Source organism: Caballeronia sp. LZ032, assembly GCF_031451315.1.
Lineage (GTDB): Bacteria > Pseudomonadota > Gammaproteobacteria > Burkholderiales > Burkholderiaceae > Caballeronia.
The window spans coordinates 1722814-1780484 of sequence record NZ_JARUXP010000001.1 but is presented as its reverse complement, the minus strand read 5'-3'; the positions used below and the strand labels follow the sequence as shown (position 1 = coordinate 1780484).

The window sequence follows — 57671 nt, the reverse complement described above, 5'->3', positions numbered from 1 at the left end:
GAACACCTTCACGCGTTCGCCGGTCACCGGGTCCGGCACGCCGACCGCCGCCACCGCGCGCACCTTCGGATGCGCGGCGAGCACGTCCTCGATCTCGTTCGGATACACGTTGAAGCCCGACACGATCATCATGTCCTTCTTGCGGTCGATGAGACGGATGAAGCCGCGCGCATCCATCACGCCGATATCGCCGGTGGCGAGCCAGCCGTCGGCGTCGATGACTTTCGCGGTGTCTTCCGGCCGGTTCCAGTAGCCTTTCATCACCTGCGGGCCGTGCACGCAGAGTTCACCCGCTTCATCGACTGCCGCCCACATGCCGTCCTCGCGGCGCAGACGCACGAGCGTGGAGGCCACCGGCAGCCCGATGGTGCCGTCGAATGCATGACTGCCGTGCGCATCGAGCGGCGTGGCGCAGACGAGCGGCGCGCATTCGGTCAGGCCATAGCCTTCGATGAGCGTCTGTCCCGTCAGTTCCTTGAAGCGCGCGGCCACGGTGCGCTGCGTCGCCATGCCGCCGGCCATCGCGAGCTTGAGCGAGGAGAAGTCACGGCGGCGAAACTCGTCGTTGTCGAGCAGCGCGCTGTAGAGCGTATTGAGCGCGGTAATGGCCGTGAAGTCTTCGTGCCGCAGCGCGCGCATCAGCGCATGCAGGTCGCGCGGATTGACGATCAGCACGTTGCGCGCGCCGATTGCGAGGAAGGTCAGCGCGTTCACCGTCAGCGAATAGATGTGATAGAGCGGCAAGGGCGTGACGACGATCTCGCGCCCGTCGACGAGCCGGCTGCGCGCCCAGCCGAGTGCCTGCAGCAGGTTGGCGATCACGTTGCGATGCGTGAGCATCGCGCCCTTCGCGGTGCCGGTGGTGCCGCCCGTGTACTGGATGAACGCGATGTCGCCGAGACCCACGCGCACGGGTTCGAAGCGGCGCCGCGTGCCGCGCGCGAGCGCCTGCGGCAGGCGCACGGCATCGGGCAGGACGTAGGCGGGCACCTGTTTCCTGACATGCCGGAGGATGAGATCGAGCACGCGGCCCTTGAGATTGAGGCCGCCGCCGAGCAGATCGCCGATGCCGGTCACGACGACATTGCGCACGCGCATCCCCGGCTGCGCGTCCTGCACGGTCTTCGCGAAGTTCTCGAACACGACGACCGTTTGCGCGCCGCTGTCCTTCAGTTGATGACCGAGCTCGCGCACGGTATAGAGCGGATTGACGTTGACGACGATTGCGCCCGCGAGCAGCGTGCCGAAGAGCGTGACGGGATAGGCGAGGGTATTGGGCATCATCAGCGCGACGCGATCGCCGGGCTTCACGCCGATGCCTTGCAGATACGACGCGAACGCATGCGCGTGCGCGCCGAGGGTCGCGAAGCTCATCTCGGAGCCGAGGCTCACGAAGGCGATGTGATCGCGAAAGCGCGCGACGCAGTCGTCGAAGAAATGCGCGAGCGAGCGATAGCGTTCGGGATCGATCTCGCGCGCCACGTCCGGCGGATACGACGCGTACCAGATGCCGTCCGTCGCGTGCGGCTCGAACGCCGCGCGCGGCCCTGCGTGTCCCGGGCTCATGCGTGTCTCCGTTGGCGCGCCTGACCCGCCGCGCCTTTTATTTTTACTGCTGCTGGTGCTTCTGCTGCGTGCCGCTCAACGCTCCAGTATCGCCACGATGCCCTGGCCGCCCGCCGCGCAAATCGAGATCAGGCCGCGCAGCGGCTGGCCATCGGCACGCGGCGGCGCGTGGGCCAGCATCTTCGCGAGCGTGCCCACGATGCGTCCGCCCGTCGCCGCGAACGGATGGCCGGTCGCAAGCGAGCCGCCGTTTACGTTGAGACGCTCGCGCGGAAGCGCGCCCAGCGGGCCGTCCAGGCCCAGCGCGGTGCGGCAGTATTCGTCGTCTTCCCATGCGGCGAGCGTAGACAGCACTTGCGCGGCGAAGGCTTCGTGAATCTCGTAGAAGTCGAAGTCCTGCAGCGTGAGGCCGGCGCGCACCAGCATCGTCGGCACTGCGTAGGCGGGCGCCATCAGCAGGCCTTCGCGCTGGTCGAAGAAATCGACGGCCGCCGTCGCCGAAAAGCTCAGGAACGCCTGCACCGGCAGCCCGCGCTCCGCGGCCCATTGCTCGGACGCGAGCAGCACCGCCGAGGCGCCGTCGGTGAGCGGCGTCGAATTGCCCGCGGTGAGCGTGCCGGCGTCGCGGTCGAAGACAGGCTTCAGTTGCGCGAGCCGGTCGGACGACAGGTCGGGCCGCAGCGTGTTGTCCTGCGTGAGTCCCTTGTAGGGCGTCATCAGGTCGTTGAAGAATCCGCGCGCATAGGCAGCGGCCAGCTTCATGTGGCTTTCCAGTGCGAGCGCGTCCTGGGCCTCGCGCGAAATCTTCCAGCGCTTGGCCATCAGCTCGCAGTGCTCGCCCATCGAGAGTCCGGTGCGCGGCTCCGCGTTGCGCGGCAATTGCGGCTTGAAGAACATGCCGGGCCGAAGCTTCGCGAGTGCGCCGACGCGCTGTGCCGCCGAACGCCCGCGATGCGCTTCGAGCAGGATCCGCCGCATCCGTTCGTTCACGGCGATGGGCGCGTCGGAGGCCGTATCGACACCGCCCGCGATGCCCATCTCGATCTGCCCGAGGGCGATCTTGTTGGCGACCAGGATCGCCGTTTCGAGGCCGGTGCCGCAGGCCTGCTGCACGTCGTAGGCGGGCGTTTCCCGCGCGAGCGTGGTCGAGAGCGCTGCCTCGCGCGTCAGGTTGAAGTCGCGCGAATGCTTGACGACGGCACCCGCGGCTACTTCGCCTGCGCGCATGCCGTGCAGGTCGAAGCGATCGACGAGCCCTTGCAGCGCGAAGCTCAGCATGTCCTGATTCGACGCGTTCGCATATGCCGTGTTCGCGCGCGCAAACGGAATCCGGTTGCTGCCGATGATCGCGACACGGCGCACGGCATTCATGGCAGCTCCCATTCGAAGTGGCCGCGCAGGTGCGGAACGTCGCCTGCGATATCGCGCACTTCGAAATCGCGTGCGACGGACGAGGGCGCCGCGCTCCACAGCGTCGCTTCGCCGGGCAGGTACAGCGGCGTCTTGAAATCGCCGTGCGCGTGGCCGGCCGCCAGCGCCTTGACCGGATGCAACGCCGCGAGCGTGCGCGCCAGCGTCCACATGCCGTGCGCGATCGCGCGCGGAAAGCCGAACGCCTTCGCCGTCAGCATGTGCAGATGGATCGGATTGAAGTCGCCGGATGCTTTCGCGTAGTCGCGGCCCAGTTGCGGCGGCAGTTGCCAGCGCGCCTCGCGTGCAAGCAGCGGGCGGGCGACTGCCGCGACCGCATCCGGCGCATCAGGGGCGCTCGCGCTACGCGCGCCGCGCTTCAGGTAGACGCTGTCGCCATCCCAGACGGCTTCGCCGCGCCGAAAAATGCGTGTGTGCAGCGTGAAGGCCTGACCTTTCTGATGCGGCATCAGCGGCCCGCATTCGACTTCGATGCGCAGCGCCTGTCCCGCCATCAGCGGACGGCGCAGGTGCACGCGATTCGAGAGATGCACGACGCCGAGCGCGGACCACGGAAACGACGGATCGGTCAGCATCATCAGATGCAGCGGAAACGCCAGCACGTGCGGAAAGGTGAGCGGCACGCCCTGCTCGGGAATGAAGCCGCAGACGCGCGCATAACGGCCGATGGCCTCGGGGTCGAGTTTGACGTCGGGCCGCACCAGCCGGATGGCGGGCAGTTGCGGCGCGTGGCCGCGCCGGAACAACCCCGGCAGCGCGCGGCCGTAGAGCCGGGCGGGCGGCGGCAAGCTCTCGACGACGACGGTGCGGGCGCGCGGCAGGGTCGGTGCGTGCATGGCGGGCGGGCTCCTCACGCGCCGATCAGGCTCTGGCCGCACACGCGCACCACGTTGCCCGTGGTGCCCGCGCTGCCCGGGCTCGCGAGCCAGGCGACGGTCTCGGCGACATCGACGGGCAGGCCGCCTTGGCCCATCGAGTTGAGCCGCCGGCCCGCCTCGCGCACGCCGAACGGCATGCGCGCGGTCATGTGCGTTTCGATGAAGCCCGGCGCCACGGCGTTGATCGTGATGCCGCGCGCGCGAAGGTGCGGCGCCAGCGCATGCACGCGGCCGATCACGCCGGCTTTCGAGGTCGCGTAGTTGGTCTGGCCGCGATTGCCCGCGATGCCGCTGATCGACGACACCGCGACGATGCGTCCGCCGTGCTGCAGGACGTTCCCGGCGAGCAGCGCCTCGTCGATGCGCGCCTGCGCCAGCAGGTTGACGTCGATCACGCTGTCCCACAGTTCCGCGCTCATGCGCGCGATGGTCTTGTCGCGCGTGATGCCCGCGTTGTGCACGACGATATCGATGCCGCCCGCTGCCCGCAGCGCGGCGGCGATGGCCGCGGGCGCTTCGGGCGCGGCGATGTCCGCGATGAGCGCCGCATGGGCGCCGCCCGAGGGCGATGCGTCCTCGATCGACAGCATGGTCTGGTCGAGCGCGTCGCGGGCGGCTTCGACATCGAGCCCGGTGACGATCGCGCCATGTCCGGCCAGCACCGCCGCGATCGCCGCGCCGATGCCGCGCGCCGCGCCCGTCACCAGCGCGCGCCGGCCCGCAAGCGGTTGGCTCCAGTCGACAGGTGCGACGGAAGGGTTGGACGATGTCTCGAGCGTGACCACCTGTCCCGACACATAAGCAGAGCGCGGCGAGAGAAAGAAGCGCAGCGCGGCTTCGAGGTCCGCACCTTCGGCCACGCGCAGCAGGTTCGACGTGATGCCGTTGCGCGCCTCCTTGCCGAGCGAGCGCACCAGGCCTTCCAGCGCATGTTGCGCGGTGGCGGCGGCGACGCTCGCGCAGGTCCCGGGCGGCCGCCCCAGCACGACGATACGTCCGCTTCTCGCAAGCGAGCGCAGCGCGTCGTGGAAGAAGGCATACGGCGCGTGAAGCTGACCGCTGTCCTCGATGCCGGTCGCGTCGAAGATCAGAGCCTGCACGCGGTCATTGTCGTGCGCGCCGCTTGGGCGCGGCTCGAAGCGTCCGCTCATCGCGCCGTGGCGTGCGGCGACCGGCAGCCAGCCGGCCGCGCTAGCGTGCGCGACGCCCGTCATGCCGAGCGCGGCGAGCACGTTCATCAGGGCGTCGAAGAGAGCGGGCGACGGCCCCGCGCCAATTGCAGCGAGGCCGTGGAATTCGGGCTCACCGGGGCGGAGGCGGCGCAGCATGGAGGGACGCGGCAGCCCGAGCGAGCGGGCAATGCTCGTGCCGAAAGGCGAATTGACGAAGTCGAGGTAGCGGTCTTTCATCGATTGGCGTTCGGTCGTCGGGCGGCGCGGAGGAGGTCTCCAGGATCGACGGGCACGGGCCGCAGTTCAGGCGATCGTCTCGGGCGCCTGCTGTTCGAGCGCCTCGCGACGTTTCTGCAATGCTTCGAGGATACCGAAGTCTGCGGAAAAATCATCGACTTTCACGGCTTCGCGCGCATGGACGGCCCATTCGGCCAGCAGACGCCGCTCGCCCGCATCGATGAGGCCGCGCGCCTCGGTGTTCCGCGCCCACTCCTCGACGGCGTCCGGGCTCTGCGGCAGCGGGGCAATCTGGCCGGCTTTCACGGCATCTCGCAGACGGGTTTCGAGGGCGGCGACAGCGGGCGTCAGCGCCAGCAGTTTCTCGCCGCGCGCGATCGGATCGTGCTCGTTCGGCGAAACGTGCGCACCCGCGACCAGCCGCTCGCGCGCCTCGCCCGGCGTTTGCAGCAGGCGCGCGACTTCGTTGCCGAGGGCATCGGCGCAGGGTCCGTGCGGCAGGCCGAACGGGAACGCCAGCGTACGCAGCAACACGGCAGCGGGGCGGTTGGGCGTGTTGGCGAGCAGGCCGTCGAACGCCATGCACGCCTGATGCAGCGCGTCCTCGACGCCCCAGCGCACCAGCGGCAGGTCGCTTTCCTGACGGCCCTCGTCCTCGAAACGCTTGAGCGTCGCGGAGACGAGATAGAGTTGCGACAGGATGTCGCCCAGCCGCGCGGACAGACGCTCGCGCCGCTTCAGTTCGCCGCCCAGCACGAGCATGGAGACATCGGCGCACAACGCGAAGGCGGTCGACAGCCGGGTCGCCGCGCGATAGTACGGCGCGAGACGCGCATCGGCACGCGCCGGCCGGCGGATCAGCGCGCCGCCGCCGCACGCGTACACCAGACTGCGCAGCGCGTTGGACGCGAGGAAGCTCGCGTGGCCGAAGAAGGCGTCGTCGAACGCGTGCAGCGCACGTGCGTGATCGGCCTCGCGCGCCGCGGCCATTTCCTTGAGCACGTAGGGATGGCAGCGGATCGCCCCCTGGCCGAAGATGATCAGGCAGCGCGTCAGGATGTTCGCGCCTTCGACGGTGATCGAGATCGGCATCTGCTGGTAGGCGCGCGCCAGGAAGTTCGACGGCCCCATGCAGATGCCCTTGCCCGCGACGACGTCCATGCCGTCGTTGATGACCTTGCGGGCGCGCTCGGTGATGTGGAATTTCGCGATCGCGGAGATGACCGACGGTTTTTCGCCGAGATCCACCGCCTGCGCCGACAGGCGGCGCGCGGCGTCCATGACGTAGAGATTGCCGCCCATGCGGCCGAGCGCTTCCTGGATGCCCTCGAAGCGTCCAACCGGCGTGCGGAACTGGCGCCGCGCCGCTGCGTACGCGCCGGTGCCGCGCACCGCGAGCTTGGCCATGCCGACATTCGACGACGGCAGCGAGATCGCCCGGCCCGCGGCCAAGCATTCCATCAACATGCGCCAGCCGCGGCCCACTTGCGCGCGGCCGCCGATGACCCAGTCGAGGGGGATGAAGACGTCGGTGCCCCAGTTCGGGCCGTTCTGGAAGACCGCGTTCAACGGCCAGTGGCGCCGGCCGATATGCACGCCCGGATGACGCGTCGGGATCAGCGCGCAGGTGATGCCGGGCGCGTCGTCGGGGCCGAGCAGATGCTCCGGGTCGAGCGCGCGGAACGCGAGGCCGAGCACGGTGGCGATCGGGCCTAACGTGATGTAGCGCTTGTTCCAGGTGACGCGGAAACCGAGCGTCTCGCGTCCTTCGTGCAGCCCACGGCACACGATGCCGACATCGGGAATCGCGGCTGCATCGGAGCCGGCGTAGGGGCTCGTCAGCGCGAAGCAGGGAATCTCTTCCCCGCGCGCGAGCCGCGGCAGATAGTGGTTCTTCTGTTCCTCGGTGCCGTAGTGCAGCAGCAGTTCGGCGGGACCGAGCGAGTTCGGGACCATCACGGAGACGGCGGCCGCCGATGAGTGCGTCGACAGCTTCATGATGACCTGCGAATGCGCATACGCCGAGAAGGCCTTTCCGCCGTAGCGCTTCGGAATGATCATGCCGAGGAAGCCTTGCTCCTTCACGTACCGCCATGCCTGCGGCGACAGGTCCTGCCAGACCGCTGTGGTGTCCCAGTCGTTGGCGAGCTCGCACAGCCGCGCGCATTCGTTGTCGATGAAACTGCGTTCCTCCGGCGTGAGCGTCGGCGCGCCGTGCGCGAGCAACGCATCCCAGTGCGGGCGTCCGGAGAACAGCTCGGCGTCCCACCAGACCGTGCCGGCTTCGATGGCGTCGCGCTCGGTCGAGGACATCTCCGGCAGGATGCGGCGGAACAGGGCGAACACGCGCCGGCTGAGCAACGCGCGGCGCAGCGGGCGGATCGCCAGCAGCACTGCGGGCAGCACGAAGACGATGGCCAGCAATGCCGCTGCCGCCATTCCCGTCACGCCGGTCAAGGGGCCCGCGCCGACCCAGAGTGCGAGTGCCGCGAGCCACGCAAGCGCGGGTGCCCGGCAGAACGCCAGCGCGCCGGCAAGCAGCAGGAAGATGACGACGTACAGAGCCAGCATCACGGCCTCCCAGACCCGAAGCCTCGAGCGCGAGGCTGTCCATGTCATTGACGCAGCACGTCATGTGCCGTACGTCTTGATGCGTGCCTCTAAACAGATGAACGGCCTGGAGGCCAGCGGTCAGGCAGAGGCTTGATCGGGAGCTATGCCGCTCCTGCTGCGATAACTCTGAAAAACTCAAAATGGGGAAATTTCGCGTTTCGAGTTGGGACCGGGCGAGCAAGAATGGGTGGGTTCGGTCCTGCGCATGGCCTGGAAGGCCGGTGTGCCACCGGTCGATATCGATCCCCGCGCGGAGCGGGGATCAAAAGGGCGCTGTGGATTCATCTTGCCGGAGTTCACCACAGCCAGTCACAACTCGGAGTGCTTCTAGTTGCGACCACCTGCACGTGCACGTGGTTGGAGGAGCATAGTTGAACTCGAATAATCTGGATCACTTGGAGAGGCTAAACATAGGCGCTGTTCCGGTTGAAGCCACGTTTCCGGACTGGGCCTGCATGCAGGGCTACGTGCTCTATATTTTCTTCGGGATGAACGGTGCATGCCGCTACCTGCGCGTGCCGCTGGACGAATCGCTGATCGCGACAATCCAGGCCGCCGGCTGCGACAGCGGCTTCTCGTTGTATCGGGATCCTGGCGGACGCCTGACGTCCGTCGGGAGGTTCATCGGTCTGGTCTGTCTGGAGCAGGCCATCCCGCCGGCTGCGATCTGCCAGGAACTCGGCGTGCCCGAGCGCATCCTGAACCGCCTGCGACGCGAGCGGGAGGCATGCGCCGGCCATCCGCCGGACGCCAGCGCGTTCGAGAGCCTGCGGATGCTCGCGCTCAAGGGCGAGATCAAGGCATAGCAGTGGTGGGAGGGCGGGCGCGGTGCGCGGATGCGGTCCGCGCGCCTTTACGGTCGCGCGTTGCGCACAGCGTCTAGCTGCCGGCGCCCGCGCTCTCCGCTGATCGCGTCATGTCGATACCCCTGCGTTCGCGGCTGAAGAAGATGAGCCCCGCGATCACCACCGCGACCACGCCCGCGACAATCGCCATGGCCATGCCGTAGTTGTTGCCGTGCGATGTCGCGATCTCAGCCTGCATCGTCGCATTGACGGCGGCCAGCAGGTTGCCGAGCTGGTAGACGAGTCCGGGGAAGGTTGCGCGAATCTCGTCGGGGGAGATTTCGTTCAAATGCACGGGAATCACGCCCCACGCGCCCTGCACGGAGATCTGCATGAGGAACGCGCCGATCGCCAGCATGACCGGTGTCGTCGAGAACGCCCAGAGGTACAGCACCGGCAACGCGATCAGCGCGGCGATGAAGATCGCCAGACGCCGCCCGATCTTCTCGGACAGCGACCCGAAGAACAACCCGCCGACAATCGCGCCGATGTTGAGCACGATGGTGATGACCGACACGGTGTGCGGATCGAAATGATGTTGTTCGCGCAGGAAGGTCGGATAGAGATCCTGCGTGCCGTGCGAGAAGAAGTTGAACGCGGTCATCAGCACGATTGCATAGAGCGACAATGTCCAGTTCCGCTTGAGCGTGGCAATGAGGCTCGGGCGCGGGCGCTTCTCCATCGCGCGCCACGCGGGGGACTCGGGAACATGCGCGCGGATGTAAAGCACGAGCAGGGCGGGAATCACGCCGACGAAGAACATGCCGCGCCAGCCGACAAACTGATACAGCACCCCGAAAACAATCGAGGCCAGCAGGTAGCCGCTGGGATAGCCCGCCTGCAGCAGGCCGGACACGAAGCCGCGCGCGGACGGCGGCACGGTTTCCATCGTCAGCGCGGAACCGACGCCCCATTCGCCGCCCATCGCGATGCCGAACAGCGCGCGCAGGATCAGCAGCGTCATCAGGTTGGGGGAGAGGCCGGAGAGAAGCTCCAGCATCGAATAGATCGCGATATTGATCATCAGCGTTGGACGGCGGCCGAACTTGTCGGCGAGGCGTCCGAATATCAGCGCGCCGAGCGGGCGCATGGCCAGCGTCAACGTAATGGCGAATGCGACGTCGGGGATTTTCGTATTGAATTCGGCGGCGATGTCTTTCAATACGAAAACCATCAGGAAGAAATCGAATGCGTCGAGTGTCCAGCCCAGATAAGCGGCGATCGTTACGTTTCTCTGTTCGCGCGTCCAGTTCATTGCCACGTGCTCCGTTGGAATTGTTTGATTCGAATTGGCAGATCAACAGGGAGCGACGCAGCAATAAATGCGCCGCCCGCAGGCGCGACGGTTCAGCGACCCCGCGCAACGGCGAGTCTACGGCGGCGGGCCAACTCATGCTTGATCAATCTGCTCTCGTTCGGAAAAGGCTGGCAGTGAACCTGAATCAATTAATACACGAGTCATTCAAATCTGTTAATCACGGTGAACATGTGAATCATTAATGAAAGAAGACATCTCGAGAGATTGCAAGGTTCTGGAGAGTCTCCAAATGTGACGCCGGTTTGCATACCGGCAGAAGTCATTATTGATACAGAGACTGAGCGAATGCCGGGCTGGCCCAGCCGACGCTCCAGTTCCGTGCAGCGGGAGGCATTGCCTGGCCGCCATAGATCACCGATCCGTCCGGGTTCTGGTACGTCATCCACGGAACGGCCCCGGTCTGATCGACGCCGGGCTGAGAGAAATCGCAGACTCCGGCAGGGAATATCGCCTGCATCTGGGCCCACTGCTGATCGCTGAATGGAATCGGACCGTAATTGTCCGACCGGTTCAGCGGTTTGCGCTCGCACTTGTTGACATCCATCGCAACGGACTGCCCCGCCACGATGCGCGGCGTCTGATAGACCGGTATGACGCTGTTGCTGCACAGCCCGGGCTGAAGGTTGCCGCTTGAATCGAAGCAACTGTCTACAGCGTTCGCGGGCTTGTCCGCCGACACTTTCTGCGCGAGCGATAGCGCACTGGCGTCGGCCTCGATGTTGTTCAGCCAGGTTTCCAGCGTCTTGAACGCTTTCAGGAAGCAGGTCGTGTCGCCCGACATATAGGCGGGGCCGCCGAAGATCACATGATTGACGTGATTGCCGAACGCGTGATCCAGGCGCGCTCGAAGCGCGAACGTGCGCGAGGTGTCGTGCCCAGCCGGGTTGGGGCCGAGGCAATCCACGATCGGCGTGGCGTCGAGGTGATTGGCTTCGTTGATCATGCCGGCCCGATAGACATTCTGGAGCGCAGGCTCGTCCGCCATCACGCGCGTCGCAGTGGGAACGCCATTGATGTCCAGGGCGCCGACGTTCTGGTTGAGATCGAGAAACTGCGCCGGCGATATCGCCCCGTTCTGAAGCGCGTTCAATCCGTATTGCACCCCGACGTTGTCGTACGGACGGCCCGCGAAACCGTGACCCAGCGCTTGTTCGGTTGCCGACCAGACGCCTTGCGCACGCAGGCCGAAGATGTTGACGGCCCAATCGGTGATGCCGCATCGAACGCCGCTGGGGTTGGTGTCCGCGTTAAAGATGATGGCAGGGTTTTTAATCCCCGGGCATGAACCGACGGCGGTAGGCGAAGCAGAGGCGCCATTTGGATAGACGGCAGAGAAAAACGCAAGATCCGTAAAGTAGATATTCTGATCGACGTTCGCAGGAATCAGGTTGCTTCCGATCAAGCCGAGCAGCGTAGAAGGGAGCGCTGTCGGCACACCGCTCAATGCGGAGGCTGCCGCTGCGATGCCCTGCGCGCCCCACGGGCTGCCGGAATCGCCGTAGACGGCCTGCTGGGCCTGCTGGCTCCAGGGGACCCCGCTGGCACTGACGCCGTTCTGGCCGAAATAGCTCAGCAACAGGTGGTTATCCGCGAGTTGCGCGGCGGACCCCCAGGCATCGGGGAATGCGGCGGACGCCAGCAACGCCTGATACACGCCGGGATAGGCATTCTGAATCCATTGCTCGGCCAGCGAGCCGCCGGACGAGCCCATCCCGATGGTGTAGCGCAGGCGGCCATAGTTCTTGATGAAATATTCCTTGGCCATAATCAGAGATTCAGCCTGAATGGCGACGTCGCAATCGATGCCGCTATTGGCCAGTGCGGTGCTCAGCACGGCGAATCCTTTCCCCAGCGCATAAAGCACACTGTCATTGGCGGCGAGAGAGCCATCCGTGACGACCGATGGATTGGCAGACTCACCGAAGGAGACCCCGCATGAAGCGCCGTGCGTGATATACAGCGTGCGATTGAATTGCGGCTGGGGGCTGATCGCGGTCCACGCCAGCGCCGGTTGGTAAAGCGTCGCGATCTGATACTGGCTGCGGTCCTGATAGCCCGTTTCCACCCGGACGATGAACGGCACCGTCACGCCCTGCTCGGTCGTGACGGTGGCGACATCGTGGGGTGGCCGGCCCGGGTCATAGGGCTGAAGCCCTTGCAGTGACGGATTGGTCGACAGATATAGCCAGCTATAGATGGGCGCCTGGTTGCACTGGGCGTCGGTCGCTCCCGGCTGGCAGGGCCAAGGCTGAATCTGGGGCCCGGAGAATATCGGCCCCCCCAGGGGGTGATCGATGAGGGTCTGTTGCGCCGTCGTCAAACCCGGTCCGGATACCGATAAGGTGTTTGACCCCGGCGACAGGCCGGTCACGAGCCCGATGTAGCTACCGGAAGCGTCATAGGCGAACGCCTTGCGCTCGTCGATGCCGTTCAGCGATACATAGATGTTCTGCGCGTTCGCGCCTTGCGGCAGATCCAGTTCAATCAGGGCGTTGCCGCCGCTCACCAGATCCGCGCGCCCGGACAGCACCTTGATGACGGGCGGAGGCGCACTGGGTGCGACTGCGGCGGGATTGTTTCCAGGGGTCCCGGTATCGGTCGAGGGGCTCGAAGACGAGCCGGTCGAGCCGGTCGAACCCGAACCGCCGCCGCACCCGGCCAGCAGCAATGACACCAATGCCAGCAGCCCGGTCTGGCGAAGGGATTGAATTCGGCTTGCCATCGCGATTTCCCGATTGTTCAGAATTTGTAGGACACGGCGAGAAACGTGATCAGGGGATCCGCTTTCAGGTCGGACTTGGACACCGCGAGTGTCGTGCCGTCGGCGGCCTTGATCGTCACCGAAGAGGTGGTTTTCAACGGGATATAGGACAGCGATGCAAGCAATCCCCAGTGCTCCGTGATGTTGAACAGGAAGCCCGCGTTGAATACCGGCTGCCATGACGACGACGCATCGCCCGACACCTGCGTCGGACCGGGTTTTCCTGCGCCCGCCGCCAGTACCTGACCCAGCGTGTTACGCGTCTGCGCGATGAAGTTGTTGCCAAGCTGGACGTCGCTGAACCAGTTGTACGAGACGCCGACGCCGAGGAAGGGCCGGAATCGGGAAGTTGGCTGTCCGATGTAATACTGCAGGATGAAAGCCGGGCTCCACAGCCGCGCGGACTTCACGACGGGATTGACCGCCCCGAGGCCGATGTTCTGGGTGCCCAGCGTGCCTGCCGGGCCGGGTGGGGTAATCGTGCCGCTTCCGTACACCTGGAACTTCGGCGGCACGCCGGCCAATGCGGTGACGGCAAACTGATCCGTCAGAAAGTGGGAGAAGGTGATGCCGAGCGTGTCGGCCTGCCCGACGCTCAGCCCGGTTCCCGGGGAATTGAACGACGGCGGCAGGCCCAGCGCGCCGTTCATGGGCGTGGGTGCGACATACGTGGTCAGCGAGCTGCTGCTGTCTTGCGGAAACGCATGCAGCCATCCCAGCGACACGACGTTGCTGCCCGCGCTTTGTGCCGACGCGATGCAGGGCAGCAGGAACGCCGCACACGCCACGGCATGAAAGATTCGTTTCATCGAAGGCTCCGGGTTCCCTTCACTGCACGAACGCGCCGATCAGGAAATAGGGCGACGCGGGGGTGGACATGTCGAGGAAGCCAAACACGCCTCCTGTGAAAAGAAACGTGCCGGTGGGCGTTGCGCTGGCCGCATCCGCGTGCGTGGTACTGATCGCGCCCGGCAGCGTCTGCGTGTAGTCGAGCGTCAGGACGGTCGCCAACGAGGCCTGGGACGCGTTGAACGGATCGAACAGCGTGGCCCGGGTGTCGGCGAGCGCGGTCGCGCGGTAGTCGAACCGGCTGTCGGCGCCGATGTACTCGCCGTTCTGGGATCCCGACGCAAGCTTCGTCTGCGGCGCCAGGATGGCAATGCCCGATTCGTCGTCGGCGGTCAGGGGCGGGACGCCGTTCGCGTCAGGCTGCGTGCCCGGGTTCGCCGCACCGGTGCGGATCATGATCGGCACCCGCTGGCCTCGCAATGTGCCGACGATCAGGTAGCCCTTCGCCTGCGCCACCGGCGCCAGCGTCGGCTGGATCTGCCCCTGGTAGTGATCCGTCTCGAACGCGCCGCTGCCGTTCGAGGAGGCCGTCAGGTTCGTGCCCGGCTGTCTGCATGTGCCGGCATAGAGGCCTGTCGTGTCGCAGCGCGACCAGCTGCCGTCCGGATTGATCGTCACGCTGGCGTTGATGGTCGTCGGCGCAAAGTTCTGCGAGGGCACCTGGGCGTAGCCGATCTGGTTGTACGTTCCGGTGATGTCGGCCAGATCCGTATCGAGCGTCGCAAACCCGATGAACGGGAAGTAGGGAAAGGTCGTGTCAGGGATGGCGCCCTGGCCGCCGTTGCCCGCGTACGCCAGCTCCTTGCCCGGAATGGTGCCGCCGATCACGCCGTCGCCGACGAACACGCGCGCCGGCCGTGCAGGGTCGAGGCTCGCGCCATTCAGCCGGTACGCGCAGCGGTTGAGGCTTTGCGTCGCGAGCTGCGTTTCCGGGGTGAGCGTGCCGCTATCGAGCGTGCCTGCGCGCGTCGGCACCACGGTGCCCGGCGTTTGCGGGATCGGCGACGCCACATAGGTGACCTGCCAGGTGAGCCGGGTGGTGTCGAGCTGGATCCTGACCAGTTCGCCGTCGCCGGCCCCGCCCGTGAAGACCGTCCCGTAGTCGAGCGACGACGGACACAGCGGCGCCTGGACCAGCGGCGCCGTGTTGTCGGTCGCCCCTCCGCACGCCGAGAGCAAAAGCGCGGCGCCCGCCATCGTCGTTCTGATGGTGTTCTTCATGGATCTCCTCCGCGGCGCTTCCGTTTGGAAGCGCCTGTCTTCTTATGGATTGCCAGGCTGGGCGGCCGCGCCGGACAGCGCGCCTACGCTGAAGTAGGGCGAGGCCGCAGCCGGTGTGATGGCGGCGCCCATCCCGATTCCGGACGAGGTCGACGCGAGGCCGCCGTTCGCCGAGCCTTGAATCAAGGCCGCGTACAGGCCGCCAGCCGCAATCAAGTCGCCCTGGTACGGCGCATTGCCGCTCTCTGCGAGGTGAATGACGCCGGGCGTCGACTGCCCATAGTCGAGCGTGAATGCGGTTTCAGGCTGCTGGGATGTCGGGTCGATGAACGATCCGGTGGCGCCGTTGATGACCGTTCCCGTGTACTTGAAGTTGGAGTCGGCCCCAGCATAAGTGCCGTCGATCGCGCCGCTCTTCAGTGCGGTTGCGTGGCTCAGGACGGCGATGCCGGATTCGTCGTCGACCTGTGCGTTGGTGAAGTAAGGCGCGGTGCCGGGAATCATGAGGCCGGTTCGCACGATCACCGGAATGGTTGCGCCGTTCAACTGGCCCAGAACCATATGCGCCGATGCAATGAGGCCGGCCTTCGGCAGCGTCATCGCGGAGAGCAGGGGGATCGTGCCGCTGAGGGCCTGGGCCGTCTGCTGCAGGACAGGCACGATGGCCGGGTCCACGAGTCCCACAGTGCCGAGGAGGCCTTGATTGCTCAAGGCGCCGGCTATGCCGTTGATCGTCGCAACGACGGACTGGATCTGGGACGGGCTGAAAAGCGCACTGAATTGCGTGCCGATCTGAGGTGCCGCTGCGCTGTCGAAGTACCCCGCCGGGTTGATAGCCCAGTCGCCGCCGGTGGTCAGACAGCCGGTGGCACTGGACGTGTAATTCGGATTGGCGGCATTCGTGCTCGTGCAATGTCCGTCTTTGTCAAATGATTCGTGGGTGATTGTGCCGCTGGTTGCATAGCCACCCGACGGCACGACATGGTATAGCAGCCCGTTATACGTTCCCTGAACGTCTGCCGGATTCATCGAGACACTGGAGAAACCGACGAACGGATAAAAATCGACGTGCCGGTTCGGAACCGCACCAACCATGGAAGGAACTTTCAAGATGCTCAATAGCGGATTCAGACTTTGGGGATTCGTATTCAGGGTACTTTTAACCTCGGCCAAGGTTTGCTGTAAAGCCGGTGTTTGCAGCGCGATCAGGACCTGCTGCACCATGTTCAGTTGATCCGGAGTAATGCCAACCGCACCAAAGCCTCCTCGGATAAACGCCCAGCCGATTCCCGCGAAACTGAAGGGCGGCGCGATCACATTATTCAGAAACGCGCTGGCGGTTTGCAAATCATTCGCATTCGCCAAAATACTCAAAAACTGCTGTAAGCCGGGATTCTGCGCGACTGTCGCCATGGCCGAATATCCGTCGAATTCCATCGTCGCGCCGGGAATGCCGCCCCCCGCGATGCCGAAGCCCAGGAGAATCGTCGGTGGATTGGCTTGATTGAAATCATTCGACGTGGAATAGCCGGAGTCACTGCTGCCAGGCATCAGCACGAATGCGCAACGGGTTTGTTGAGCGGTCGGAAGCGTGCCCGCGGGCGGATGGGTCAGATTGCCGGAAATCGTCACGCCCTTCCGAGTGGGCGTCAGCGTACCCGCAGCCAGCGGCACCGACGACTCCAGCCACTTCAGCGTGTAGGTCATTGCTGTCGCGTCGAGATGGAGACTCACCACCTCGCCGCTTCCAGTCCCGCCCAAATAGGTGCTGCCGGATATGGCCTGATCCGCCGGGCAAAGCTGTGCGCTGCTCGTTGGTGCGGAAACGGGCTGTCCCTGCGCTCCGCACGCCGATCCCGAACACTGCGGCACGTTGATGGCGGCGGGTTGGCTGACATTCCCGTCGCTGCACGACGCCAAAGTGGCGAGAGCGGCAACGCAGGCGAACCGGTTTCTAAAATGGCGGAGCGCCATTCTACGTCTCCTGATTTTCATTTTTAATTGAGCGCGCCGTCGATTATCGGCTGACGCAGCTTTTATGTCTCAATATCGTTCGCCGAATGCGAACGTCGAATTCATTATTTCGAACGTCATGCAATAACACTCATGATTGAAATTCGTTCCATGCGTCCGCAGCATGGCGATTGACGAAGGAATTTTTCGTAATGACTTATAACGGTCAGCATTCTGAAGCTGGATTCTGATAAAGGCGGTTTTCGGTGTCAATCGATGAAATCTTCTAAATCAGATGCTGAGGATAATCGGGCGAATTGAATTAAAAAACGGAACCGTTGCACCATTATTGTCACTAAGAAAATCGTGAATTAAATTCCGACTGAAAACAGGGAAGAAGGGTAGCGCGCCACGGCTCGAATTCCAGCCGGCGCTGCGCATAGGGGTGGAGCATGCCTCGACGTGAGCGATCAACGCGAAGGAACTCGCGCAGGTGGCGGAATGATTTGATGTGACGTGCTCAGATCCGAGCCGCGAAAAAAACATGGCCGGAAACGAAAAACCCCACGTCAGTGCGTGGGGTTCTTGCGTGCGATGCGCTTCGATCAGCGTCTCGCGAAAGAGGACCTTGGTGCCCAGGAGAGGACTCGAACCTCCACGGTGTTGCCACCGCTAGGACCTGAACCTAGTGCGTCTACCAATTCCGCCACCTGGGCCAAGGGGTACAGCGAGCCCGCTATTGTAGCGGGAACCGAAACCGTGTCAACCGAAAAGTCTGACGACTGGAGATGTTCAAAAACCCACCTGAAGCACCACCTGAAGCCGTCCGGAAACACGATCCCTGCACAAAAAGAAAAAGCCACCCGAAGGTGGCTTTTTCAAACATCTGGTGCCCAAGAGAGGACTCGAACCTCCACGGTGTTGCCACCGCTAGGACCTGAACCTAGTGCGTCTACCAATTCCGCCACCTGGGCAAGGGTGTGCTCTGCTTCAATTTCTTCAATTCGTTGGTGCAGACCGTTTTTGGCGGGTTGCTCAACAGCAGAGAACGCAATTATATCGACCGTATCGAGTCTGTCAAGCGTTTCCACCGGAGACGTCCGCAGCCTTGCCGGGCGCCGTGGAGCGGGCGGTGAGGTCCGTGGCGTCTGAATGGCGGGTGTTAGAATCAATCCGAATCAAGCGCACGATGCCAGCGAACGAGGCAAACGCGGAAGCAGGTGCGAACGGCAACACACGACGGCCGACTTTCCAGCCCAACGAGAACAACACGATCAAGCCCTTGAGCAAATATCCGTATCCGATTCCCAGCCGCGAAGAGATTCTCGGCGTGCTGCGCACGAGCGAGACTCCGCATGCCGCGAACGACATCGCCGAGGCGCTGTCGATCAAACGCCAGGAGCGTGAAGGATTTTTCAAGCGCCTGGCGGCCATGGAACGAGACGGGCAAATCCGGCTCGACAAACGTGGCCACTATCAACTCACTCATCCATCGAACTTCGTTGCGGGCCGCGTGCAGGGCCATCGCGATGGCTTCGGCTTCCTGATTCGCGACGACGGCCAGGACGACCTCTTCCTGCCCAACGGCGAAATGCAGAAGGTCATGCACAACGACCGCGTGCTGGCGCGCATCGTCGGCTATGACCGTCGCGGGCGGCCGGAAGGGCATATCGTCGAGGTCACGGATCGGGCCAACAAGCGCATCATCGGGCGGCTCATCAACGAGAACGGCGCGCTGATTCTCGTGCCCGAAGACAAGCGTATCGGCCACGACATCCTCATCACGCAGAACCCGAAGAAGGCGAAGGTCGGGCAGGTCGTGTCCGTCGACCTGACGGATTTCCCGAGCCGGCATTCGCAGCCGCTGGGACGGGTGGTCGAGGTGATCGGCGATATCGACGATCCCGGCATGGAGATCGAGATTGCCGTGCGCAAGTATGGCGTGCCGCACGAGTTCAGCGACGCCGCGCTCGCACTGGCGGCCAAGCTGCCGGACGAAGTGCGGCCGGTGGACATCCGCCATCGTGTGGATCTGCGCGACGTGCCGCTCGTCACGATCGACGGCGAAGACGCGCGCGACTTCGACGACGCCGTGTATTGCGAGCCGGTCACGGTCGGACGCGGGCAGGGTTTCCGCCTGCTGGTGGCCATCGCCGATGTCTCGCATTACGTGCGCCCGAACGAGGCGCTGGACGTCGATGCGCTCGACCGCAGCACGTCGGTGTATTTCCCGCGCCGCGTGATTCCGATGCTGCCGGAGAAGCTGTCGAACGGATTGTGTTCGCTGAATCCGCACGTCGACCGCTGCGTGCTCGTGTGCGACATGGTCATCACCGCGCGCGGCGAGATCAAGGCTTATCAGTTCTATCCGGGCGTGATGCATTCGGCGGCGCGGCTCACCTATACCGAAGTCGCGGCGGTGCTCACCAACACCAAGGGACCGGAAGCCGCGAAGCGCGCCGACATCCTGCCGCAGCTGCAGAACCTGCATGGCGTCTACAAGTCGCTGCACGCGGCGCGGCAGAAACGCGGCGCAATCGACTTCGATACGACGGAGACGTATATCGTCGTGAACTCGCAGGGCAAGATCGAGCAGATCGTGCCGCGTCATCGCAATGACGCGCACCGGCTGATCGAGGAATGCATGCTGGCGGCGAACGTCTGCGCGGCGGATTTTCTGAAGCGCAACAAGCATCCGGGCCTGTATCGCGTGCACGCAGGGCCGACCGAAGAGAAGCTGGAGAACCTGCGCACCTTCCTGCGCGGCGTCGGACTGACGCTGACCGGCGGCGCCAAGCCGCACGCGAGCGACTACGCCGCGCTGATCGCGCAGATCCGCGACCGGCCCGACGCGCAGATGCTCCAGTCGATGGTGCTGCGTTCGATGCAGCAAGCCGTGTACAGCCCGGACAACATCGGTCACTTCGGTCTGGCGTACGAGGCGTATGCGCACTTCACGAGCCCGATTCGCCGTTATCCCGACCTGCTCACGCATCGCGCCATCTATGCCATCCTGCAGGGCAAGAAGTATCTGCCGGAGATCGGCCACGAGGTGTTCCTGAGCACGGGTCTCACGAAGGCCGCGCGGGAGATGCAGAAGGCCGACGACACGGCGCGCGGTCGTGCGCGCAACAGCGTCGCGATCTGGGAAGAGCTGGGGCTGCATTGCTCGTCGAATGAGCGCCGCGCCGACGAAGCCTCGCGCGACGTAGAAGCCTGGCTCAAGTGCTACTTCATGCGCGACAAGCTCGGCGAGGAATATGGCGGCATGGTGAACGGCGTGACGTCGTTCGGCATCTTCGTGCAGCTGGATTCGCTGTTCATCGAAGGGCTCGTGCATGTGACCGAGCTCGGCTCGGATTACTTCCAGTACGACGAGATCAAGAACGAGCTGCGCGGCGAGCGCACGGGCATTCGCTATCGGATGTCGGATCGTGTGCGCGTGCAGGTGAGCCGTGTCGATCTCGATGCACGCAAGATCGACTTCCGTCTCGTGCGCGACGTGCCGGTCAAGCCGCCGGCGCGTGTTGCAGCGGCGGTGAGCGACGCGGCGGGCGGTGGTGGCTCAGGTGCGCGCGTGCGGCCGTTGTCCGACTCGCTGGTCGACGACGACGCCGTGCCCGGCACGCGTACCCGTGGCGGCACGAACAAGGGTGCGACGCTGGCGGCCGGTGCGCGCGGCGGTGCGGCGAAGAAGCGTGGCGCGGCGTCGAAGTCGGCGTCGCAGGGGCGGCCGGCGCGCAAGAAGCGCTGAAGCGTTTATCGAGCGGCGTGCAGTCCGCGCCGCGAGCCGTTACGCGCGGTCCGATGCTTCGTGCTTCGGGCCGCGTCGTGTTTTTATAGTTTTCAGCGAAGGTTCGAATCAGTCATGTCACGTCTCAAGGTTCTCTACGGATTTCACGCAGTCACCGCACGCTTGCGGGCGGATGCATCGTCGATCGAGGAGGTGCTGTACGACCCGTCGCGCAAGGATCGGCGCATGCAGGACTTTCTGCGGACCGCGAAGGAAGCTGGCGTGCGGCTGATCGCGGCGGACGAGTCGCGTCTCTGGGGGCTGGCGGGCAACATCCAGCATCAGGGCGTGGTGGCGCGCGCGAATGACCTGCCGCTCGCGCAGAATCTGGCCGAACTGCTCGACGGCATTTCGGGCACGCCGCTGCTGCTGGTGCTGGACGGCGTGACCGATCCGCACAATCTCGGCGCGTGCCTGCGCGTCGCGGATGCGGCGGGCGCGCATGCGGTGATCGCGCCGCGCGACCGGTCGGCGGGCTTGAACGCGACGGCGGCGAAGGTGGCGAGCGGCGCGGCCGAGAGCGTGCCGTACATCACGGTGACGAATCTGGCGCGGGCGCTGCGCGAACTGAAGGACGCGGGCGTGTGGGTGATCGGCACGGCGGGGGAGGCGACGGCGTCGCTGTACGAAACGAAGCTGGACGGCCCGGTGGCGATCGTGGTGGGCGCGGAAGGCGAGGGGATGCGCCGGCTCACGCGCGAAACCTGCGACGAGATCATGAATATCCCGATGGCGGGGACGGTTGAAAGTCTGAATGTGTCGGTGGCGAGCGGGGTGTGTTTGTTTGAGGCGGTGAGGCAGAGGGGGGTGAAGAAGTAGGCTTCTAGATAAAGGCACACGGTGGCTTCTCGTATGTTCGCTCTGTAGCCACCGCTGTACCATACTTGCGAGGACACGATCCTTTCCGCTGCACGAAAAATTAATGCGCGGGCCACCGACCGTCTGAAGTAAAGTTCGTTGAAGCCATCAGAAGATTTCTCCCACTCGGTGCCGATTCGAGTAGCATAACGCGAGAAATTCTTCTGAGAGCCGAGATTGACCCATTTCGGATGATCATCCCAGACACCTTCAAATTTCGCCAAATCGGTTTTTGTGAACATTTGAGCCTTCGGATGCTCTGTCTTAAAGCGCCGTTGCTCCGCAGCGGTAAGCTTGGATTGGGCATCCGCATATTGACCACGCACACGCTCATAAAACCACTTTGTCTCCCGCTGCTGACCCTTCTGCGCAGGGGCCCAGATGCGTCTTGCAAATCCTTCCATTCGTATATGGAATGGATGGTTCGAGAAAAAATCAGCGGCGTTTACTCGATTCTGGGTATTCGCATATTCTGAAATTCTTTGGACAATGGTCTCGCTTTGCAAGCTTTCGATGACGGACAATTTCATCTGAACGAAAATTTCTGACAGATCGGCTCGATCGCGTCTTTTCGTGTGAAACAGAGAAGCAGTTGTCTGGCCGCCATTCACGATCTGAAGGTCACATATTTTTGTTATAGACAAGCCTTCTTCTGACCTTCTCGTCTCAATGCTCTGGGCGGTGGCAGTAATTCCATTGTTGAAAGCGAAGAACATTCTTGGTTCACTAAGAATCGTCGCTCTAATGCCTTGGTTGACGTTGCCGCGCGCCTGCAAAAAAGTTCGTACATTTTGCTCAAGCAAACGCGCGCCGAATTTTTCGTATAAAGTCGCTAGAACGTCGGCTGGAATGATCGTCAGGTAAGACTGATACGTTTCGATGCCCAAGTGAGCTGGGAGACACGCCAAGCCCTTGCCAAACATCTGTTCGAAGTCTAGGTCCAGAGGCTCTTTGTGCCCTCTCGAACTCCGTTGTCGATAGATGCGCGATCCTGTCAATGATCTGCCGAAGTCTTTCTCTCACAGCACGAGGAGGCCGAGCTCGCGATTTTTTGATATCGATTGTCCACGCCTCATCAAGACTGTTCGGGAAATCGATTTGAACCCGAGCCAGTTTGGTAGCCTCCCCTTTAGGTACCAGCCGAAACCAGTCACCCCAAGCCATCAAACGTCCGTTCCGATAGATGTACGCACCTTGATTCGAAAGAAAGTCACTGCGACCGTCATAGAACTCGTATTCGCGCGAATTCAATCTTGAATGGTGCGGCAATACATACGGCTGCATACGAACTTCTGCCTGACCGATGCGTACCACTTCTTCCGGAAGTAGTTGGGTGGCGGAATTCTTCCTGCAGAAAGGATCGAAGGCGTCGATCGCGTGACCGTTGACCGTGATATGAAGCTTTTGATAAGACTTTACTTCACCCGCGAGGAATCTGTGAAATACCAGCGAAAGATGTCTGCGTAAGACGTCCAATTTTTCATTGACTATTTCGTCCCGACGTTCGCCTGCCTCGCGCTCAACGAGGCGGTCGAGGTCGCGCCAAATAACGGCAGTGCCGTGGACGTTGATGCAACTGACATAGGGGAGCAAGTCGATGTCGGTTCCGTCAAGAATCGAAAGAATCCACTCATCGAGTAAATCAATTCGATCGAGGTTCCACTCGGCTCCACAACGGTGTCCGTTCTTTACACTGACAACAGTTAGCGATCGACACTGAGAGAACGATGCCGTCTTCATCCCGAGGCCGAAACGACCAAGGTCATTCGACGCCCTTTCCTGTCTCGTGCTTACCGGTCCGTGGCGCATCGCATCGAGCAGTTCCTTCTCCGTCATTCCACGACCGTTATCAACGATAGCTACCAAGGGCTGCGTCCCCGAAAGATCGCATATCAGATTGATGTCATTGGCCCCCGCAGAGATATGTGTTCTCCAGCCGGACTCCCGCATCCGTTTCCTCGTGATGCACTACACCGAGATCGACGAAGCCGGCTCGCTCGCGGTGCTCACGGGCGATCAGGTGAGCGTCCATTACGTCGTGCCGGATGCGCCGCGCATCGAGCATGGCGAGCCGGTCGTCTATCAGCTGGTGCCGGAGGACAAGCGCGCCTGGCATGCGGGCGTCAGTTCATGGCAAGGCGCGACCGAACTGAACGCGTCCTCGATCGGCATCGAGAACGTGAACCTTGGTCCTATCGGTCCGACCGGTCCGCTCAGCGAAGGCAAGTGGCAACCCTATCCGCCCGCGCAGGTCGACGCTCTCATCCAACTCTCCCGCGACATCGTCGCGCGTTATCACATCCCGCCGACCCGTGTCGTCGGCCATAGCGACATCGCGCCGCAGCGCAAGATCGATCCGGGGCCGCTTTTTCCCTGGCGCACGCTGTACGATGCCGGCGTGGGCGCATGGCCCGATGCCGACGCCGTCGCCGCGCATCTCGCGGGCCGCGATCCGAAAGCGCCTTCCGACGTGCAGCCGCTGCAGGAGAAGCTGAAGCGCTACGGCTACGACGTCGCCACCGACGGCGTGCTCGACGACAGGACGCGCCGCGTCTTCAGCGCGTTCCAGATGCATTTCCGGCCGTCCGACTATGCGGGCAACGCGGATGCCGAAAGCGACGCCATCGCCCAGGCGCTGCTCGACAAGTACTTCAACCATTAACCCACTAACCCATTAACCCATTAACCCATTAACCCACTAACCCACTAACCCACTAACCCACTAACCCACTAACCCACTAACCCACTAACCCACTAACCCACTAACCCACTAACCGCCATGGGCGACACCTTCCTCACGCTGCGCACGCTCCACATGACCTGCGCAGGCCTCGCCATCGCCGGCTTCGTGCTGCGCTGGATCTGGATGCTCACCGGCTCACGCCTGCTCCACACGCGCCCGGCCAAAGTCCTGCCGCACATCGTCGACACGCTGCTGCTGCTGAGCGCAATCGGCCTGGTCGCGATCATCGGCTTCTCCGCGAACGCCGCCTGGCTCGGCGCGAAGATCGCGGGACTCGTCGTCTATGTCGTGCTCGGCACGCTGGCCCTGAAACGCGGCCGCACCAAAGGCGCGCGCGCCGTCTACGGGGTGCTGGCCATCGTGGTGTTCGCATACATCGCATCGGTGGCGCACAGCCACGATCCGCTCGGCTTCCTGCGCGCCTGGGCATGATCGGCGTGCGTCCCGCACGCACTCCGATAAAATTCCAGTTTCTCCTCTCGCGCAGCACCCTCCCATGACTCAAGACGAACTCAAGCAACGGGTCGGCCAGGCCGCCGCCGACTACGTGAACGCGAACGTGCCGGAAGGCGCGATCATCGGTGTCGGCACCGGCTCCACGGCCAACTGCTTCATCGACGCGCTCGCCCGCTCGAAGGCGCGCTATCGCGGCGCCGTGTCGAGCTCGCTCGCCACCACCGCGCGGCTCGAAGGCCACGGCTTCAAGGTGTTCGACCTGAACGAGATCGAGTCGCTGCCGGTCTACGTGGACGGCGCCGATGAAATCGACGCCAGCGGCGCCATGATCAAGGGCGGCGGCGGGGCGCTCACGCGCGAGAAGATCGTCGCGTCGGTCGCGGACGTGTTCGTGTGCATCGCCGACGCCAGCAAGCGCGTGGCCGTCATGGGCACGTTCCCGCTGCCGGTCGAAGTCGTGCCGATGGCGCGCACCGCGATCGGCCGCCGGCTCGCGGCGCTCGGCGGCGTGCCCGTGCTGCGCGTGGCAAAGGACGGCGCGCCGTTCATTACCGACAACGGCAACGAGATCATCGACGTGAAAGGCCTCTCCATCGACGATCCCCGCGCCCTCGAAGCCAGCATCAACGCATGGCCGGGCGTCGTGACGGTCGGGCTGTTCGCGGCGCGCGGCGCGGATCTCTGCCTGCTCGGCGCCGAGTCGGGCGTCGAGCGCATCGACTACGCGTAACCTCCGCCACGCAGCAACGCAGCACAAAAACAAAGGCCCGGCGCTTCGCAGCGCCGGGCCTTCTTTCTTCCGGAGAGACCGGATCAGTACGCGTTGCGTCCGATGAAGCCCTTGAACATCGTCATTGCGACGATCTTCACGTCGAACCAGAACGACCAGTTGTGGATGTAGAACAGGTCGAACTTCACCCGGCTCTGCATCTTCTCGACCTTCTCGGTCGCGCCGCGATAGCCGTTCACCTGCGCCCAGCCCGTAATCCCCGGCTTGATGCGATAGCGGAACATGTAGCCGTACACGAGATCCTTGTACAGGTCGTCATGTTCGAGCGCATGCGGACGCGGACCCACGACGGACATATGGCCGAACAGCACGTTGAGGAACTGCGGCAGCTCGTCGAGACTCGTGCGCCGCAGGAACGCGCCGACCTTGGTCACGCGCGGATCGTTGCGCGTCGCCTGCGTGACGTGTCCGGTGGTTTCCTTGTGCACCGCCATCGAGCGGAACTTGTAGATCGGGAAGGGCCGTCCGTCCGCGCCTTTACGCTTCTGCGTGAAGAACACCGGTCCCTTCGAGGTCGATTTCACCGCAATCGCGATCCCGATCAGCAGAGGCGAGAGCGCGAACAGGGCGGTCGCCGCGAACAGCCTGTCGAACAGGAGCTTCGGCCACATGCGCAGCGTGCTGACCGGCGAGGTCGTCAGGTTGATGGTCGCCAGGCCCGCGACATCCGTCATCGAATGGTTGAACAGCGAGATGCTGCGCGTATCGGGAATCAGCCGCAGGTTCACGAAATCATGCCGCAACGCGTGCACGAAGCGATAGATCGTATGTTCCTGCGAGAGCGGCAACGCGAGCCACACTTCGTTGATTTCCTCGGCGCGCACCTTGGCGACGAGTTCGTCGAAGTCGTTCAGCACCGGCAGGCGCGAACCGCCTGTGCCGATCGCACTCGTCGGCGCGTGCCTGACGCCGGTGGCGTGCAGTTCCTCGTCGCCGGTGGTGTCGAGCAGGCAGACCGGCGTGAAGCCCTGTTCCGGCGTGCTGCTCAGATGCGCGAGCAACGTGCGGGCGAAACCCTGCGCGCCGACAATGGCGACGCTGCGCTGATTCAGGCCGCGTCCGCGCATCGCACGCAGGCTGCTGTACACCGCGCACTTGATGCCGATGATCAATGCGCCGGTAATGACCGTCGAATAGGCGAACCACAGCCGCGATACCGAATCCATCCGGTGCAGCGTGAAGGCCAGCAGCAGGCCCGCGGCCACCACGGCCATCCAGGCGAGCGTCACGCGCGCCAGCATGACCGGCAGGGGCTTGCCGCGCCAGGTGTCGTACACGCCGAACGCGGGGAACAGCAGCAGCGCGAGAACGCAGTTGAAAGCAGTCAGCAGCCGTTCGATGTCGCTGATGTCGAGGGTGGCGAAGCGCATCGAATGCGCGATCAGGCCGCCGGCCACGATCAGCGATACGTCCAGGCAGCGTGCCGACCACGCAAACATGTTTTGATTTTTAGCTTGCATCATTGAACCATTAAACGCTGGAGGCCGATGCTGCCTCGGTGGCACGGAGACGCGGCAGCAGCCGGTCGAATTCACGCTTCACGAGGCCGTAGCACTCGCAGGCGCGGGCTTCGAGGCCTTCGCGATCGACGACCTTGATGCAGCCGCGGCTGTGATGGATCAGGCCCGCGTCATGCAGTTTGCCGGCCGCTTCGGTCACGCCTTCGCGACGTACGCCGAGCATGTCGGCGATCAGTTGCTGCGTCACCTGGAGTTCGTTCGACGCGGTGCGGTCGATCTCGATCAGCAGCCAGCGGCACAGCTGCTTGTTGAGCGAGTGGTGACGGTTGCATGCAGCAGTCTGCGCGACCTGGGTCAGCAGCGCCTGCATGTAGAGCAGCATCAGGCGGCGCAGGAAGTCGGAACGGCCGAACTGCTCGCGCAGCGCTTGCGCGCTCATGCGATACGCGAAACCGGGGCACTGCACTTGAACGCGCGTCGGCATGGTTTCACCGCCCGTCAGCACCGGCACGCCCGTCATGCCCTCGCGGCCCACCGCGGCGATCTCGACCGAGCCACCGTCTTCCATCGTATGGAGCAGCGAGATGATCGCCGTGGTCGGGAAATAGACGTGGTGGATGCGTTGGCCAGAATCGCACAGCAGTTGTTCGGTGCGCAGCTGGACGAGTTCGAGATGCGGAGTCAGTGCCTGCCATTCGTGGGCCGGAAGTGCGCCAAGCAGGTGATTGCCGTGCAGGTCGGACTGGAGGGTCAGCATGATTGGTTCTCTCGTAACTTCGCGCGTTGCGCTTCACATTTTTATTTACTGGTGTGACCGTTCTCTGAATCGATCGCTCGTGCGGCCTTGATCGAAAACGCTTCATCCCAGCCCCGTAGCAATCCGTCGACGGTGTTCTGTTTTTGTTCTGGCCGCCTTTCGGACCGCGAGAGCTTTATAGCGAGGACTGTGCCAGTGTGGGCAATCGCAATGCTGGCGGGGCCTCGTTGCACGGGACAATTTCTTGATGCACCGCAGCGCACCGTTTTTGTTTCAGTATTGAACATGGGTGGTCTTAGGAATCCGTGTGCGCCCCGATTCGTTTCATCAGTCCAATCCCTTCCGAAGGAGGGAAAGACAGGCCAGAGGACCACGCAACAAGCATCGTCACTCGACAGAGCCTGAACATCACTCCTTCTTTCGTAGGGTCAAAGAAAAATGATTCATCCGTGTTCCATGGCTTGAGTGGGGCAGCGATCACGTTGTACGAAAGGCGCCTGTTGATTCCTGTGGAGTCGTTGATGGGTAAGGCTTTGCGCTCGCACCAGGAAAGCAGCCATGAAAATGCGCATCGCGCGGAAACGTTGCGTGCGTTGCACGTGATGAAAAGTGTCGGGAAGCAGAACTCGACCAGGGCATGCATTCAACGGTTCCGCAGTTGAATGACGGCCCACACGCCGCTTGCATGAAGGCACGAACGCAACACGGATTGCCTTGGCGATCGTAAAACGTTTGCTCTGCGATCGTCGGATCAAAGCCATGCGGCGAGCATGAACGCACATCGCTCCGATGCATCGAAATGTTTCATCGAGGACAATGCTGGCGCTGTGTCATTCGACAAGCGCAAAAGATGCCTGGCCGACATCACGGCGTCATGTTTTCACGCTTGAGCCGTATCAGGTAAGCGATTGAAAAAGCCCTTGAAACATAGGCTCAAACGTGTTTTAAAGCGAATGCTTCAAAACACGACTCATCTCGAGTCCGATTGCCTTGTCGAATGCGTTTTGAATGATCAACAGACGATATCGGCAAGTGGAGGAACGACTCGTGCGTAGGACTCTTCGATGAGGTCGAACGAAGCATCGCAGAGGTCCTCTCGGCCACGCGACAACGCACGTGCAAGACGGCATTGCAACACCATCGTCTCGCTGGCGATCTTGCGTGCGCCCGCATGCGCGGACAACGGAATGTCGAAGCCCTGCTCGCGCATCCATTGCAGGTAGTGCGCCAGCAATTCGAAGTTCGCGCCAAGCTGCTGCATCACGTTGAACGCATAGTGACGCGCATACGCTTCGCCGCGTTCGAGCATGGTTTCGACATGTGCGGGAAACGCCTGGCGCCAGCGCGAGATCGGGTTATGCAGCGGGCGGCGCAGCAGATGCATGCACAGCAGGTCGGCCGAGGTCTCCGCGAGTGGTGTGCCCGTCAGTGCATCTCTCACATGTTTGACGAATTCGACATGGGGAAACAGCGCCGCGGATGTCGCGGCGGGGCGCAGAATGCCGTCATAGTCGGCGCCGTCGAGCAGGTGATAACCGGTGTGATGAAAGTAGCCGAGGCGGCGCGCACCGGGATCGATCACATCGATGCCGATGGTCGTGCGCGCATGTTCGCGATGATAGGCATCGGCACGGGTATCGGGCAGAAAGAAGGCATCCGTCTCGAGCAGGACGATGTTGGCGCGGCGTGTCTGCACGAGCGCGCGTTCTTCGAGCGAGTCGAATACCGCGAGTTCCTGCACCTGCAGGCCATAGAGCTTTTCGATATCGTCGGGAGGAAATTTGCCGAGTGTGAACTGGTCGTCTTCGAAGTCCTGAGTGACGCTGAATGCGAGCGCCGCGCGCGGTTCGAAGCCGTTGCCGTGCAGCAGTTCGATCCACAGGTCCACGGGCGCCATGCCTTCACGCCAGATGCGCTCACCGCGATGCAGCGCATGCGCATGATGACGCCGTGCACGCAGGCGCAGAGGGTCGAGTGACACGACGCGGGAACGTCCCGCGTTCGAACCCGTCACACCGCTCGTATGGAACGCGCTCATGCCGTTACCTCGGACCGGGAAAACCGGCGTCCGATACCGCGGGCGCGCAAAGCGGGCGGGCTTGTGGTTGTGCGTCTTTGTCGCGTTCGATGGCGGTATGCATTTTGATTTTCCCATGAAGGTGCCGGATGACGCGAGTGCTATCGACGCATGCGCGCGCACGCGGCTGACCGATGAAGGACAGTCGCGTGAGGCCATGTTGGTCGAGCTGGCGTCTTTGTTTCCCCGGACGCCTCTTTTGCGTGTGGTCGGCCCTATTTGAAGCGGCGCGGCGTTTCGGGTCGGTGCGATGGCGCACTGTGCCACGAGGGGCCGGGACGTAAGGTTGAATCGTCGCAACGCCGGTTAATCCCGGTCTCGCCTGGAGATAATCAATGAACTGGAAAACGCTGGATTTCGAACAACTCACTGCGCGTGAGCTTTATTTGATTTTGCGCGCGCGCAGTGCGGTGTTCGTCGTCGAACAGTCGCATGTGCATCTTGATCCCGATGGACGCGATGAAACCGGCCTGCATGTATTCGCGGCGGAAGACATGAGCCGCTCGATGCCGGTGCTCGCCTATGCGCGCATTCACGGAGGCGATGCGGAAGAACCTGAAGTTGTGGTCGACAAGATCCTGACGAGCCCGCTGCGCCGCGGCGACGGCACCGCGCATGCGCTGATCGAGCGCGTGCTGGCCGTGGCCGCCGAACGCTGGCCGGGCCGCGGCGTGCGCCTGACGGCGCCGGTGAGTCTGCGCGGCTTCTATGAAGCCTTCGGCTTTCGCAAGACCGAAGGACCGTTCCTCGAACACGGCATGCCGTTCATCGGTCTCACGCGCAAGAGCCGGCAGTCGCGCGAAACGGCGAGCCCCTCCCGCGTGCAGTTCGCGGGGCCCGTCGACTACACGAGCACGTTCGAATTGCTGTAGCAGTCCGCAAGGAAAGGTTCAGCAACATAGGTAAGTAAGGGCAGCGGCCGCCGGGCAAGCGCACGGCATGGCCGAAACACCGGCGGCATCACGGGCGAGAGCCTGTCGGGCATCGAGGCAAGAACAACCACACAGGGCGGCAAGCGCCGCTCCGAAACACGCCTCGACCACAATAAGAACAACGCCGCCGGCGCAAGCCGGCGCGCGTGCAAACGACACTTTCATGCGAATAGTCCATCTCGCCAACCATGCGCAGACGATAGGCAACGGCACCGTCAACATGATGGTCGACCTTGCCTGCGTGCAGGCGCGCATGGGCCAGGAGGTCGTGGTGGCATCGTCGGGAGGCGGATTCGAGCCGCTGTTGCGGCGCCACGGCATCACGCACATTCCCTTGCAGCAGTCGCGCCAGCCCTGGCGCGTGCCGTCGATGATCGCGGGCTTCAATCGCCTCATCGACCGCTTCGATCCGGACATCGTGCACGCGCACATGATGACCGGCGCGCTCATCTCGCGCTTCGGCAGCATGCGGCGGCGCTTCGCGCTCGTCACCACGGTGCATCACGAGTTGCAGAAGAGCGCAGCGCTGGTCCGTGCCGGCGATCGCATGGTCGCCGTCAGCCAGGCCGTGGCGGACGATCTCGAGGCGCGCGGCATCGGCGCCGGACGCCTGTCGATCGTCCTCAACGGCGCGGTCGGCGCGCCGCGCCTCGTCCTGCGGCCCGCCGCCCGGCCGGTGAGGTTGCGGCACCCGAACATCGTGTGCGTGGCCGGGATGTATCGGCGCAAGGGCATCGCGGATCTGCTGCAGGCATTCGCGCACGTGCGTGAGCAGGCCGCCGGCCAGACCGAATTCCTGCCGGAGCCGCATCTCTACCTCGTCGGCGACGGTCCCGATCGCGGCTCCATGGAAGCGCTCGCGGCCGAGCTCGGCATCGCGGAAGCGGTGCATTTCACGGGCTTCGTCGCCGATGCGCGGCCGTATCTCGCCAGCGCCGACGTGTTCGCGCTGCTGTCGCATCAGGATCCGTCGCCGCTGGTGATCGCCGAGGCGCGCGAGGCCGGCTGCGCGATCGTCGCGACGCGCGTGGGCGGCATTCCGGAAATGCTGGACGGCGGCGCCGCGGGCGTGCTGGTGCCGCCGGGCGAGCCCGCACAGGCGGCGGCGAAGCTGCACTGGCTGCTGATCGACGGCCAGGCGCGCGGCCAGTACGCGGCGCGCGCGCGGCAAAACCTGCAGCAGCTTTCGGTGGAACGGGTGAGCGGCGAATACATGGCGATCTATCAGCACACGCTCGCTGAGCGCGAATCGCTGCGCCGCCGCCAGGGCGCGATGGACGCGCGCCGCGCTCGCGCACCCGATGGCGCCGTATGAGCGGAAACCCGGCGAATCGGCAAAAGCGGCACAAAAAACCGGCTGACTATCCGCCTGGCGCAAGCGGCGGATCATACAAAAGACACATGCCAACAGAGGAGCGTTCGCGTTCGCACAGAAAGCCTACGAGATGCTTGCTCAAATGAGTGCATGAACGGTCCGACCGTCGTCCGGGCCGCCAGATCGACCGCTTGCGCCGCGCTGCGACGCCGCCATTCTTCAGTTTCCCTGACGAATGCCGGCGCGCGCGCGGCGCAAGCGCAGGACGGACACGTGCCACGGCGGCGTGAAGCGGTAAGAACGACACACCAGCGTCGACGTCGAAGCCAAAGGGATTACCCTGTCAGGAATTTCCTAACTGGCATTCGAAGCAACGAAGACGCAACGTATCAAGCATGACGAATTGACTGAGGGTCGTTCGTCGTGCCTTTCGCAGTCCGGGGAAAGCGAAAGTGATGCGCCCACACACACGGCTACGGATCAGGCGAGAAGGGGAGAAGCGAGATGGATGAAAACAAAGAGCGATCGCTGGTGGCAAAGGTGATGGACGGACTCGTCTCCGGGATCGTCGAGCAGAAATACGGCGCGATATTGCCGCCGCAAGACATCCTCTCGAAAGAGTTCGACGTCAGCCGCACCGTCATGCGAGAGGCGCTCTCGATGCTGCTGGCGCGGCATATGCTGGATGTGCGGCCCAAGACGGGCACGCGCATCCGTCCAATGAGCGACTGGCGCCTGATCGATGAGGACGTGGTCAGCTGGCGCTTTCGCGCGAAGCCGGATCAAACCTTTCTGCGCGATGTAATCGAATTCCGGATGCTGATCGAGCCGCGCGCGGCGGCGCTGGCGGCGGCGCGCGCGACGCCCGACGAGATCGCGGGCATCCGCGATGCCTTCGATGCGCTGTCGGGCATGCAGGTCGGCGAGCCTGAGTACCAGGCGGCCGACGAGGTGCTGCACACGCGCATCGTGGCCGCGAGCGGCAACCAGTTCTTCCGTCAGATGACGGCCATCGTGCGCGGCGCGCTCGTGACGGTGAACCCGATCGTCGACGGTATCGAGTCCGTGCGCGAAGCGACGCTCGCCGCGCAGCGCAGCGTGGTCGAGGCGATCGAGGCGAAGGATCCGGGCGCCGCCGAGGCCGCGACGCGAGCGCTGGTGGACCTGGCGGCCGAGGAAGTGGGCCGTGCGTTCTCGCTGGAGCGCGTCAACAGCCAGCCCGCGCCCGCCACGCCGAACGTGAATGCGTCGGCCGGGGCGGCGTGAAGGGTCGATAGACAGCGCCTGAGCAAAGCGCTCGCCGAGCAGAGAGCCGGGACACGTCCCGGCTTTTTGTCGTCTGCGCCTTTAGTGAAATCGCCATGCCATGCAATCAGGCACACTGCGTCGCACGACGAACATCGCACAGGGAGGGAGTTTTGCCGGAGATCACTATCGACAGCGGCACGCGCGAGGTGCGCTGGGGCATCGTCGGCGCAGGACGCATTGCGCAGCGCTTCGCCGACAGTCTCGCGCACGTGCCGGGCGCGCGTCTCGCGGGCGTCTGGTCGCGCCGCGAAGAGCCGGCGCGTGCGCTCGCCGGCCGCTGCGGCGCACAGGCCCGCGAAAGCTTCGACGCGCTGCTCGACAACATCGACGCGCTCTACATCGCGACGCTGCAGGACAGCCATCCGCACTATGCGTTGCGCGCCTTCGCGGCGGGCAAGCCGGTGCTGTGCGAGAAGCCCGCTGCCGTGAATGCGCGCGCGCTGCAGCAGATGATCGACGCGGCCCGCGCCGCGAAGCTGCTCTTCATGGAAGCGATGAAGCCGCCGTTCTATCCGCTCTATCAGCGCCTGCGCGCGCACTTGCAGGCGGACGGCATCGGCGAGATCGGGCTGGTGCGCGCGGGCTGCTCGATCGCCAACGTGCCGTCCGATCATCCGTCGTTCTCGCTCGAGGCAGGCGGCGGCGCGCTGCTGGATATCGGCGTCTACGAGGCATTTCTCGCGGTCGACTGGCTCGGCGAGGCACTCGACGTGCAGACCATCGGCCGGCTGGGGGAGACGGGCGTCGATGTCTTCGCGAGCCTGAACGTGCGCCACGAGCGCGGCATCGCGCAGCTGTTCTGCGGTCTGGATCTGCAAGGCCGCGGCGATGCGCTGATCGGCGGCACGCGCGGCACCGTGACCATCCATGAAAACTGGTGGAATCCGGTGCGCGCGACCATCGCCTACACGGATGGCCGAAAGGTCGAGCTGGACGAGCCCTTCAGCGGTGGCGGCCTCAATTACGAAACCGCCCATTTCTGCGAGCTGCTGCGCGCAGGCGCAACGGAAAGCCCGATCATGTCCCACGCGACCTCGATGCGCATGATCGCCATCATCGATGCCGCGCGGCGCGACCTGAACCTGCGCTTTCCCTTCGAAACCGACTGAAGCCGGCGGCGTGCGCGTTCAATGACGCCCGGGCAGCGCGAGACGCCGCTCGAAGCGCCGCTGCACGAATTCCAGCACGCTGCACAGCACCCAGTAGACGAAGGCGGCCGCGAGATAGAGCGGCAGCGGCTGGTAGGTCGCCGCGATCACTTCCTGGGCGCTGCGCAGGAGTTCGGTCACGGTGATGACCGACACCAGCGACGTGTCCTTGATGAGGCTGATCAGGCTGTTCGACAGGCTCGGCACCGCGATGCGCAGCGCCTGCGGCCCGATCACGAAGCGCAGCGTCTGCGTGCGCGACAAGCCGAGGCTATAAGCAGCCAGCCACTGGCCGCTGTTGATCCCGAGGATCGCGCCGCGCATGCTTTCCGACAGATACGCGGCCACGTTCGCCGACAGCGCGATCACGCCGGCGGGCGTCGGCTCGAGCGAGATGCCGAGGCTCGGCAGGCCGTAATAGATCACGAAGATCTGCACGAGCAGCGGCGTGCCGCGCATGACGCTTACATAGCATCGCCCGAGCGCGACCAGCGTGCGGTTGGTGCTGATGCCCATCAACGCCAGCACGACGGCCGCGATGAGGCCGAAGAACATCGAGTAGAGCGCGAACTTGATCGTCAGTACCGCGCCTTGCGCCAGGACGGGCGCCGATTGGACGAGCAGGGAAGTCGTGGACATGAACGGGAATGCAGTGAGGAAAGGGTGCAACTGGAATCGCATTCGAGCGCAACCGGCCTTGGCGGCGCGCACGAAGGGCCCATCTTAAACCGTCGCGGCAAAAGGCAAGGGCGGCACCGTCGCCGATGCCGCCCTCAAGCGCCCCTGCAAAATGCGGCTTACCTGGCCGGTTTCGTCACGTCGATGCCGAACCACTTGTCCGAGATCTTCTTGAAGGTGCCGTCGGCTTCGAGCTGGGTCATCGCGTCGTCGATCGCCTTGGCGAACTTCGGATTGCCTTTCTTGAACGGAATGCCCGACGGATTGCCCGGGCCCACATTCGCGCCGGTGCGCAGCGGCAACTGCGAGTTCTTCAGCAGGTAGGCAAGCATCAGGCGGTCATTCAGGGCGGCGTCGAGGCGGCCGGCGGCGAGGTCGCGCAGATACTCGGGCGCGCCCGGATAGGTCTTCACGTCGATGCCCGGCACCGACTTCGCCATGTCCATGTAGTTCGTGCCGAGACCGACGCCGAGCTTCTTGCCTTTCAGTTCATCGAGCGACTTGAACTCGCGCTTGTCGTCGTTGCGCTGGATCAGCTGCGCGTTCGAATACGTGTAGGCCGGCGAGAAATCGAGCGTCTGCTTGCGCGCATCGGTGATGCCAACCTGGTTCACGATCACGTCGAACTTGCCCGCCTGCAGGCCGGCGATGATGCCGCTCCATTCGGTCGTGACGAATTCCGGCTTGACGCCGAGCTTGGCGGCGACGGCCTTGGCGATGTCGACGTCGTAGCCGACCAGTTCGCCGTTGGTCGCCTTCGAGTTGAACGGCGGGAAGGTGCCTTCCAGGCCGATGCGCAGCGTGCCGCGCTGCTTGACCTGATCGAGCAGGTCTTCCGCGTGCGCTGCGCTGGTGACGGCAGTGAAGGCCGCGCCGATCAGGCTGGCGGCAACGAGTTTCCTGAGCGTGGACAGTTTCATTGTGTTGTTCTCCTCTGGTGGCCAGGGCGAGGGCGTCGAGCCCCTCCCTTCATGCAACGACAAGTGCGGCGATCATAGTGAAAATGCAATCGCCGTGTCAGATCGTTTGTTCATTTCTATATTCCTCACGCGAGGGCTTCGACGCATTCCTTGACGAGCGCCGGGCCGCGATAGATGAGCCCGGTATAGACCTGCACGAGCGACGCGCCCGCGGCGAGTTTGGCGCGTGCATCCGCGCCCGAGAAAATCCCGCCTACGCCTATGATCGGCACCTCCGTGCCGACTTCCGCACGCAGCTTGCGGATCACTTCGTTGGATGCGTCGAAAACCGGCCGTCCGGACAGGCCGCCGGCTTCTTCGCCGTTGGGCATGCCGGTGACAGCGGTGCGCGACAGCGTGGTGTTGGTGGCGATCACGCCGTCGATCCTGTGAGCCAGCAACGTGCCCGCGATCGACTGGATCTGTTCGTCGTCGAGATCGGGCGCGATCTTCAGCGCGAGCGGCACGAGCTTGCCGTGCAGGTCGGACAGGCGCTGCTGCTTGTCCTTGAGCGCGCCGAGCAGGGCATCGAGTTCGCCCGCGCCTTGCAGCTGACGCAGGTTCTTCGTGTTCGGCGAGGAAATGTTGATGGTCACGTAGCTCGCGAACGGATACACGCGTTCGAGGCAGTAGAGATAGTCGTCGGCGGCGCGCTCGATGGGCGTATCGGCGTTCTTGCCGATGTTGAGACCCAGCACGCCGCGATAGCGCGCGGCCTGCACGTTGGCGACGAACTGGTCGACGCCGCCGTTGTTGAAGCCCATCCGGTTGATGAGCGCACCGGCTTCCGGCAGGCGGAAGATGCGCGGACGCGGATTGCCGGGCTGCGCGCGCGGCGTCACGGTGCCCACTTCGATGAAGCCGAAGCCGAGCGCGGCGAGCCCGTCGATGCAGGCGCCGTCCTTGTCGAGGCCGGCCGCGAGCCCGACCGGATTGCGGAACGTGATGCCCATGACGGTGCGGGGCGAATCGGCGCCACGGGTGGCGAGTACGCTGGCGAGGCCGGTGCGGCCGGCGGCGCCCAGCATGCGCAGGGTCAGGTGATGTGCGTCTTCCGCGTCCATCTTGAACAGATGCGAACGCGCGAGCGGATAAAGGGAACTGAACACGAAAGGAACGCCGGCGAGGGCGAATTATTGTTTGAGGCCGCTATTTTAGCGGCTTCTTCCGGTGGTTTTTTTTCAACGCCTAGCGGGGCTGTCCCGGAGCGTGGATGCGTCCGGGCATCGGCAAGGTGCCGGCGGACTGCGTGTTGAGCGGATCGAGCAGGCTCCAGGCGCCGTCGATCAGGCCTTCGAGCGGGCGGAAATTGGCCTTGTAGGCCATCTTCTCGCTTTCGCGGATCCAGTAGCCGAGATAGACGTGCGGCAGGTCGAGGCTGCGCGCCTGCTCGATCTGCCACAGGATGTTGAAGGTGCCGTAGCTGGTCTTCGGCTGGTCCGGCTCGAAGAAGGTGTACACGGACGAGAGCCCGTCGCCGAGGATGTCGATCATGCTGATCATGCGCAGCTCGCCGGGTTCGTCGGGATGGCCCGGATGCGCCGGCTCGCGGAATTCGACCAGGCGCGAATTGATCCGGCTTTGCAGCAGGAACTGCTCGTACTGGTCACGGCTGTCGCGGTCCATGCCGCCGCCGGCATGCCGAGCCGATTGATAGCGCATGTAGAGCGCGTAATGTTCCTCGTCGTAGTGCAGTGGCGCGACGCTCGCAATCAGGTTGCCGTGCAGCTTCCATACGCGTTTCTGCGCCCGGTTCGGCACGAAGCGCGCGACCGGCACGCGCACCGGCACGCAGGCGCGGCAGCCGTCGCAATAAGGACGATAGGTGAACACGCCGGAGCGCCGGAAGCCGGCCTTGACGAGTTCGGTGTAGACGTCGGAGTTGATGAGATGGCTCGGCGTGGCGACCTGCGAGCGTGCGACGCGCCCGTCCAGATAACTGCACGGGTAAGGCGCTGTTGCATAGAATTGCAGCGCGGAAAGCGGTGACAGCGGCAGCTCGTTCGGATGTGTCACGTTAGCGGCTCTCGCAGGCGTCGTCTCGTCTTGGCCAGCCGTTACGCGCGCTGCGGCGCGCGTGCGGTGACGGCGTTTCAGTGTTTGCGTTGCGGTGAATTCTCAACGAGAAACCCGGACATGACCGGGTCATCACGCTGGAGGCATTCAGCGTGCCAGCACTTCGAGCAAGACGGATTTGTCGAAGCGCCAGCCGATGGCCGGTTCCGCCGCCGCGCGCCTCAGATGCGTGACGAACGCACGGCGGGCAATCTCACGGCCCCCGAGCGACGCCAGATGCGACGTGTTCTGCTGGCAGTCTATCATCACAATCTGGTGACGACGCAAGTGTCCGACGAGTGCCGCAAGCGCGATTTTCGAGGCATCGGTACGGTGCGCGAACATTGATTCGCCGAAGAACATGCGCCCGAACGACACCCCGTAAAGCCCGCCCACGCGCACGCCGTCGTGCCAGGTTTCGATGCTGTGCGCGTTGCCCGCGCGGTGCAGCGTCGTGTAGGCGTCCACGATATCGCTGGTGATCCAGGTGCCGCGCTGGCCGTCGCGGGGCGTGTCGGCGCAGGCGCGCATCACCGCGGCGAAATCGTGGTCCACGCGCACTTCCCAGAGCGGATCGCGGAGCACGCGCTTGAGCGTCTTGCGCAGCGAATCCGACACCTTGAACTCCGCCGGATACAGCACCATGCGCGGATCGGGGCTCCACCACAGCACCGGCTGGCCATCCGAATACCACGGGAAGATACCGCGTCCATAGGCATCGATCAGCCGCGACGGCAGCAGGTCCGCGCTTGCGGCAAGCAAGCCGGGCGCGCCGCTCGACGCGCCGAGCGCACGTTCGACGGGCGGAAAGGGATCGTCGTCAACGAGCCAGGGAACCATGTTCTCGAAAGGAGGCGGCGGGCGGGAGCGAGGTCGCTATGAAGTGAAGATCAGCCGTCGCGCAGCGTGCGGAAGATGTCGCCGGTATGCAGCGTGAAATTGCCGGCGGCGCGGTCGGCGAAGAAGAAACGCAGCGTCTGGCCAACAGTCGGAAAAGCGATCTCGTCCCAGGGAATCTCGCTCTCCGCGAACAGTTTCACTTCCAGGCTTTCTTCGCCGGGGTCGAGGTCCAGGTCGAGCAGGCGCGCGAGATAGAACAGATGCACCTGATGCACGTGCGGCACGTTGAGCAGCGAGAACAGGCTCTGGATCTCGACGCGCGCGCCGGCTTCCTCCAGCGTTTCGCGCGACGCGCCTTCGCTCGTCGTCTCTTCCATCTCCATGAAGCCGGCCGGCAGCGTCCAGTAACCGTAGCGCGGTTCGATCGCGCGGCGGCACAGCAGCACCTTGTCGTCCCACACCGGCACCGTGCCCACGACGTTGCGCGGGTTCTGATAGTGAATCGTGCCGCAGTGCTCGCAGACGTAACGCTCGCGGTTGTCGCCGGGCGGAATGGCGAGGCCGACTTCGTGGCCGCAGACGGAGCAGAATTTCATGGAAATGGCGGTGGAAAGTGTGGTGCGAGTGTATCACCGCACCGGGGCGTTCAAGGCACGGGTCGCGGCGGCGCGCGAGTGCGGATCGGCCCGGCAGGCTTGATGCGGAAGCGCTTGCGCCTGCCGGGTGGCCGGGCTTGTCGTTACAATAGTTGACCAGAATCAGTGCTTCCACTCATCCATTCATCCATGCGGGCGCCGGCCGCCCGACCTTCACGCGGGCGTCGCGCGCCCGGAGCGATCTCCATGTCATCCACGCCTGCCGCTTCCTCCCGTCCTCCGATGCTCGCCACCGCCGCCGCACTCGGCCGCCTGCTCGATGCCGCGCGCCGCGTGGACGGCCATGAACGGATCGATACGCTCGACGCCGCCCATCGCGTGCTCGCGGCCGATGTGATCTCGCCGCTCGACGTCCCGCCGATGCACACCAGTTCGATGGACGGCTACGCGGTCCGCGCCGCCGACCTCGCGCACGCGGCCGACGGCGCGCCCGTGACGCTCGAGGTCTCGCAGCGCATTCCGGCGGGACAGGCCGCCGAGCCGCTCGCGGCGGGCACCGCGGCGCGCATTTTCACGGGCGCGACGGTGCCGCCCGGCGCGGACGCCATCGTGATGCAGGAGATGGTGCAGGCGACGCAGACCGAAACCGGCAGCCGTGCCGCTTTCACGCAGACGCCGAAGGCGGGCGAATGGATCACGCGGCAGGGCGCCGATATCGAGCGCGGCTCGGTCATCCTGCGGGCGGGCACGCGCCTGACGCCGCAGGCGCTCGGTCTGGCTGCGTCGGTGGGCTGCGCAAAACTGGACGTGGTGCGGCCGGTGCGGGTCGCGATCTTCTTCACTGGCGACGAACTGCGCATGCCCGGCGAACCGCTCGAACCCGGCGCGATCTACAACTCGAATCGCTTCACGCTGCGCGCGCTGCTCGGCCGGCTGGGCTGCGAAATGACCGATTTCGGCATCGTCGCGGACCAGCTCGACACCACGCGCGAGACGCTGCGGCGCGCGGCCGCCGGTCACGATCTCATCCTGACGTGCGGCGGCGTGTCGGTCGGCGAGGAGGATCACGTGAAACCCGCGGTCGAGGCTGAAGGCCATATCTCGATGTGGCAGATCGCCATGAAGCCGGGCAAGCCGCTCGCCTTCGGCGCGGTGCGGCGCGAAGGCGCCGCGGCGGAGCGCGGCGGCGAAGCGTTTTTTATCGGTTTGCCGGGCAATCCGGTGTCGAGTTTCTGCACCTTCCTGCTGTTCGTGCGTCCGTTCCTGCTGCGGCTCGCGGGGGTGACCGACGTCGCGCCGCGGGTCTATTCGATGCGCGCCGACTTCAGCCAGAAGAAGGGCGATCGCCGTAACGAATTTTTGCGCGCGCGCGTGAACGAAGCGGGCGGCCTCGATCTCTTTCCCAATCAGAGCTCGGCCGTGCTGACCTCGACCGTCTGGGGCGACGGCCTCATCGACAACCCGCCGGACCACGCCATCCGCGCCGGCGAGAGCGTGCGCTTCATCCCGTTTTCAGAACTCATGCGGTAAGGATCAGGCTGGACATGAAAGTCGAACTGAGATTTTTTGCGAGTGTGCGCGAGGCGCTGGGCGTCGCCAACGAAACGGTGACGGTGCCGGAATCCGTGGTCAATGTCGGCGACGTGCGCACCTGGCTGCGTTTGCGCGGCGGCGCGTGGGCGGACACGCTGGCCGAGGGCCGCGCGTTGCGCATGGCGTGCAATCACGTGATGACGGATCCGTCGCAGCGCATCACCGAAGGCTGCGAGGTGGCGTTCTTTCCTCCGGTCACGGGCGGCTGACATGACGAGCACCTCTCGAATCCGCGTACAGGAAGCCGATTTCGACATCAGCGCCGAAGTGGCCGCCCTGCGTGCCGACAATCCCAAGGTGGGCGCGGTCGCCTGCTTCGTCGGCACGGTGCGCGACCTGAACGAAGGCAGCGTCGTCGAAACCATGGAGCTCGAACACTATCCCGGCATGACGGAGAAGTCGCTGGAAGCCATCGCGGCCCAGGCGCGCGAGCGCTGGCAGGGTTCGGACGTGCTGATCGTGCACCGCGTGGGAAAGCTGAAGCCGCTCGATCAGATCGTGCTCGTCGCGACCACCGCGATGCATCGGGCGGCCGCGTTCGAATCGTGCGCGTTCGTGATGGACTATCTGAAGACGCAAGCGCCGTTCTGGAAGAAGGAAAAGACTGAAGCCGGCGAGCGCTGGGTGGATGCACGCGAGTCCGACGATCGCGCGCTCACCCGCTGGCAGACCTGAGCGGACTGCGCGGCGTCAGGACCGGTCCACGGGCTTGCCGACGAAGCGGCCCGGAAACGCCTCGGCGCCGGGACGCTCGGGGAAACGCGGCTCCGGTTGGTCGCCGCTGCGTCGCCGTTTGAGCGCCGCGAGCAAATCCTGCTGCTCGGCAGGAACCTGATAGTCCCAGCCGAACTTGCTCAATTGCAGGCTCTGCGCGATGCGCAGCGCCGGTTCCATGAACTGCACGGCGGCGCCGGGTTCGTAGCGCGCCTCGACCGTGTTCAGGAAGAGCGACAGCCAGCGCGCGAAATGACGCGGCTCGATGCCGTCGAGCGGCCGGTGCGCCTCCTGCACGTTGCCGCGATAGTCCTTCGTGCCGAGCACGAGGCTCGACCAGAAACTCGTCATCTTGCTGAGATGTTCGTCCCAGCGGCCTTCGAGCGCGTTCGAGAAGATCGGGCCGAGCAGCGGATCGTCGTCGACGCGGCGATAAAACGCCTCCACGAGGGCGCGCACATTGTCTGCACTGGGCTCGCGTTCGCGCGGGACGGTTTGTGCGGGAGTCGGGAAATCGGTCATTGGTGATGTGGGCAGCGGTTCCCTCGCGGGATGGGTCGATTGGTTCGGTAAAGAGAATTTTCTGACGAACTATTTCAAGATGAAGCAGAATGACGCTTTCGTCTTGACGGTTTCGTGCAGCCGAAAGTGTCCGAATTGCATGCCTGGTGTTTGTTTGGCGTGCTTTTGCGTCACTCTTGCCAGGCTCGGCCCATCTGGGCGCCGCGTGCCGATATTAAGGCCCAAAACCTTGCTGCAAGGCATCGCCCTTGTCCTCATGCGGACTTCCGGCCAGGCGTGGCCTCGAACAACCGACGCGCCCTTGGGCGCCACCCACTTCGCGCGAACATGCGACTGACCGATTACACCGATTATGCATTGCGAGTCCTGCTGTATCTGTCCGTCCGTCCCGCCGGTCTCTCGACGATCCAGGAAATCTCCGACGCCTACGGCATCTCTAAAAACCATCTGATGAAGATCGTCCAGCAACTGGGCGAACTGGGCTGGGTGGAAACGGTACGAGGCCGCAACGGCGGGCTGCGGCTGGCGGAACACTCGGGCGCGCTGACGGTGGGCGAGATCGTGCGCAAGACGGAGAATGACTTTGCGATCGTCGGCTGCTTCGGACCGGCGGACGAAGGCCAGACGGGTCATAAGGGCTGCGTGATCCAGTCACACTGTCGTTTGCAGGGTGTATTCGCGGCCGCTCGCGACGCTTTCCTCGCCGAACTGGACAAGCATACGATCGGCGAACTCGCCCATCCGTCCAACGAACTCGCGCGGCTGCTGAACATTCCGAATCTGGCGCCCTTGCCGGCGGGTGAATTCATTCCGATTCGCGATTCTTCGCTGAACGAAACCTGAACGCCGCAGTCTTCTCTCATTGCGAGCGGGCCCGCCGTCGATCGTAGAAAACACAAAAAAACGCCGTCAACGAGCGAATTCGTGCTTGAAACCGGCCCGAAGCGCCTCATTTTGGAAGTATTCAGAATCGGAGCTTCAATCCAATGAGAATCGACAAACTCACCACCAAATTCCAGGAAGCGCTCTCGGACGCGCAAAGCCTGGCGGTCGGCCACGACAACCAGTACATCGAGCCGGTTCATCTGCTGTCGGCATTGCTCGCGCAGCAGGACGGTTCCGCGCGTTCGTTGCTGTCGCACGCGGGCGTGCAGGTGCAAGCGCTGCAGACCGCCCTCAATGACGCCATTACGCGCCTTCCGCAGGTGCAGGGCACCGACGGCAACGTGCAAGTGAGCCGCGACCTGGCCGGCCTGCTCAACACCGCCGACAAGGAAGCGCAGAAGCTCAACGACACGTATATCGCGAGCGAGATGTTCCTGATCGCCGTCGCGGACGACCGTGGCGAAGCGGGCCGCCTCGCGAAACAGCACGGCCTCACGCGCCGGGCGCTCGAAGCGGCGATCAACGCGGTGCGCGGCGGCGCGCAGGTCGACAGCCAGGACGCCGAAAGCCAGCGCGAGGCGCTCAAGAAATACACCGTCGACCTGACGGAACGCGCCCGTGCGGGCAAGCTGGATCCGGTCATCGGCCGCGACGACGAAATCCGCCGCTCCATCCAGATCCTCCAGCGCCGCACCAAGAACAACCCGGTGCTGATCGGCGAGCCGGGCGTCGGCAAGACGGCCATCGTGGAAGGGCTGGCGCAGCGCATCGTCAATGGCGAAGTGCCGGAGACGCTCAAGGGCAAGCGCGTGCTGTCGCTCGACATGGCGGCGCTGCTCGCCGGCGCGAAGTATCGCGGCGAGTTCGAGGAACGCCTCAAGTCCGTGCTCAACGACATCGCGAAAGACGAAGGCCAGACCATCGTCTTCATCGATGAAATCCACACCATGGTCGGCGCCGGCAAGGCCGAAGGCGCCATGGATGCGGGCAACATGCTGAAGCCGGCCTTGTCGCGCGGCGAACTGCATTGCATCGGCGCCACGACGCTCGACGAATACCGCAAGTACATCGAGAAGGACGCGGCGCTGGAGCGTCGTTTCCAGAAGGTGCTCGTCGACGAACCGTCGGTGGAGGCGACCATCGCCATCCTGCGCGGGCTGCAGGAGAAGTACGAACTGCATCACGGCGTGGAAATCACCGACCCGGCCATCGTCGCGGCGGCGGAGCTGTCGCATCGCTATATCACTGACCGCTTCCTGCCGGACAAGGCCATCGACCTGATCGACGAGGCCGCGTCCCGCATCAAGATGGAAATCGATTCGAAGCCCGAAGAGATGGACAAGCTGGACCGTCGTCTCATCCAGTTGAAGATCGAACGTGAAGCGGTGAAGAAGGAGAAGGACGAAGCGTCACAGAAGCGCCTGCAACTGATCGAGGAAGAAATCGAGCGGCTCAACCGCGAGTATTCGGACCTCGAGGAAATCTGGACGGCGGAAAAGGCCGCGGTGCAGGGCAGCGCGCAACTGAAGGAAGAGATCGAGAAGGTGCGCGCCGACATCACCCGTCTGCAGCGCGAAGGCAAGCTGGAGAAGGTCGCCGAGCTGCAATACGGCAAGCTGCCGGAACTCGAGGCGCGGCTCAAGCAGGTGACGCAAGCCGAGTCGCAGGAGCAGAACAATCCGACCCGGCCGCGCCTGCTGCGCACGCAGGTCGGCGCGGAGGAAATCGCGGAAGTCGTGTCGCGTTCCACCGGCATTCCGGTGGCGCGCATGATGCAGGGCGAACGCGAGAAGCTCTTGCAGATCGAGTCCAAGCTGCATGAACGCGTGATCGGCCAGGACGAGGCCATCGGCGCGGTGGCGGACGCCATTCGCCGCTCGCGCGCGGGGCTCTCGGATCCGAACCGGCCGTATGGGTCGTTCCTGTTCCTCGGGCCGACGGGCGTCGGCAAGACTGAACTGTGCAAGGCGCTCGCGTCGTTCCTGTTCGATTCGGAAGACCATCTGATCCGCATCGACATGAGCGAGTTCATGGAGAAGCACAGCGTCGCGCGGCTGATCGGCGCGCCGCCGGGATACGTCGGTTACGAGGAAGGCGGTTACCTGACCGAAGCCGTGCGTCGCAAGCCGTACAGCGTGATCCTGCTCGATGAAATCGAGAAGGCGCACCCGGACGTCTTCAACGTGCTGCTCCAGGTGCTCGACGATGGCCGCATGACCGACGGCCAGGGCCGCACCGTCGACTTCAAGAACACGGTGATCGTGATGACCTCGAACCTCGGTTCACAAGTCATCCAGGGCATGGTCGGCGAGCCGCAGGAGAAGGTGAAGGACGCCGTCTGGGAAGAAGTGAAGCTGCACTTCCGGCCGGAGTTCCTGAACCGGATCGACGACGTCGTCGTGTTCCATGCGCTCGATCGCAGCAACATCGAATCGATTGCGAAGATTCAGTTGCAGCGCTTGCAGGAGCGTCTTGCGAAGCTGGACATGCAGCTGGAAGTGTCCGATGTGGCGCTCGAGCAGATCGGCAAGGTGGGCTACGACCCGCTGTTCGGCGCACGGCCGTTGAAGCGCGCCATCCAGCAGGAGATCGAGAATCCGGTCGCCAAGCTTATCCTCGCCGGACGTTTCGGTCCAAAGGACGTCATTCCGGTGGATGTGCGCGAGGGCAAGTTCGTGTTCGACCGCGTGATTCACTGACGACAGGCGGGACCGTCTTGCGGGACGGTCCCTGCGAAACGAAGAAAAAAGGCAACGAAGCAGTTCGTTGCCTTTTTTATTTCGGCTTAAATCCATGTGATCGAAAGGATTTTCGTCATAGGGAATGCAAAAATCATGAAATCTCGTCGATCGACTGGATTTTCGAGAAGACCAGGCGTTTGCCAGTATAATCTCGTCGATCGAAAGGATTTTTATGAAGATCGAGATCCGAAATCCACATGACATCGGCGTGGCGGTGCGGTCGGCCCGCAAGGCCCAGCGGCTGCGTCAGGATGACGCTGCCGGCAGCATCGGCGTGAGCGAGAGCTTTCTCGGCAAGATCGAGAGCGGCGCCGAAAGCGTGCAATGGGGCAAGCTGTTCCAGGTGCTGGAAGGCCTGGGCGTGCGCCTGACGGTCGATATCCCCGACGAAGCCGGCGCGCTGTTTGCCGGCGAAGCGATCAAACGCCATGGACGTGAACAACGGCGGCGCGCGCGCGAGGACAACGATGAGTCCTGAAGCCGAAGCGCCGGATAACGCGCCGTCCGAAACCCGCCGCAGCCTGATCGCGAGCATCAATGACATGGAAGTCGGCCTGCTCAATGCCGACGACGACATCTGGTCGTTCACCTATCTGCCTTCATGGCGCGACCATGTGGGGAGTTATCCGTTGAGTCCGGCGCTGCCGTTGCAGGCCAAGACGCTGCGCGACGGCAGCACGCGCCGCGCGGTGCAGTGGTACTTTGACAATCTGCTGCCGGAGGAAGGTCAGCGTACGCTGCTGGCACGCGACGCCTCGATCCGCAACGAAGCCGACGCGTTCGCACTGCTTGCGCACTATGGCGCGGAATCGGCGGGGTCGGTCACGCTCATGCCTCCGGGCGCGCGCGAGACGAGCGAGGCAACGGCGCGCCCGCTGCCCGACGCAGCCCTTCAGGCCCGCATCGACGCCTTGCCGCGCGTGCCGCTTACGCATGGCGCCATCAAGCGCATGTCGCTCGCGGGTGCGCAGCACAAGCTGGCCGTCATGCTGCGCGACGGCGCGCTGCATGAACCCGCCGGAAGCACGCCGTCGACGCACATCCTGAAGCCGAATCATCAGGATGCCGATGATTATCCCCATTCGGTCATCAACGAATGGTTCGTGATGACGCTCGCCGACATGCTTCGGCTCGGCGTACCGAAGGTCCACCGGCGCTATGTGCCGTCGCCCGTGTATCTGATCGACCGCTTCGACCGCGAGTCACGCGCGGGCGCGTGGCGCCGGCTGCATAGCATCGACGCGTGCCAGTTGCTCGATCTCGCGCGCACCTTCAAGTACGAGCAGGGCAGCGTCGAGCAGCTCGCGACGCTCGCCGCGCGTTGCCGCAACCAGGCGGCGGCGCGGACCCGCTTGTTTTCATGGCTGGTGTTCAACGTGCTGGTCGGCAATTCGGACGCGCATTTGAAGAACCTGAGCTTCCTCGTGTCGAGCGAGGGCATCCAGCTTGCGCCGTTCTACGATTTGCTGAGCGTCGCGGCGTATGCCACGCCGTCCTATCAGAAGACCGACTGGCCGAAGCGCGCCACGTTTGCCTGGGACATACTCGGCGCGCGTCACTACGAGGATTTCGATCGCGCGCTGCTGTTGCGGGCGGGCGAGGTGTTGGGCATCGCGGGCAAGACCGCCCAGCGCTTGCTGGACGCGCTGACGAACGCCATAACCAGCGCCGCCGCTGGGCTGTACGCGCGCGTCGAGCAGGAAAACGCGGGGCTGCTGGCCGAACGGCCAGCGCTGGCCGCGACGCTCGGCGGAGAATTGACCTGTCTGCGCGTGATCCGCCATACGATCATCGCGGACATGACGCGCAGGCTGTCCGCGCGCTGAAGCCATGCGCGGACGGCGCGAAGCAGGCCCGCTTCAGCCTTGCTTCGGTTCTTCGCTCTTGCCGAACAGGCCTGCCAGCCCGCCGAGCGAGCCGAGCACGCCGGTCAGGTCCAGCTTGCCTTCGGGAGGCACTTCGCCGTTCGGCGTCGCGCGATCGACGACATGCGGCAGCACGGCCGCCAGCATGCCCGAGAGCTGATCGCCGGACACGCCGGCCTTCTGCGCCAGCGCGCCGACATTGTCGTGGCCCAGCACGTTGTTGAGCGTGTCGGGGCTGATCGGCTGATTTTCGCCGGTGCCGATCCACGACTGGACGATATCGCCCGCACCGTGCTCGTGGAAGCGCTGAATCAGCCCCATGATGCCGCCCGGCTGGCTGTTGACGAATTCGAGGGCCGCCGCGATCAGCGCGGCTTGTCCCGTCTGGCCGGGTTGGCCAGGTTGGCCGGGTTGACCGTTCGGTTGCGCTGAATTGCCGAGGGAGGAGGCGAGGATATCGAACAGGCTCATGACGGTCTCACTGAAGGGGTTGAGGGAGGGATTCGACCGTGCCGCCGCGTCCCTAAAGAAACGGGTCCGCGGCGGCGCGGGCGGCGGCCCCTGTCCTTCCGGGCCGCGCGACGACGATCACCCAGGCTACATGGACAGAGGCAGACTGCCTTCGCCAAGGTTCCCGGCACGACCTTACTCTTACTGACTGGCAGCCGCGGCGCTGGCGGCCTTGTCCTTCTTGCTGCGTTTCGCTTTGGCGGGTTTCGCTTCGCTGGCCGCCATGGCCGGACCCGATGCCGCCGCTGCCGCCGCTGCGCTGTCCTTCTTCGACTTCTTCGATGCCTTCGTGCCCGATGCCGGTGCGGCGGCCGGCGTCTGCGCGGTGGTCGCGGCGGGCGACGTTGCGGCGGTGGCCGCCGTCGAGGACTTCACCGTCGAGTTCGGCGCGGCGCTGCCGCCCTGGGTCGTGGTCGGCCTGGCAGTCTTGCCGGACGGCGGAAGCGAGGATCCGCCGATCGTCAGGCCATTCTGCTCGAGATTGGCCACCGACTTGGTGCCGAGCCCCTTGACGCGCGTCGCGAGATCGTCGGCGTCCTTGAAGGGACCGTTCTTGGTGCGTTCATCGACGATCGCCTTCGACTTCACCGGCCCGAGTCCTTTCACCGATTCCAGCGCGGCCTGATCGGCGGTATTGACGTCGACTGCGGCGAAGGCCGCTCCGATCGACAGCATGAACGCAAAGCACAACATCAGCAGCTTTTTCAGCATGACGGCACTCCAGGCTTGAGAGAAACAGATGACGAATCGATAGGTCCGGGCCGGAGAAGACGATGCCGTTAAGAATAGGGCAAATCCGTCCCGAACGATGACGGCTCGCACGGCCCACGTCCTGCCGCACGTTCCCGCATGTGCCTTAACGCGGCGCGCTGCCGGATGGATGACGCAGCGGTTCCTGCGCCCGCGCGAACGCGCCGCGCACTTCGAAGGCGACCGTGTCGACCGGCTCTCCATGCCCATCCACGAGTTCCAGCACGTGCCGACCGGGCCACGGCAGCCAGGCCGCGCGCGCGCCCTGGCCATACGGCTTGCCGTCGAGACGCCATGCGAGCCGTGCGCTGCTCGCGCTCCGTTCGAACCAGACGCGCTGGCGCGCGGGCGGAATGTCCGGATCGAGCGCAAAAATGGTGCCGTTGGTCGGCGCGCCGATGCGTGCGGCCTGCGCATCCACGCCGCTACCCGTGCCTTGCCCGCTTTGCAGCGCACTAGCCGAGAGCGCGATGCTGCTCATCTGCGTGCCGCGCACGAACCATTCGCCACGCGTCGGTTCGACATCGTCCTGATAGCTGACCGTAGTCCGCACCACGCCCGCCGGAGCCTGTGGCGCACGGCTCGCGGAACGCCGGTTCAGATAATTGACGATCCCGTTCCAGATCGGCGCCGCGCCGGTCACGCCCGACACGTCCCACATCGGCTGGCCGTCGGCATTGCCGACCCACACGCCCACGGTGTAGCGCGATGTGAAGCCCACCGTCCAGTTGTCGCGCATGTCCTTGCTCGTGCCGGTCTTCACCGCGCTGAAGCTTCGTGTCGCGAGCACGCTGTCGAAGCCGAAGGTGCGGGTGCGCGCGTTGTTGTCGGCGAGGATGTCGGTGACGATGTAGCTCGCATCCGCGCTGAACACGCGCGTGCCGGCAGGCGCGGGCGCGTGGTCGGCGACATCGAAGAAAGGCCGCGCGACGCCGCCGTTCGCCAGCGTGCGATACGCGTTGACGAGCGAAGCCAGCGTCACGTCCGCGCTGCCGAGCGCGAGACTGAAGCCGTAGTAGTCGCCGGCCTGCGTGAGCGGCAGGCCGAGTGCGACCAGCGTCTTCGCGAACCGGTGCGGCGTCACCATCACGAGCGTGCGCACCGCCGGCACGTTCAGCGACGAACCGAGCGCCGTGCGCACGCTCACCCATCCCTTGAAGTCGTGATCGTAGTTCTGCGGGATATACAGGCCGCCGCCGGTGGCGAGATCGAGCGGGGCATCGTCGAGCAGCGTCGCGGCGGTGACCCGCTTCTCGTCGATCGCCTGCGCATAGAGAAACGGCTTCAGCGTGGAGCCGGCCTGACGCGCGGCCAGCGCCGCATCGACTTCGGGTGCGTTCGACAGCGCGCCCGCCGATCCGACCCACGCCAGCACGTCGCCCGACTGGTTGTCGATCACGACCGCCGCCGCGTCATGCACGTTGCGCGGACGCGCGCGCGCATTCAGCTCGGCGAGCGTGCGCTGAAGCGTGGCGCGGGTAAAGCGCTGCAGGCGCGCATCGAGCGTCGAGCGCACGCGCGCCCCTGCCGCCGGATGCGTTTCGCTCGCGATGCGCCGCGCGAGATGCGGCGCGAGGGCATCGTCGCCCTGTGCGAATGCGGGCGCGGAGGCCGTGCGGCTCAGCGCCAGCTGCACGTAGGCCGGGAGATTGATGCACGGATCGGCGGAAGCGGTTTTGCCTGCGCCGTGCAGCGCCTGCATGTCGCGCAGGATCACGCAAGTGCGCGCCGCGACCTTCACGTAGGACGCATTGGGCGCGCGGATCAGCGCGGCGGTGAGGGCGGACTCGCGCTCGTCGAGCCCCGAGGGCGCCTTGCCGAACAGCGTCTGCGACAGCGCCGCCAGGCCGACGATCTCGCCACGAAACGGCACGAGGTTGAGATAGGCCTCGAGAATCTGGTCCTTGCGCCAGCTGCGTTCGAGCCACAGCGCGCCGATGGTCTGCTCGGCCTTCTCGCCGATGGAGCGCCGTCCGGCCGGCTTGCCGTTGTCGTCGATGAGGCCGGTGAGCTGCATCGTCACCGTCGATGCGCCGCGCGTGCGCGTGTTCCAGAGATTGCCCCACGCCGCTGCCGCCGCGCCGCGCCAGTCGACGCCAGTGTGTTCGTAGAAGCGCTTGTCCTCCGATACCACGATCGCCTCGCGCAGGGCCGGCGACACATCCGCGAGCGCGACCCAGTCGCCGCGCCGCGCGCGCGAGTCGATGCGCGTGCGCTGCAGCGGCGTGCCGTCGCGGGCCAGCAGGACCCAGTCGGAACTGCGCCATGCCGCGCGCACTTCGTCGAAGCGCGGCGCCGCATGCGCCGCTGCGCTCAGCAGCGTGAAGAGGGCAAGGAGCGCGGCGCGTCTCATGCGTCTACTTCGCGGCGAGCGGCTCGACCACCATCGGCGCATTCGGCAGCGCGCCGAACGCCGAGGGCGCGTAGAGCGCTTCGACGCGCGTCGGCGGCACGCCGAAGGTGCCGGGATTGTTCAGCCGCATCGTGTATTCAACCTGGATCTTCCCCTTAGGCAGATAGTCGTAATACACGCGATAGCCCTCGAAGCCGCGCTCGACGAACGTCGGCCACGCGCCGCCCGCCGTTTTCTCGCCCGAGGTCGCGGCAGCCGAATCGCGGCCGAGCCCGGAGCCGAGGATCGTCGCGCCGGCGGGCACCGGATCGTTGACGACGACCCAGGTCATGTCGCTTTGCGCGTCGATGTCGAGATGCACACGCACAATGTCCCCGCGCGAGAGCTTGCCTTTCACTGCGGGATCAACGGGCGTCAGCGTCTTCGAGATGCGGTAGCCCGCTGCGAACGGCGCTTTCAGCGCGACCGCCGCCAGGCTTTCGACGGTTGCCCAGGGTTTGCCGGTCCCGTCCTGCGTCAGCGCGAGCGAGCTGGTGGTCCACGGCAGCAGCACGCTGCGCGCCTTCTCGGGCTTGACAGGGCCGTTCCACCCGATGTCCTGCGCGGCCGTGCCCAGCTTGATCGACGTGTGTCCGTTGACGGGCGTGCTCTCGAACAACTGCGAGAACCGGCTCACGGCCAGCGTGCCCCACAGGTTCGACGTGGTGGTCTGCCACGCGCCGTTCTTCTGCAGCGCGAGCAGCCCCGCGACGATGCGCGGCATCTCCTCCTTCCAGCCCGGCGCGTCGGCGAAGAGCAGCGCCGTACGCGCGGCATTGGTTTCGGTGCCGGTCATGAGCCACCAGAGATCGTCGTCGCGCTCGGTCGAAAAGCCGACGCGCGTGCCCTGATACGTGAGCCGTGCGCGGATGATCTGCTCGGCTTGAGCGCGTTTCGCGTCGCGCTCGGGGATGCCGTCGACGCGCGACAGGATCGCGTAGTAGTCGAGCACGGCGGAGGTTGGCCATTGATCCGGCGCGACCGTGATGGAGCCGAGCATGCGCGGCTGCGCCAGTCCGTAGCGCGAAAGCGCTTCGATGGCCGCGAGTTTCTCGTAGTCGAGATCGTTGCGCGGCGCCCAGAACGTGCGCGTGATCCTGCCTTCGACGAAATTCGCCAGGCCCGCGGCCATCTGTCCGCGCAGGTCGGCGGGCAGGGCGAAGCGGCTGTCCAGCCGCGCCGCTTCGTCCGATACGGCCAGCAGGTACGCGGTGAGCGCGGGACTGCCGGTGGGACGCTCGTCATCGGCGGGCGGGAAGTAGTTCGCGAGGCCGTCGCGGTCCAGATAGGTCGGCATCTTCGCGAGCACCGCCTGCCACTGCGCCGCGTCCATCAGACCGAGCGCGCGCGAGGTCTGCTGCTCCAGGCAGTTGTACGGATAGCGCTCGAACCAGCGGCGCACGCCCGGCAGGCCGTCGGCGAGCTTCGGCTGCAAGGACACCGCGATGCCGCCGCGTACCGCGCCGTCGCCCGAGAGGATGGCATCGGCGGGCGGCGCGACCGGCAGCGTGAGCGAGCCATCCACTTGCGCGAGGGTCGCCTGCTGCACGGTGACAGGAACGGCCGGGACGACACGCTGCGTGATCTTCACGGCGTCGCTTGCCTTGGGGCCGGCCTGTTCCGCCGCGCTGACCTCCCACGCGAGACTCGCGGATGGCGCGACGCCCGGCACGTCGGGCATCGTGACGTCCCACGCCACGTCCTGCGACGCGTTCGCGGCGAGTTCCACGGTGCGCGCGTCGAGCGCCAGCGCTCCGGCGTGCGGCGTGACGACAACCCGCATCGCGCGCGGCGTGGTGTTGCGCAGCGTGAACTGCGCGCGGAACGCATCGCCGACGCGAATCAGCGGCGGCAATCCCGAGATGAGCCGCAGATCCTGCGTGCTCTGGATCGACGCGCTGCCGGTGCCGAAGCGCCCCGCGCCCACCGCCGCGACCGCGACGATGCGAAAGCGCGTCAGCGCATCGTTGAGCGGCACGTCGACCGTGGCTTCGCCTTGCGCATCGAGCGTGACGCGCGGGTTCCACAGCAGCAGCGTGTCGAACAGCTCGCGCGTGGCGGCATGACCGCCGCCGCCGCCCGCCGGCACCGCCTTTCGTCCGAAGTGACGCCGCCCGATGATTTCCATCTGCGCCGTCGCCGTTTCGACGCCGTATGCGCGTTGCTGGAGCATCGCGTCGAGCACGTCCCAGCTGTGATTCGGCATCAGTTCCAGCAGCGCTTCGTCCACGGCCGCGACCGCGATCTGCGTGCCCGCGGGCGCGGGCTTGCCGTCGGGCAGCGCCACCTTGACCTGCACGTGCGCCTTGCGGCGCACCGTGTAGGACTTCGCGTCGGGCGTCACGCTGACCGCGAGCCGGTGCGACGCCGTGCCGACCTGGATCGACGCGAGTCCGTAGCGGAACGCGGGCTTCGACAGATCGACGAGCGGCGTCGGCGCCTGATACTGGCGGCCTTCGTACCAGAACGCGCGGGCCCAGTCGAGCGGCGCTTTCCAGCCCCACGTGAAGAACGAGTACCACGGCACGTCGCGGATGCGTCCGCGAATCGCGAGCACCGACACGTACACGTTCGGCCCCCACGATTCCTCGACCTTCAGTTCGACGGTCGGATCACGCCCATTGAGTTCGACCACCCGTGTCTCGACGATGCCCTCGCGTTCCACCGCGACGAGCGCCGTGGCCGAGCGGAACGGCATGCGCACCTGGAAGCGCGCCGTCTCGCCGGGCTCGTAGCTGGTTTTCTCGGGCAGGACGTCGATGCGGTCCGTGTTCTCGCCGCCGAACCACAGTTCGTCCGCGCGCGTGACCCACACGGAGGTGCTGGCATTGGCCGCGCGGCCGTCGCTGTCTTTCGCGATGGCGATCAGATCGACATTGCCGGGCTCCTTGATGGCGACGTCGCACGAGACGATGCCGTGATCGTCGCTCTTGCCGTTGCACAGCGCGCCGAGGTCCTTGATTTCGGTGTGGTTGTCATACGCATAGAAGCCGCCGACCATGCGCTTGCGCGAACTCGACATGATGCGCGCCACGGCCTTGATTTCCACGGCGACGCCCGCGCGCGGCTTGCCTTGCAGATCGAGCGCCAGCGCCTGCACCGGCAGCTTGCCGCCGACCGACACCCAATGGCCCGCCTTCACGCCGACCGCCACGGCGGCGGGCCACAGCGTCGTGCCGCCGCTGATGGTCTGGATCTCGCCGTTCGGATCGGCGAAGCTCGCTTCGAGCGCGAGGCGTTTCGGCGCTTCCACCGCGGGCAGCGGCTTGATGGTGAGCTTGCCGGCGCCGTCGCGATCGAGCGTCACGCGCAGCTTGTCGGCGATGAGCTTCGTTGTGGCGTCGGCTTGCTGCTCGCTGTCTTCGTCCTCGGCGGGGGCGCTCGCGCCGTCGCCGGACGGCTTGCGCCACGGCGCGAAGCTGTACGCGTCGTACTGCGCGGCGAACGGCGGCGCGACGTCGCGCACCAGCGCCGACACCTGCACCGGCAGATTCGATGCCGGTCCGCCCTGCACGTATTCCATCCGCACCGCGACCGGTGCGTCCTGCGCGGCGACCAGTCCGGGCGACGCGCCGTCGCCGGCGGTGATCGAGCCTTTGAAGACCGGCAGGCGGAATTCCTCCACCCGGAAACTGCCCGATTCATACGACTGCGTGACGCCGCTGTCGTCGGCGTCGTTGTCGTCTCCGTTCTTTTCTCCGGGCGCGGCGATGGCGCCGTTGTCCAGCGTCACCGTGTATTCGCCGAGCTTGGCCGCGACCGGCACGGTGAAGGTGGAATCGGCGCTGTGGTCCGCCGCCCATGTGAGCGGCATGTGCCAGGTCTGGCCGCTGCCGGTGTGCCGGATCGTCACGCGGCCCGGATTGTCGGGCGCAAACGCAAAGCCGTTGAGCGTCTCGACGCGCAGCAGATGCTTCATCGACACCGTCTCGCCGGCGCGCAGCAGCGTGCGGTCGAACACGGTATGCGCGCGCACGCTGCGCGTGGTGCTCATGTCGGTCGGCACGTTGAAGCGCCATGACTCGATGCCGCGATTCCAGTCGGACAGCACGAACGCCATGTCCGGTCCCGTGACCGGGTCGTTCACGCGCGCCGAGACGAAAAAGCCGCTCCACGCGAGACTGTTCTCGTTGCATTCACGCGCGGCGGCCAGCGTCTTGCCGATCCTCGCGATGCCTTGCGCGTCCGTCTTCGCGGTGGCGATTTCATCGCCGTTGCAGTCGGTCACGCGCACATCGGCATTGGCGACGGGCTTGCCGTGATCCAGCGACGTCACCCACACCAGGCTGTTCTCGCGGCCCTGCTTGAAGTGCACGCCGAGATTGGTGACGAGCACCGAGGTGCGCACGTACATCGGCTGCGGCTTGCCGAGCAGCGACGCGCCCAATGCCGGCGAATGCAGTTCGACGACATAGAAGCCCGGTTTGGTGAGCGGAATGCCGACTACCTCGAAGGGCCGCAGCGCCTTGGGATCGGCGGCGGGCAGCGTCAAGCTCTCGACGCCCGCGCGGCCGGCAAGCATCGACAGCGAACGCACGTCGATCTGCGGATCCTTCGACACCGTGCCGTCGCTGTTCGGAATCACGACCGGACGGATGCCGTTGCGAAGCATCTCCGGCATGCGTTCCTCGATCATCGAACGCGGCATGGAGATGCCGTCGAACTGATCGACGGCGCGCATCCATTGGCGGATGTCGCGGTCGGCGTCGAGCTTGAGCTTCGTGATCTGCGCGGTGCCGGAATTCAGGCCCTGCACATGCAGATCTGCTTCGACATGCCGCAGCGTGACGGGCAGCATCGCGGGCATGCCGGGCTCGGCAAAGCGCTCGATGATGCCGAACGCGCCCGACGAAAACTTGGCGAGCGGCGGCATCGGCGCGGTCGCGGTCTTGAGCGGGAACAGGTCGGCGTTGGCAAGCGCGCGGCCGCTGACGTCCTTGAGATTCGCGGGGACGTCGATGGTGAGATCGGCGTGCTCGGGCAAAGGCGCCGCGAACTCGACGGCGCTCACTTCCGCGTCCTTGTCGGTGTCGTCGAAATGAGGCGCAGCCGTTTCCTTCGGCCCGCGCAGCACGAACTTCTGCGCGTCCGCACGCGATATCGGCGCGCTGAAGTTCAGACGCAGCGGCCGCAGCGGCGTGCAGGGCGCCTGCGCGTTTTCGCGCTCGCACGAAAAGCTCGCGGTGAAGGGCTCGCGCACGGTGAAGTCGAAGCGCTTCTCGACGTCGTTGGCCATGCCGCTCGGACCGGTCACGCCCGCGCCGTAGACCAGTTGCATCTTGGCTGCCGAGGGCAGGGTTTGCTGGCAGGCGAGCGTCAGCACGTTGCCGGCTTCCTTCTCCAGCCGGAAATGCTTGAGCAGGGCGGTGCGGGTGGCATCGTCGAGCAGGCGCACTGGAATGCGGTTGCCGAGCGCACTGGATTCGCACCACACGTGTTCGCGTACCGAAGCCGGCGTGGCCGGGCCGTTCAGGCGCAGCACGAAAGCCTGGTTCTCTTCGATGTCGCCATATCCCGGCAAGACCCGCGTGACGAACGGACCACCGGTCTGGAAGGCGAAGTGGCGCGGGCCGGACAGCGCATTGCCCGCGACGGACTTGAGGGTGTCGGCGAGATCGAGCGTGCAGCGCACGCCCGGCGGCAGGTCGTTCTCGAAGTCGAAGGCCCAGGTGCGGGCGTCGATCCAGCGGCCCGAGCCGGCCGTGGCCGCGCCGCTGCATACCAGCTTGCCCGGTGCGGCGGCGGCTGCATTGCCGAAGGCGATCATCGGTTCATCGAACTTCGCGACGACCTGGCGCACCTGCGCGACCTTGCCCTGCGGCGACACGCTCGCGATGCGCGCGGCATCGGCCCGATGCATCGACGCGCCGAAACCGAGCGCGGCGATCAACCCGGTTGCAGCCAGAATCCACTTTTTTTGTGACGTTGTTATGCGGCTCATCCACTCGCTCCGAGATGCTCTCGACGCGAAATTCTACTGGACGCTTACGTCATTCTTTCTACCAATCGATCCCGGTTGTGTTTTATGACGCTCCGGCTGCGTCAGTCCGCATCGACTCGCGCGACGCGCCGCAGGCTGACGCGCCGCCA

Annotated in this window: 42 protein-coding genes, 2 tRNA genes and 2 pseudogenes (2 of these 46 only partly in view); 17 read left to right on the top strand and 29 right to left on the bottom strand. The window is 64.8% G+C overall.

The annotated features are described in order from the left end of the window. The 5 genes from QCE69_RS08260 to QCE69_RS08240 form a co-directional block, all read right to left on the bottom strand. On the bottom strand, positions 1-1566 hold the 5' portion of the coding sequence (locus QCE69_RS08260) for an AMP-binding protein (protein ID WP_309930271.1). It extends 183 nt beyond the left edge of the window; only the first 1566 of its 1749 coding nucleotides appear in the window; it begins with the start codon at positions 1564-1566; its stop codon lies off the left edge, out of view. A gap of 75 nt (positions 1567-1641) precedes the next feature. Then, entirely contained in the window at positions 1642-2937 is a 1296-nt protein-coding gene (locus QCE69_RS08255; RefSeq protein ID WP_309930269.1) for an acetyl-CoA C-acetyltransferase, read from the bottom strand. Continuing rightward, positions 2934-3833, bottom strand: coding sequence for a MaoC/PaaZ C-terminal domain-containing protein (locus tag QCE69_RS08250; protein ID WP_309930268.1), 900 nt, complete (start codon positions 3831-3833; stop codon positions 2934-2936). The genes QCE69_RS08255 and QCE69_RS08250 overlap by 4 nt, the downstream gene beginning before the upstream one ends. A 14-nt stretch (positions 3834-3847) precedes the next feature. Next, the gene (locus QCE69_RS08245) at positions 3848-5284 is read right to left on the bottom strand and encodes a 3-oxoacyl-ACP reductase (RefSeq protein WP_309930267.1); all 1437 of its coding nucleotides are present in this window, start codon (positions 5282-5284) and stop codon (positions 3848-3850) included. A gap of 66 nt (positions 5285-5350) precedes the next feature. Further along, on the bottom strand, positions 5351-7855 hold the full coding sequence (locus QCE69_RS08240; protein WP_409021175.1) for an acyl-CoA dehydrogenase: 2505 nt from the start codon (positions 7853-7855) through the stop codon (positions 5351-5353). Positions 7856-8352: 497 nt separating this feature from the next. Here QCE69_RS08240 and QCE69_RS08235 point away from each other — a divergent pair, with 497 nt between their 5' ends. Continuing rightward, complete coding sequence (locus QCE69_RS08235) at positions 8353-8703, top strand: hypothetical protein (RefSeq protein ID WP_309930266.1); 351 nt, start codon at positions 8353-8355, stop codon at positions 8701-8703. Between the two features lie 73 nt (positions 8704-8776). Here QCE69_RS08235 and QCE69_RS08230 read toward each other — a convergent pair whose 3' ends face one another. The 7 genes from QCE69_RS08230 to QCE69_RS08200 form a co-directional block, all read right to left on the bottom strand. Next, positions 8777-10003, bottom strand: coding sequence for an MFS transporter (locus QCE69_RS08230; RefSeq protein ID WP_309916702.1), 1227 nt, complete (start codon positions 10001-10003; stop codon positions 8777-8779). Positions 10004-10322: 319 nt separating this feature from the next. Continuing rightward, positions 10323-12782 (bottom strand): DUF6351 family protein, encoded by a 2460-nt coding sequence (locus QCE69_RS08225; RefSeq protein ID WP_309930265.1) that lies wholly within the window; start codon positions 12780-12782, stop codon positions 10323-10325. 17 nt (positions 12783-12799) lie between these two features. After that, entirely contained in the window at positions 12800-13630 is an 831-nt protein-coding gene (locus QCE69_RS08220; RefSeq protein ID WP_309930264.1) for an OmpW family outer membrane protein, read from the bottom strand. 19 nt (positions 13631-13649) lie between these two features. Beyond that, positions 13650-14891, bottom strand: coding sequence for a DUF2957 domain-containing protein (locus tag QCE69_RS08215; protein WP_309916692.1), 1242 nt, complete (start codon positions 14889-14891; stop codon positions 13650-13652). A 42-nt stretch (positions 14892-14933) separates the two neighbouring features. Further along, a complete protein-coding gene (locus QCE69_RS08210) occupies positions 14934-16865 on the bottom strand; it encodes a DUF2957 domain-containing protein (RefSeq protein ID WP_309916691.1) in 1932 nt (643 codons plus the stop codon). Positions 16866-17473: 608 nt separating this feature from the next. After that, positions 17474-17560 (bottom strand) — tRNA-Leu (locus QCE69_RS08205). Positions 17561-17731: 171 nt separating this feature from the next. Continuing rightward, positions 17732-17818, bottom strand: a tRNA-Leu gene (locus QCE69_RS08200). A 215-nt stretch (positions 17819-18033) separates the two neighbouring features. Between QCE69_RS08200 and rnr the strand changes: the two genes are divergently transcribed. Together rnr and rlmB are read left to right on the top strand one after the other, a co-directional pair. Next, the gene (rnr, locus tag QCE69_RS08195) at positions 18034-20598 is read left to right on the top strand and encodes a ribonuclease R (protein ID WP_409021174.1); all 2565 of its coding nucleotides are present in this window, start codon (positions 18034-18036) and stop codon (positions 20596-20598) included. A gap of 114 nt (positions 20599-20712) precedes the next feature. Then, positions 20713-21456: a 23S rRNA (guanosine(2251)-2'-O)-methyltransferase RlmB gene (rlmB, locus tag QCE69_RS08190; protein ID WP_309832492.1), complete on the top strand. Its 744-nt coding sequence runs from the start codon at positions 20713-20715 to the stop codon at positions 21454-21456. Positions 21457-21524: 68 nt separating this feature from the next. Here rlmB and QCE69_RS08185 read toward each other — a convergent pair. Further along, positions 21525-22271 (bottom strand): annotated as a pseudogene (locus QCE69_RS08185) (AIPR family protein); the annotation flags it as partial. A 19-nt stretch (positions 22272-22290) separates the two neighbouring features. After that, on the bottom strand, positions 22291-23445 hold the full coding sequence (locus QCE69_RS08180; protein WP_309930263.1) for an ATP-binding protein: 1155 nt from the start codon (positions 23443-23445) through the stop codon (positions 22291-22293). On the opposite strand from QCE69_RS08180, the pseudogene QCE69_RS08175 reads away from it, so the two are divergent. The 3 genes and pseudogenes from QCE69_RS08175 to rpiA all read left to right on the top strand — a co-directional run. Then, a pseudogene (locus QCE69_RS08175) lies at positions 23435-24157 on the top strand (N-acetylmuramoyl-L-alanine amidase); the annotation flags it as partial. The gene QCE69_RS08180 and the pseudogene QCE69_RS08175 sit on opposite strands and share 11 nt — an antisense overlap. Before the next feature lie 117 nt (positions 24158-24274). Beyond that, positions 24275-24670, top strand: coding sequence for a SirB2 family protein (locus QCE69_RS08170; RefSeq protein WP_309916683.1), 396 nt, complete (start codon positions 24275-24277; stop codon positions 24668-24670). A 64-nt stretch (positions 24671-24734) separates the two neighbouring features. Continuing rightward, positions 24735-25424, top strand: coding sequence for a ribose-5-phosphate isomerase RpiA (gene rpiA, locus QCE69_RS08165; RefSeq protein ID WP_309930262.1), 690 nt, complete (start codon positions 24735-24737; stop codon positions 25422-25424). A gap of 83 nt (positions 25425-25507) precedes the next feature. Here rpiA and QCE69_RS08160 read toward each other — a convergent pair whose 3' ends face one another. From QCE69_RS08160 to QCE69_RS08150, 3 genes are all read right to left on the bottom strand, one after another. Then, entirely contained in the window at positions 25508-26923 is a 1416-nt protein-coding gene (locus tag QCE69_RS08160) for an undecaprenyl-phosphate glucose phosphotransferase (RefSeq protein ID WP_309930260.1), read from the bottom strand. Positions 26924-26954: 31 nt separating this feature from the next. Next, positions 26955-27701 carry a Crp/Fnr family transcriptional regulator gene (locus QCE69_RS08155; RefSeq protein ID WP_014191659.1) on the bottom strand — a complete coding sequence of 249 codons (747 nt, stop codon included), beginning with the start codon at positions 27699-27701 and terminating at the stop codon, positions 26955-26957. Positions 27702-28713: 1012 nt separating this feature from the next. Further along, a complete protein-coding gene (locus QCE69_RS08150; protein ID WP_309930259.1) occupies positions 28714-29739 on the bottom strand; it encodes a DUF1839 family protein in 1026 nt (341 codons plus the stop codon). 374 nt (positions 29740-30113) lie between these two features. On the opposite strand from QCE69_RS08150, the gene QCE69_RS08145 reads away from it, so the two are divergent. The 4 genes from QCE69_RS08145 (at position 30114) to QCE69_RS08130 (ending at position 34442) form a co-directional block, all read left to right on the top strand. Then, entirely contained in the window at positions 30114-30650 is a 537-nt protein-coding gene (locus QCE69_RS08145; RefSeq protein WP_309808539.1) for a GNAT family N-acetyltransferase, read from the top strand. A 223-nt stretch (positions 30651-30873) separates the two neighbouring features. Further along, a complete protein-coding gene (locus QCE69_RS08140) occupies positions 30874-32025 on the top strand; it encodes a glycosyltransferase family 4 protein (RefSeq protein ID WP_309930257.1) in 1152 nt (383 codons plus the stop codon). A 504-nt stretch (positions 32026-32529) separates the two neighbouring features. After that, positions 32530-33291, top strand: coding sequence for an FCD domain-containing protein (locus QCE69_RS08135; protein ID WP_309916668.1), 762 nt, complete (start codon positions 32530-32532; stop codon positions 33289-33291). Positions 33292-33452: 161 nt separating this feature from the next. Next, positions 33453-34442: a Gfo/Idh/MocA family oxidoreductase gene (locus QCE69_RS08130; protein WP_309931599.1), complete on the top strand. Its 990-nt coding sequence runs from the start codon at positions 33453-33455 to the stop codon at positions 34440-34442. A gap of 18 nt (positions 34443-34460) precedes the next feature. Here QCE69_RS08130 and QCE69_RS08125 read toward each other — a convergent pair whose 3' ends face one another. From QCE69_RS08125 to QCE69_RS08100, 6 genes are all read right to left on the bottom strand, one after another. Beyond that, positions 34461-35120, bottom strand: coding sequence for an amino acid ABC transporter permease (locus QCE69_RS08125; RefSeq protein ID WP_309808535.1), 660 nt, complete (start codon positions 35118-35120; stop codon positions 34461-34463). Positions 35121-35278: 158 nt separating this feature from the next. After that, positions 35279-36079 (bottom strand): cystine ABC transporter substrate-binding protein, encoded by an 801-nt coding sequence (locus tag QCE69_RS08120; RefSeq protein WP_309930255.1) that lies wholly within the window; start codon positions 36077-36079, stop codon positions 35279-35281. 125 nt (positions 36080-36204) lie between these two features. Further along, positions 36205-37227 carry a quinone-dependent dihydroorotate dehydrogenase gene (locus tag QCE69_RS08115; RefSeq protein ID WP_309808532.1) on the bottom strand — a complete coding sequence of 341 codons (1023 nt, stop codon included), beginning with the start codon at positions 37225-37227 and terminating at the stop codon, positions 36205-36207. A gap of 79 nt (positions 37228-37306) precedes the next feature. Then, positions 37307-38134: an arginyltransferase gene (locus QCE69_RS08110; RefSeq protein WP_309808531.1), complete on the bottom strand. Its 828-nt coding sequence runs from the start codon at positions 38132-38134 to the stop codon at positions 37307-37309. A gap of 147 nt (positions 38135-38281) precedes the next feature. Further along, positions 38282-39013, bottom strand: coding sequence for a leucyl/phenylalanyl-tRNA--protein transferase (gene aat, locus QCE69_RS08105; RefSeq protein ID WP_309808530.1), 732 nt, complete (start codon positions 39011-39013; stop codon positions 38282-38284). A gap of 50 nt (positions 39014-39063) precedes the next feature. After that, entirely contained in the window at positions 39064-39609 is a 546-nt protein-coding gene (locus QCE69_RS08100; RefSeq protein WP_309808529.1) for an NUDIX hydrolase, read from the bottom strand. Between the two features lie 282 nt (positions 39610-39891). Between QCE69_RS08100 and glp the strand changes: the two genes are divergently transcribed. From glp to moaE, 3 genes are read left to right on the top strand one after another with little or no spacing between them, the layout of a single operon-like run. Further along, positions 39892-41139 carry a gephyrin-like molybdotransferase Glp gene (glp, locus tag QCE69_RS08095; protein WP_409021200.1) on the top strand — a complete coding sequence of 416 codons (1248 nt, stop codon included), beginning with the start codon at positions 39892-39894 and terminating at the stop codon, positions 41137-41139. A gap of 14 nt (positions 41140-41153) precedes the next feature. Then, positions 41154-41411, top strand: a complete 258-nt coding sequence (gene moaD, locus QCE69_RS08090) for a molybdopterin converting factor subunit 1 (RefSeq protein ID WP_309808528.1) — start codon at positions 41154-41156, stop codon at positions 41409-41411. A gap of 1 nt (position 41412) precedes the next feature. After that, the gene (gene moaE, locus QCE69_RS08085) at positions 41413-41877 is read left to right on the top strand and encodes a molybdopterin synthase catalytic subunit MoaE (RefSeq protein WP_309930253.1); all 465 of its coding nucleotides are present in this window, start codon (positions 41413-41415) and stop codon (positions 41875-41877) included. A gap of 15 nt (positions 41878-41892) precedes the next feature. Here moaE and QCE69_RS08080 read toward each other — a convergent pair whose 3' ends face one another. Further along, positions 41893-42438, bottom strand: a complete 546-nt coding sequence (locus QCE69_RS08080) for a group III truncated hemoglobin (RefSeq protein WP_309930251.1) — start codon at positions 42436-42438, stop codon at positions 41893-41895. Positions 42439-42765: 327 nt separating this feature from the next. Here QCE69_RS08080 and QCE69_RS08075 point away from each other — a divergent pair, with 327 nt between their 5' ends. The 4 genes from QCE69_RS08075 (at position 42766) to QCE69_RS08060 (ending at position 47890) form a co-directional block, all read left to right on the top strand. Continuing rightward, a complete protein-coding gene (locus tag QCE69_RS08075; protein ID WP_309916646.1) occupies positions 42766-43281 on the top strand; it encodes an Rrf2 family transcriptional regulator in 516 nt (171 codons plus the stop codon). 143 nt (positions 43282-43424) lie between these two features. Then, positions 43425-46022, top strand: a complete 2598-nt coding sequence (gene clpB, locus QCE69_RS08070) for an ATP-dependent chaperone ClpB (RefSeq protein WP_309916643.1) — start codon at positions 43425-43427, stop codon at positions 46020-46022. Positions 46023-46236: 214 nt separating this feature from the next. Then, complete coding sequence (locus QCE69_RS08065) at positions 46237-46542, top strand: helix-turn-helix domain-containing protein (RefSeq protein ID WP_309916641.1); 306 nt, start codon at positions 46237-46239, stop codon at positions 46540-46542. Next, a complete protein-coding gene (locus QCE69_RS08060) occupies positions 46532-47890 on the top strand; it encodes a HipA domain-containing protein (protein WP_309930249.1) in 1359 nt (452 codons plus the stop codon). The genes QCE69_RS08065 and QCE69_RS08060 overlap by 11 nt, the downstream gene beginning before the upstream one ends. A gap of 33 nt (positions 47891-47923) precedes the next feature. Here the strand turns inward: QCE69_RS08060 and QCE69_RS08055 are convergent, their stop codons facing one another. The 5 genes from QCE69_RS08055 to QCE69_RS08035 all read right to left on the bottom strand — a co-directional run. After that, positions 47924-48400 (bottom strand): YidB family protein, encoded by a 477-nt coding sequence (locus tag QCE69_RS08055; RefSeq protein ID WP_309916635.1) that lies wholly within the window; start codon positions 48398-48400, stop codon positions 47924-47926. 180 nt (positions 48401-48580) lie between these two features. Next, the gene (locus tag QCE69_RS08050; RefSeq protein ID WP_309916632.1) at positions 48581-49150 is read right to left on the bottom strand and encodes a helix-hairpin-helix domain-containing protein; all 570 of its coding nucleotides are present in this window, start codon (positions 49148-49150) and stop codon (positions 48581-48583) included. 145 nt (positions 49151-49295) lie between these two features. Then, positions 49296-51584 carry a penicillin-binding protein 1C gene (gene pbpC / locus QCE69_RS08045; RefSeq protein WP_409021173.1) on the bottom strand — a complete coding sequence of 763 codons (2289 nt, stop codon included), beginning with the start codon at positions 51582-51584 and terminating at the stop codon, positions 49296-49298. After that, entirely contained in the window at positions 51547-57522 is a 5976-nt protein-coding gene (locus QCE69_RS08040) for an MG2 domain-containing protein (protein WP_309930247.1), read from the bottom strand. Before QCE69_RS08040 ends, pbpC begins: the two co-directional genes overlap by 38 nt. A gap of 101 nt (positions 57523-57623) precedes the next feature. After that, positions 57624-57671, bottom strand: the 3' portion of a protein-coding gene (locus QCE69_RS08035; protein ID WP_309919733.1) for an MATE family efflux transporter. It continues 1314 nt past the right edge of the window; the window shows 48 of its 1362 coding nt (coding positions 1315-1362); its start codon lies off the right edge, out of view — the gene reads right to left on this strand; it ends in the stop codon at positions 57624-57626.

Coding starts and splice junctions, on each gene's coding strand:
- QCE69_RS08255 (WP_309930269.1), bottom strand. CDS start 2,937: ATGAATGCCGTGCGCCGTGTCGCGATCATCGGCAGCAACCGGATTCCG.
- QCE69_RS08250 (WP_309930268.1), bottom strand. CDS start 3,833: ATGCACGCACCGACCCTGCCGCGCGCCCGCACCGTCGTCGTCGAGAGC.
- QCE69_RS08245 (WP_309930267.1), bottom strand. CDS start 5,284: ATGAAAGACCGCTACCTCGACTTCGTCAATTCGCCTTTCGGCACGAGC.
- QCE69_RS08240 (WP_409021175.1), bottom strand. CDS start 7,855: ATGCTGGCTCTGTACGTCGTCATCTTCCTGCTGCTTGCCGGCGCGCTG.
- QCE69_RS08235 (WP_309930266.1), top strand. CDS start 8,353: ATGCAGGGCTACGTGCTCTATATTTTCTTCGGGATGAACGGTGCATGC.
- QCE69_RS08225 (WP_309930265.1), bottom strand. CDS start 12,782: ATGGCAAGCCGAATTCAATCCCTTCGCCAGACCGGGCTGCTGGCATTG.
- QCE69_RS08220 (WP_309930264.1), bottom strand. CDS start 13,630: ATGAAACGAATCTTTCATGCCGTGGCGTGTGCGGCGTTCCTGCTGCCC.
- QCE69_RS08215 (WP_309916692.1), bottom strand. CDS start 14,891: ATGAAGAACACCATCAGAACGACGATGGCGGGCGCCGCGCTTTTGCTC.
- QCE69_RS08210 (WP_309916691.1), bottom strand. CDS start 16,865: ATGGCGCTCCGCCATTTTAGAAACCGGTTCGCCTGCGTTGCCGCTCTC.
- rnr (WP_409021174.1), top strand. CDS start 18,034: ATGCCAGCGAACGAGGCAAACGCGGAAGCAGGTGCGAACGGCAACACA.
- rlmB (WP_309832492.1), top strand. CDS start 20,713: ATGTCACGTCTCAAGGTTCTCTACGGATTTCACGCAGTCACCGCACGC.
- QCE69_RS08180 (WP_309930263.1), bottom strand. CDS start 23,445: ATGCGGGAGTCCGGCTGGAGAACACATATCTCTGCGGGGGCCAATGAC.
- QCE69_RS08170 (WP_309916683.1), top strand. CDS start 24,275: ATGGGCGACACCTTCCTCACGCTGCGCACGCTCCACATGACCTGCGCA.
- rpiA (WP_309930262.1), top strand. CDS start 24,735: ATGACTCAAGACGAACTCAAGCAACGGGTCGGCCAGGCCGCCGCCGAC.
- QCE69_RS08160 (WP_309930260.1), bottom strand. CDS start 26,923: ATGTTTGCGTGGTCGGCACGCTGCCTGGACGTATCGCTGATCGTGGCC.
- QCE69_RS08155 (WP_014191659.1), bottom strand. CDS start 27,701: ATGCTGACCCTCCAGTCCGACCTGCACGGCAATCACCTGCTTGGCGCA.
- QCE69_RS08150 (WP_309930259.1), bottom strand. CDS start 29,739: ATGAGCGCGTTCCATACGAGCGGTGTGACGGGTTCGAACGCGGGACGT.
- QCE69_RS08145 (WP_309808539.1), top strand. CDS start 30,114: ATGAACTGGAAAACGCTGGATTTCGAACAACTCACTGCGCGTGAGCTT.
- QCE69_RS08140 (WP_309930257.1), top strand. CDS start 30,874: ATGCGAATAGTCCATCTCGCCAACCATGCGCAGACGATAGGCAACGGC.
- QCE69_RS08135 (WP_309916668.1), top strand. CDS start 32,530: ATGGATGAAAACAAAGAGCGATCGCTGGTGGCAAAGGTGATGGACGGA.
- QCE69_RS08125 (WP_309808535.1), bottom strand. CDS start 35,120: ATGTCCACGACTTCCCTGCTCGTCCAATCGGCGCCCGTCCTGGCGCAA.
- QCE69_RS08120 (WP_309930255.1), bottom strand. CDS start 36,079: ATGAAACTGTCCACGCTCAGGAAACTCGTTGCCGCCAGCCTGATCGGC.
- aat (WP_309808530.1), bottom strand. CDS start 39,013: ATGGTTCCCTGGCTCGTTGACGACGATCCCTTTCCGCCCGTCGAACGT.
- QCE69_RS08100 (WP_309808529.1), bottom strand. CDS start 39,609: ATGAAATTCTGCTCCGTCTGCGGCCACGAAGTCGGCCTCGCCATTCCG.
- glp (WP_409021200.1), top strand. CDS start 39,892: ATGCTCGCCACCGCCGCCGCACTCGGCCGCCTGCTCGATGCCGCGCGC.
- moaD (WP_309808528.1), top strand. CDS start 41,154: ATGAAAGTCGAACTGAGATTTTTTGCGAGTGTGCGCGAGGCGCTGGGC.
- moaE (WP_309930253.1), top strand. CDS start 41,413: ATGACGAGCACCTCTCGAATCCGCGTACAGGAAGCCGATTTCGACATC.
- QCE69_RS08080 (WP_309930251.1), bottom strand. CDS start 42,438: ATGACCGATTTCCCGACTCCCGCACAAACCGTCCCGCGCGAACGCGAG.
- QCE69_RS08075 (WP_309916646.1), top strand. CDS start 42,766: ATGCGACTGACCGATTACACCGATTATGCATTGCGAGTCCTGCTGTAT.
- clpB (WP_309916643.1), top strand. CDS start 43,425: ATGAGAATCGACAAACTCACCACCAAATTCCAGGAAGCGCTCTCGGAC.
- QCE69_RS08065 (WP_309916641.1), top strand. CDS start 46,237: ATGAAGATCGAGATCCGAAATCCACATGACATCGGCGTGGCGGTGCGG.
- QCE69_RS08060 (WP_309930249.1), top strand. CDS start 46,532: ATGAGTCCTGAAGCCGAAGCGCCGGATAACGCGCCGTCCGAAACCCGC.
- QCE69_RS08055 (WP_309916635.1), bottom strand. CDS start 48,400: ATGAGCCTGTTCGATATCCTCGCCTCCTCCCTCGGCAATTCAGCGCAA.
- QCE69_RS08050 (WP_309916632.1), bottom strand. CDS start 49,150: ATGCTGAAAAAGCTGCTGATGTTGTGCTTTGCGTTCATGCTGTCGATC.
- pbpC (WP_409021173.1), bottom strand. CDS start 51,584: ATGCGCCGATGGTGGTCGAGCCGCTCGCCGCGAAGTAGACGCATGAGA.
- QCE69_RS08040 (WP_309930247.1), bottom strand. CDS start 57,522: ATGAGCCGCATAACAACGTCACAAAAAAAGTGGATTCTGGCTGCAACC.